This is a genomic window from Methylobacterium sp. UNCCL125 (assembly GCF_900116795.1).
Classification (GTDB): domain Bacteria; phylum Pseudomonadota; class Alphaproteobacteria; order Rhizobiales; family Beijerinckiaceae; genus Methylobacterium; species Methylobacterium fujisawaense.
In genome coordinates, this window is record NZ_FPBW01000010.1 from 167832 (window position 1) to 212827 (window position 44996).

Sequence of the window (44996 nt, forward strand, 5' to 3'; positions counted from 1 at the left end):
GGCCCTCCCCGTCATCGCCCTCCCCGTCATCCTCCTCGCCGGCGCGGCGCAGGCCGGCGAGCCGCCGGCGCGCGCGCGCCTCTGCCCGGAGAATCTTCCCGAGGGCGTGCGTCTCCCGCCGCAACCCGGCTGCGACGCCGACATCCGCCAGCCGAAGCCGCGCCGTCCCGGTTTCTTCGACCTGGGCGACGGGACCAGCATCCAGATCGGCGGGAGCGCCTCCGCCACCTATGGCGTGCGGCGCTGAGCGATGGTGCTGTTTGCCGGCCTGCTCGCCTGCCTGACCCTGTGGTGGCTGTCCAAGAACGGCGGCCTCGGCCGACGGATCAGGCGCGGCCTCGGGGCGGGCCTCGGCTCAGCCCTCGGACGTGTGCGGCTGCCGACCTTCGGCGCCTTCGCGCTGCTCGCCGCCGGGTTCCTGCTCCTGCGCGGGAACTTCGTCCTGGCGGCGCTGCTCGGGCTCAGCGGCGTCTGGTTGATCGAGGGGCAGGCCGCGATGACCGCGCGGCTCCGTCGCCTGATCCGGCCGGACCCCGGTCAGGGGCCCCGCGATCCTGCGGATCGCCGCTTCCGCACGACCCTGATCGACGCGCTCCTGCGCCCGGACGGCAGCCTGCGCACCGGCCGGGTCATCGCCGGGCCAAGCGCCGGCACGTCGCTCGACGCCATGCCAACCGGTGCCGTGGTCGAGCTGCTCCGGCTCTGCCGCCTTCGCGACGCCGCGGGCGCCGCCCTGCTAGAGCCGTATCTCGACCGCCGGGCGCCCGGATGGCGTGTAGACGCTGAGCGCGATCGCGACCCGCGGCCGCGCCGCCCGGCGAACCCAGGGACGATGACGCAGGAGGAGGCGTACCAGGTCCTGGGGCTTCAGCGCGGGGCGACCGCTGAGGAGATCCGGTCGGCCCACCGGTCTCTCATGAAGCGGGCTCACCCCGACCAGGGAGGCAGCGCCGAGCGGGCGGCGCGCGTCAACGCGGCCCGGGACAGGCTTCTGAACCGACATCGCTGAACTCCACGCGCGTTGTCAGAGAGATACCGATCGTCGGCCGCGGACGAACTCGGTCGCGGCCGTTCCGTGTCGGCGCGCGGGCGCGCCGGTCGGTCTCCGGAGCCTCAGCTCCGGGTGGCGAAGCAGCTGAAGCCGCTGCGCTTCAGGGCCGAGCAGGCCTCCTGGGCGGAATCCTGCTCGGCGAAGCCCGAGAAGCGGGCCCGGAACAGCGTGGTGCCGCCGTGCTCGACCTTGACGGTGTAGGGTGCGGCCTTGGAGAGGCTGCCCCCCACCTTGGCGCGCGCCTCAGAGAGCATCGACCGGGCCTTGCCCTCGTCGTCCATGGCCCCGAGCTGGATCACCCAGGCGGTGGGGACGACGCGGGCGCCGGAGACCGCCTTCGGCGGCTCGTCGCGCTCGAGGGAGGCCACCCGGGCCGTGGATTTGGACGCCCCCGGGAAGGGCGGCTGGGCATTGCCGCCGCCGGCATAGGCCTGGGCCGCCTTCGGGATTCCCTGCGGCCCGGGCTTCCAGGTGCCGCTCGGCGTCGTCGTCTTCGAGGGCGACAGGTCGAGGGGCTCGCCGGTGGTGCCGGTGGTCTCGACATCCTCGTCGTCGGCGGAGGCGACCTGCGTGCGGGTCCGCGAGACCGCGTCGGCGACGACTGCCGGGCGGGCGCGCTCGGCCACTTCGGTGACGGCGGGCGCGACCCGGGCGCCGGCATAGGCCCGCGGCAGGCTGGACCGGACGAGGTCGGCCATGATCCGGTCGCGGCTCGCGCCGGACTTGCCGCCGAGCACGATCGCCACGATCTGGCGGCCGTCGGATTTCGCGGCGGTCATCAGGTTGAAGCCGGAATCCCGGGTGTAGCCGGTCTTGATCCCGTCGACGCCCTGGACGTTGCCCAGCAGGTGGTTGTGGTTGCCGATCACCCGGCCGCGGAACGCGAAGGACCGTGTCTGGAAGTAACGGTAATAGCGCGGAAACCGGTCCTGGATCGCCTGGGCGAGGACGGTCAGGTCGCGGGCGGTGGTGAGCTGGTCCGGGTCGGGCAGGCCCGAGGCGTTGGCATAGCGCGTCCGGCTCATGCCCAGGGCATGGGCCTTGGCGGTCATCATCTGGGCGAAGCGCTCCTCGGAGCCGGCGATGTTCTCGCCGATGGCGCAGGCCACGTCGTTCGCCGACTTCGTCACGATCGCCTTGATGGCATCCTCGACCGTGATGGTCTGGCCCGGCCGCAGGCCGAGCTTCGACGGCGCCTGGGCGGCGGCGTGGGCCGAGATGGTCAGTTCGGAATCGAGGGCGAACTTGCCGCGCTCCATCTGCTCGAACAGCATGTAGAGCGTCATCACCTTGGTGATCGAGGCCGGGTGCCGCAGGGCGTCCTCGTTGACCGCGTGCAGGGTCTTGCCGCTTTTCACGTCCACGACCATCGCGGCGTAGGGCGGGTTGTAGCCGCCGGTGGCCCGGGCATGGTGTTGGTGCCGGCCGCGCCGGGCCTCGGCCGGCGAGGCCAGGGCCGTCAGGACCGCGGCGGCCAGGATCGCGGCCGGGAGCGCTGGAATCGTCCGGGAGCGGCCTACTACGCTACGCATCACGCCTGATTGCCTCGCGAGACCGGATCTGGCCGGTCGTATCCCCTGCAGAGCCTCCCGCCGATCGCGTGGCCCCGCTGCATCAGTGGAGAGTTAGGCAGGTGCAGTTACAAGCCCGTTAATGCGATCGCGGCGAATGCCGGATCGTGTCGTTCCGGCCATCGTTTACGGTCGATCGCTCGCGGACCGTCACCGGCCTGCCAACCCATGCCGGTTGCGGCCGACGGGTCTTACCCGCCCGAGCTTGACGCTGGCTGTCGCGCCGCACACTCTCGCGCCGATCCGAAGAGGTCGGTCACGGGTGGCCGGCAGGTTCGGCGGCGGTCTGGAGATCGGCGATGCAGAGGCCCCCTGCCCTTCCGTTGAGCCCGGTCGTCTCCGGGTTCAGAACGCCCCTTCATCGGTTCGGGATCGTGAGTCGGGCGGCCCAGACCCTCGGGATCACGTATGCCGACTCGTTCAAGACGGCGTTCGACGATCTCGGGGCTACCTCGCGGGCGCTGGCGGCGGCCCGCGGCCCGGCCGAACTCGTGGCGGTTCAGGCCGCATATCTGAACCGGGCCGGGGCGCGCGCCACGGCCCGCTCTGCCGCGGCCGGCGACATGATCCTCGGCCTCACCGGCGCATTTCTGCGGCCGAAGGCAGCGCTCGAAGGCGCGCCCCGTCCCGGATCGGCGCAGACGTGAGCCGCTGGCGCATGATCAGCGAGGCGGACAAGTGCGCACAGGCGTCTGGCGAAGTCGGCTCACCGTCTGTAGATTAACGGCCGTGGAGCCGAGCGCTGCTCCCGGCAGGCCAGGACTGGATCGGCCGTCAGGGCCGGCGGCGCCCGCTCCAATCGAGGGATCGGTTCGACGCACATGACACAGGTCCCCATGCAGGGCACCGCGAGTTCGACGAAGGTTCACTGGCCGGCGCGCAAAGCGGTCACGGCGTCCGGCTCGCGCGCCCCTGGCGGCGACGACCGGTCCAACACGGCGATCATCACCCGCACCAAGCCGCGGACCAAGCGGCCGAGCCTGTACCGGGTACTCCTTCTGAACGACGACTATACGCCGATGGAGTTCGTGGTCCTGGTGGTCGAGCGGTTCTTCAACAAGAGCCACGAGGACGCCTACCACATCATGATGCACGTGCATCAGAACGGGGTCGGCGAGTGCGGCGTCTTCACCTACGAGGTGGCGGAGACCAAGGTGACGCAGGTCATGGACTTCGCGCGCAAACACCAACATCCTCTCCAGTGCGTTATGGAAAAGAAATAGGCGCCGCTCGCGGTAGGCACCCACACAGAGGCCAGCTTTGCCAAGCTTCTCACGCAGCCTAGAACAAGCTCTCCACCGCGCCCTGGCGCTGGCCGGAGAACGCCGGCACGAATACGCGACGCTGGAGCATCTCCTGCTCGCCCTCGTGGACGATCAGGATGCGGCCGCGGTCATGCGTGCCTGCAACGTCGAGATCGACACGCTCAAGCGCAGCCTGGTCGACTATGTCGACACGGAACTCTCCAACCTCACCGGGGACGGACGGCAGGACGCCAAGCCCACGGCGGGCTTCCAGCGCGTGATCCAGCGGGCGGTGATCCACGTCCAGTCCTCCGGTCGCGAGGAGGTGACCGGCGCCAACGTGCTCGTGGCGATCTTCGCCGAGCGCGAGAGCCACGCCGCCTACTTCCTGCAGGAGCAGGACATGACCCGCTACGACGCGGTCAACTACATCAGCCACGGCATCGCCAAGCGCCCGGGCGCCTCCGAGGCGAAGCCCGTGCGCGGTGCCGAGGACGAGGGTGCCGCCGAGCGTCCGAGCGACGAGGGGGATCCCCGCGGCGGCGCGAAGAAGAAGGGCGACGCGCTCGACGCCTACTGCGTCAACCTCAACAAGAAGGCCCGCGACGGCAAGATCGACCCGCTGATCGGCCGTGAGACCGAGGTCCAGCGGACCATCCAGGTCCTGTGCCGCCGGCAGAAGAACAACCCGCTGCTCGTGGGTGACCCGGGCGTCGGCAAGACCGCCATCGCCGAGGGGCTGGCCCGCAAGATCATCCAGCACGAGGTGCCGGAGGTCCTGGCCGACGCGACCGTCTTCTCCCTCGACATGGGCACGCTGCTCGCCGGCACCCGCTACCGGGGCGACTTCGAGGAGCGCCTCAAGCAGGTGATGAAGGAGATCGAGGCGCACCCGAACGCCATCATGTTCATCGACGAGATCCACACGGTGATCGGTGCCGGTGCGACCTCGGGCGGAGCCATGGACGCGTCGAACCTGCTCAAGCCGGCGCTGGCCTCGGGCACGCTGCGCTGCATCGGCTCGACCACCTACAAGGAGTACCGCCAGTACTTCGAGAAGGACCGCGCCCTGGTGCGCCGGTTCCAGAAGATCGACGTCAACGAGCCGTCGATCCCCGACACGATCGAGATCGTGAAGGGCCTGCGCCCGTATTTCGAGGAGTTCCACAAGCTCAAGTACACGACCGAGGCCGTGAAGGCCGCGGTGGAGCTGTCGGCGCGCTACATCAACGACCGCAAGCTGCCCGACAAGGCGATCGACGTGATCGACGAGACGGGCGCCTCGCAGATGCTCGTGCCGGAGGCCCGCCGCAAGCGCACCATCGGCATCAAGGAGATCGAGGCGACCATCGCCACGATGGCCCGGATCCCGCCGAAGACCGTCTCGAAGGACGACGCGGTGGTGCTCCAGCACCTGACCGAGAACCTGAAGCGCGTGGTCTACGGCCAGCCGAACGCCATCGAGGCCCTGACCTCGGCGATCAAGCTGGCCCGGGCCGGGCTGCGCGACCCGGACAAGCCGATCGGCTCGTACCTGTTCGCGGGACCGACCGGCGTCGGCAAGACCGAGGCCGCCAAGCAGCTTGCCGCGTCGCTGGGCGTCGAGATGCTGCGCTTCGACATGTCGGAATACATGGAGCGCCACACGGTGAGCCGCCTGATCGGCGCGCCCCCCGGCTACGTGGGCTTCGACCAGGGCGGCCTGCTCACCGACGGGATCGACCAGCACCCGCATTGCGTGCTGCTCCTCGACGAGATCGAGAAGGCCCACCCGGACCTGTTCAACATCCTGTTGCAGGTCATGGACCACGGGAAGCTCACCGACCACAACGGCAAGCAGGTCGATTTCCGCAACGTCATCATCATCATGACGTCGAATGCGGGCGCCTCGGATCTGGCGAAGGCGGCCTACGGCTTCACCCAGTCGAAGCGTTCCGGCGACGACGTGGAGGCGATCAACCGGCTGTTCGCGCCGGAATTCCGCAACCGCCTCGACGCGATCATCTCGTTCGGCCACCTGCCGAAGGAGGTGGTGGCCAAGGTGGTCGACAAGTTCGTCCTCCAGCTCGAGGCGCAGCTCGCCGACCGCAACGTCACGATCGAGCTCTCGGACGAGGCCCGCGACTGGCTGGTGGAGCACGGCTACGACGACGCGATGGGCGCCCGCCCGATGGCCCGGCTGATCCAGTCGACCATCAAGACGCCCCTCGCCGACGAGGTTCTGTTCGGCAAGCTGAAGGATGGCGGTGCGGTCCGCGTGGTCGTGCGCAAGCCGGAGGATGCCGAGGCCAAGTCGGGCGCCAAGGACAGCCTGGGCTTCGATTTCCCGGCCGGCCCCGTCACGCCCAAGCCCGAGAAGGACGTGACCAACGCCGCCAAGCGCCACAAGCGGGCCAAGCCCCGCGCCGCGGCGCGCAAGAAGACGCCGAAGGACAACAAGGGCGGCGGCGGCAGCTCGGGCGGCGGCGTCCGGACCGTGCCGAAGGTGCCACTCGTGCGCGCCTAATGGTGTGCATGCCGGCTGGCGGCCTTCCGGACTAGGGGCCGCCGGTCTATGACCGCCGCGACGCGAAAGCGCCGCGGCGAGGAGGCGCCCGATGACAGACAACCTGCACGAGGGACCCCTGTCCCCCGTCGCGCAGCCGGCGCCCCCCAAGAAGCTGACCCGGCGCGAGGAGCGGCGGCGGCGTCGTCAGCGGCGTCGGCGCGGCGAGGAGGTGCTCGCCTGGGTGCTCGTGCCGCTGATCTGCGTCGGCATCTACCTGGGCATCAGCGCCGGTTTCGACTTCTTCGGCACATCGCCCGGCCAGGTCTGGGACCAGCTGATGCAGGTCAAGGCCATGATGGAGAAGCGCTCGGGCAGCCCGGGGGCGCGCGGCTAGCGCACCGCTTTCGGTCCGCGCGCCGTGGACTGGAGCCTGGATGACTCCGAGCGGGTGCGCCATGAGACCGACCCGACGCACAGTCCTCACCTCCGCCCTCGTAGCGGCCCCGGCACTGCGCGCCTGGGCCCGCACCGGCCCGGTGGTCATCGTCGGTGCCGGGGCGGCGGGGCTGGCGGCGGCATCGGCGCTGCGGAGCGCCGGACGAAGCTTCATCCTGGTCGAGGCACGGGACCGTATCGGCGGACGCGCCTTCACCGACACGGCGCTCGGTGCGGCGTATCCGTTCGATGCCGGCGCCGAGTATATCCATTGGGCCGAGCGCAATCCCTGGGCGCCCATCGCCCGGGCGGCCAAGGCCCGCTTCGCCGGCGAGGAGGGCTGGGCGCGCAAGCTCGTGATCGACGGTCGCCCCGCCACCGAAGCCGAGATGGCGAACCGGCGTGCCGGCTTCTCGGGGCTCGACGCGCTCCTCGTTCCGAAGGCGGCCGACATCTCGTTGGCGGAAGCAGCCGGAATCGGCGGCCCGATGGCCGTGCAGGCCGCGGCCGGCCTCAGCCGGCTCTCGCTCGGCGAGGATCCCGAGCGCGTCTCGGCCGTGGATTACGACCGGCTCTGGTCCGGCACAGACCTCTGGGTCGACGGCTACGGCGCCCTGGTGGCGCACCATTTCGCCGACCTGCCGGTACGGCTCGGCTGCCCGGTTCACGCGATCGACTGGTCCGGACAGGACGTCCGCATCGAGACGGGGTGTGGCACCCTCACGGCAGCCGCGGTGATCGTGACGGTGCCGGTGGGCGTGCTGAAGGCCGGTCGCGTGGCCTTCACCCCGGCCCTGCCGGCCAGCACACAGGCGGCTCTCGATGGATTGCGCATGGGCGCCTACACCAAGATCGGTCTGCGCCTCGACCCGGCGAAGCTCGATCCGGCGACCGTGGGTGATGCGGTGTCGCTGGCAAAGGGCGGACCGACGATCTACTTCGAGATGAAGCCGTTCGGTCGGTCCCTGACGGTGGCCAATCTCGGGGGCGATCTCGCCCGCGACCTGTGCCGCGCCGGCGAGGCAGCGGCCGTGGCGCTGGCCACAGAGCGCCTGGTCGCGATCCTCGGCGCGGACGCCCGGGACGCGGTCGTGGCGGGGCGGCTCGCCGGCTGGTGGACGGATCCGTACGCCCTCGGATCGTACGCGATCGTCGCCCCCGGCCACGCGGAGGCCCGGGACCGCCTGCGTGACCCGGTGGGGGGACGCGTGTTCTTCGCCGGAGAGGCGCTGGCCGGCGGCGGGGCCATGACGGTGGGCGGGGCCACGCTGGACGGCGCGCGCGCCGCCCGCGACGTTCTGAAGGCGCTGTCGACCTGAGAGGGCGCGCGCCCCGTCTCTGCCCCGGAGGCCGGACGGGACCGCCCGGCCTCAGCCCGTCGCAGCGCGGCTCGAAAGCGGCACGACCGGTACCGCGTGGGAGGACCGTCGCCGGATCGCCGCCACAGCGAGGGGTTCGGCGCGCCCCCGCAGGGCATGGGCACCGAGATCGTCCGCAATCATGTCGTCGGGCAGTTCTCCGATCCGGTCGAGGAGATCGGCGGAAACCAGCACGTGCACCCCGAGGGTCTTCGACAAGGCCTCGAGCCGCGCGGTCGTGTTCACGACGTCGCCGAAATACGCGATCTTGTGCCGCTCCAGCCCGATCTCGGCGGTGACCACCGGGCCGCAATGCAGGGCGGCGCGGAATTGCGGGACTTGGCCGAAGCGGCTGCGCCAGCTTGCGGCCTCCGCGGCCAGACGCGCCTCGAAGTCGAAGACGCAGCGCAGGCAGGCCGCATCGCGCAATCCCCGGTCCAGCGGCCAGGTCACCAGCGCCAGATCGCCGATGTAATCGTCGATGGAGCCGCGGGCGCGCGACACCGGCAGCGCCAGGGCGTTGAACACTTGGCCGAGATAGGCCTGGGCCTCCCGGTCGCCGTAGCGGTCGGCGAAGTGCGTCGAGCCCGTCACGTCGAGGAACAGGAAGATGCGCTCCTCGCTGATCGGCCGGTGATAGCGCCCGATCAGCAGGTTGGCGAACACGCCGGGACCGATCAGGTCGCGGACGCGGAACACGAACACCACGAGGGCCGAGATGCCGAGCGCGTAGAGGAGGCCCGTATCGGTCATCAGCATCGCGTTCCGCGCGCTGTACATGAAGCGGAACAGCTTGTTCAGAACGGTGCTGGCGACCGCATTCCCGATCACGATCAGCCCGATATAGAGGGCCACCGTGGCGATCAGGAACAGCGGCGTCGCGAGGGCGCGGATGCGGTCGCGCAGGCGCGGGGCCAGCAGCCTGCGCTCGTAGAGCAGGATCGGCGTGCCGATGATCGCGCCGCGGATCGCCGCGCCGGTCAGGGGACCGACGTCGAAGAGCGTCCCGTAGAGCAGTCCCGCGAGCGCCCCCAATCCAGGGGCCACTAGGAGGAACCAGGGCGGCCCGATACGCATGGGGCGGCCCCGGCCTTGTCCTCAGTCCAGCCGGAGGGCGTGGACCGAGAAGAGCTGGTCCGGATCCGTCCAGACCTTCAGCCATGTCCAGCCGGCCCGCTCGGTGAGGGCGCGGAACGTGGCCACTGTGTACTTGTAGCTGCTTTCCGTGTGGATCGTCTCGCCTGCCGCAAAGGCGAAGGTGTCGCTGCCGACCCGCACGGCCTGCGCGTCACGGGCCACGAGGTGCATCTCGATCCGCGAGGCGTTGGGGTTGAACACCGCCCGGTGGCTGAACGCGTCCGGCTCGAAGCGGCCCGCGAGTTCCCGGTTGATCCGCGTCAGGAGGTTGAGGTTGAAGGCCGCCGTGACGCCCTGGGCGTCGTCGTAGGCATTCTCCAGAACCGCGGCATCCTTCACGAGGTCGACGCCGACGATCATGTGGGCGCCCGGGCCGAGGATCCGTCCGAAGCGGTGCAGCAAACCCTCGGCCTCGTGCGGATCGAAATTGCCGATGGTCGAGCCGGGGAAGAAGCCGGCCCGCGGGAGGCCGTCGAGACTGTCCGGCAGGTTGAAGTCCTGGGTGAAGTCGGCGACCACCGGTTCGACCCGCAGATGCGGAAAGTCGCCCCGGAGCCCCTCGGCCTGCGCCCGCAGGAACTCGCCCGAGACGTCCACGGGCACATAGGCCGCGAGCGTGTCGAGATGGCCGAGCAGGCGACGGAGCTTGACGGTCGAGCCGCTGCCGAACTCGACCAGCGCCGCATGCGCGGGCAGCAGTATCGCCATCTCCGGGCCGCTGGCCTCCAGGATGCCGATCTCCGTACGGGTCGGATAATATTCCGGAAGCTGGGTGATCTCTTCGAACAGTGCGGATCCGGCCGCATCGTAGAAATACTTCGGCGAGAGCGCCTTCTGGGGTTTCGACAGGCCCGTCCGGACGTCGTCGAGGAACGACAGGGGCGCCGCGTCCAGCGTGACCGGCGTCGCGTCGGGGAAGGTGGGCTTGATGGTCAAGGGCAGCTCCGGAGGGCGTCAGGCGGCATCGGCCAGGCGCAGGCCCGTGAACTGCCAGCGCTGGTGCGGATAGAAGAAATTGCGGTACGGCAGCCGGGCATGACCCTCGGGTGTCGCCACCGACGAGCCGCGCAGCACAAACTGGTTGGCCATGAACTTGCCGTTGTACTCACCGAGGGCCCCCGGGAGCGGCCGGTAGCCCGGGTAGGGCATGTAGGCGCTGCGGGTCCATTGCCAGACGAGGCCGAAGGCATCCGGCAGACCGCCGTCCCGGGCCGCGACCTCCCACTCGAACTCGGTCGGCAGGAACCGGCCGGCCCAGCGGGCATAGGCGTCGGCCTCGTAGTAGCTGATGTGGGTGACGGGCGCGTCGAGATCCACAGGCCGCTGGCCGCCGAGGGTCATGGTCGCCCACCCCTCCCCGTCCCGGCGCCAGTAGCCGGGCGCCTCCCAGCCCTCCGCCGGACCGGCATACCAGCCGTCCGAGAGCCACAGCTCGGGCTTGGCATAGCCGCCGTCCTCCATGAAGCCGAGCCACTGGCGGTTGGTCACCAGCGCCCGGTCGATGCGGCCGGCCGGGATCAGCGTCTCGTGGCGGGGGGATTCGTTGTCGAACGAGAACCCCTCTCCCGTGTGGCCGATCCAGGCGATCTCCCGGCGGAGCTCGACCTGACCGCGCTGCGCGGCTGCGTCCGGGAAGCGCCAGTCCGGATCGTAGGCGGGATTGAGCGGATTCTGCGCGAAGGCGTGGAGGATGTCGGTGAGGAGCAACTCCTGGTGCTGCTGCTCGTGATAGAGGCCGATCTCCAGGATCGGCAGCACCATCTCCAGGGCGCGATCGGAGGCTTGGCTCAGCAGGGTCTCGACGGCGCGGTCGATATGGGCCCGGTAGGCAGCGACCTCGGCCATGGTCGGGCGGGTGATCATGCCCCGCTGGATGCGCGGCTGCCGCGGGCCGGCCGCCACGTAGTACGAGTTGAAGAGGTAGTGTAGCCGCGCGTCGTAGATGGCGTAGCCCGGCAGATGCTCCCGCAGCAGGAACTGCTCGAAGAACCACGTGACATGCGCCCGGTGCCACTTGGTCGGGCTCGCATCCGCCATGGACTGGACCTGCTGGTCCTCCGGCGAGAGCGGTGCGGCGCGGCGCTCGGTCTCGTTCCGGACCTGCCGGAAGGCCGCGATCCACGCGGCGCGATCGATCGGTCGTGCGGTGACGGGCGGCGGCGGAAAGGCCGGTGCCCGGGGGTCGTGCGTCTCGTCCGGACGCAGTGCGGCCGTCGCTGCCATGACGATGATCCCCTTAATCCTGCCGCACCGAGAACCATTTCCTCGATTCCGGGCCGGCCGGCAGAAGATATGTCCCGGTTGTGGTCCGACAACCTCTCCGACGAGCATCGGCTCGGCGCAGCCGGTCTGGGGGCACTTCGCCGCGGACGCGCGGCGGTTAACGGAACGGGTTGGGGATCGCGGATCTTTCTCTCGCCGCAGTGAGATCGCCTTAACCCTCACGGCCGAGATTTTGGGACGCTCTTCGAGGAGTCCGGGTTCTCATGCGGATCGATCTGATGGCCGGGGCCAGCCTGTCCGCCGCGGCGCTGCGCAGTGCCGCCGAGCCGACCATCCTGGTCTTCGATTCCGGGCTCGGCGGCCTCACCGTCCTCGACGCCGTGCGGCGCGCCCGCCCGGATGCCCGTTACGTCTATGTCGGCGACGATGCCGCCTTCCCCTATGGCCGGCTCGGGGAGGCGCCCCTCGTCGCCCGCGTCCTCACCGTGATGGAGCGGCTCGTCGCGACCCACAGGCCTGATCTCGTCGTGATCGCCTGCAACACCGCCTCGACGCTGGTGCTTCCGGCGCTCCGGCAGCGCTTCACGACGCCCTTCGTGGGCGTGGTGCCGCCGATCAAGCCCGCGGCCGAGGTGACGCGCTCCCGGATGATAACCCTGCTGGCGACGCCCGGCACGGTGGCGCGGTCCTACACGAGCGACCTGATCGCGACCTATGCCGGCGCCTGCGCGGTCACGCGGATCGGCTCGCAGAATCTCGCCGGCTACGCGGAAGCCGAGCTCGCCGGCGCGCCGGTGGACGATGCCGCCCTCGCCGCGGAGATTGCCCCCTGTTTCGTCACCGAGGCGGACGGCCGGCGCACCGACGTGATCTGCCTCGCCTGCACCCACTATCCCCTGCTGCTTCCGCGCCTGCAGGCCGTGGCGCCCTGGCCGGTGACCTGGATCGACCCGGCCCCCGCCATCGCCCGGCGCGTCGTGCAGCTGATCGGCCCGCTCCCGCGCGAGGCGGACCGGCACGGCTCCGCGCTCGGCGCCTTCACGGCCGGAAGCTGCCTGACCGACGCCCTGCGCACAGCCCTCGCGGCCCGCGGAATCGGTGAGGTCGGCGTGGAGTCGATCCCGTTGCCGATGCAGTAGACGGGCGCGGCGATCCCGGGCGCCACAACGGGCGCCTGAGCTCTGGGATGCGCATCCGCCCGCCAGCTCGCGTGAGCGCCGCCGGGCCCGGCCCTCAAGTGCCGTGTCCGGCCCACGCGCCCCTCAGGAGGCGCTGAGGCCGGCGGCACGCGGCATGGTCGTCGACGGGGCTGCGGACGCATCGGCTTCGGTCGGAACGATCAGGTGGACGAACAGCATGCCGGCGGCGACGATCAGCGCGAGGGCGATGATCCGCCAGAGTTCGAGGATCGGCTCCTGAGCGGGCGCATCCTGGTGCGGCCTGTTGGTTTCGCTCGGCATCGCTTCCGCTTCTCCGCCTCTGACCATCCGGATCGGACACCCGGAGGATGAACGCCCCGTAAATTCCGCCCTCGATCGCCGCGTCCGATCCGTTGCCGAAGGCCGGGGCCGGCTGCGTCAGCCGGGTCCGAGGCGCGGGTCAGAATCGTCTTCGCCGTGAAGACGATGATGGTGCGTTCGACCGGAAAGCGGATGATCGCCGTGTCGCACCGGAATGGGGCGACAGGTGGACGGCCGCGGCGCATGCGCGGTGCGTCACCGCACAGACGGAGGAGCCGGTCCGTCGGCCGCAGCGCGCCGACGGCGCCGGCACGTTCAGGGACGATTTGGGCCAATGGCGGGCTTCGATCAGATGTCGAAAGCTGAATACAGCTCGATACTGGGCGTTGATCGCATTCGAGAGTATGGTTTAGCTTGATTCGTGATCGCCCGTGGGTCCGAGCGGCCTGCGGCGGGGCTCCGCTCCGGGAGTGCCTGATGTTCGAGAGCATGTTTTGGGGCGCGGCGCTCGTCGCGCTGATCGGGTCGGCCGCGATCGTGGCGATCGGGGCGAGCTTCCAGCCGGGCCTTAGCCGGAGGAACGAGGTGGATCCGCGCGTGCCGGATCCGCGCCGGACCTTCGGACGCAAGCGCCGGTGGCGGCGTCCGCCGCGGGTGGCACGGCGCATCGGGCCGCTCCCGATGCGGTGAGGGCCGCTGCACCAAAGACGTACATCTCCCGGCGACCATGCGCATGATAATCTCTGATGGACTGCGGGATCGCAGTGTTCACGCCGCGCGGGAGGGTTGGGGACTGATGAGCGTGCGTCAGATTTGTGATCAGGTTCGGATTGCCGAGCAGGCCTTCACTGCCGCCCTCGGCAACATGAAGGACGCGGGCCTGCGCGAGGCGCTGAGCCGCGAGCTTCAGGAAATGGAGAGCGCCGAGATCGAGGCCGGACAGGACGCAGCCTTAGCGCGGTCGGCCTCCTGGAAGCGGGTGAAGATGCTGCATGGCCTCGGTTACCCGGTGGATTTCGGCTGGCTTCACGCCTCCACGGGACAAGCCTGCTGAGCCGGGCGGCCGGAGGGCGATCAGCAACGGTCGATTGTATCCCGGCCGCCGGATCGGCCGGCGCTTTCGCCCGTTGTGCCTGCCGGGCGTTTTCGCGCCCGGCGGATACCGCCGACCTCTCGACCCGGACACGACATGCTGGCTTGGTTTCGTGCCCTGATGCCGCGAGAGGACCGGTTCTTCGACCTGTTCGAGCGTCATGCCGCGACGCTCACGGACGGCGCCGCCGCGCTTCGGTCGCTCCTCGACGGCACGCAAGCCGTATCGGCGGCCTACGCGGCGATCGCGGCCCATGAGGATGCCGCGGACGCGATCACCCGGGAGGCGCTTCTGGCGGTCCGCCGGACCTTCATCACGCCCTTCGACCGCAGCGATATTCAGGCCCTGGTCGGGTCCCTCGACGACGCTATCGACCAGATGCTCAAGACCGCCAAGGCGGTCCAGCTCTTCGAGGTGACCACCTTCGAGCCGGCCATGCGCGAGATGGGGGCGGTCATTCAGGAGGCCGCGCAGGTCACCGCCGAGGCCCTGCCGAAGCTGCGGGCGCTCGGCGAGAATGCCACCGCGCTGAACGGCCTGACCGAGCGCGTGATCGAGCTGGAGGGGCGGGCCGACGACCTGCACAATGACGGGTTGAAGGCCCTGTTCAAGGCGTCGGGACAGGACCCCATGGCCTTCATCGTCGGGTCGGAACTCTACGGCCACCTGGAGAAGGTCATGGATCGGTTCGAGGACGTGGCGAACCAGATCAGCAGCATCGTTGTCGAACACGTTTAAGCTGCAGGCCGCCGCGTGACATTCCTCATCGTCCTCATTGCCCTCGCGCTGGTCTTCGATTTCCTGAACGGGTTGCACGATGCCGCGAACTCCATCGCCACCATCGTGTCGACGCGGGTGCTGGCGCCCCGCTACGCCGTGTTCTGGGCGGCGTTCTTCAACTTCGTGGCCTTCCTGGTCTTCGGGCTCCACGTCGCCGGAACCGTGGGTTCGGGCATCATCGACGTCGCGGCGGTGGACGACCGGGTGATTCTCGGCGCGCTCGGCGGGGCGATCAGCTGGAACCTGATCACGTGGTATGCCGGCATCCCGTCCTCGAGCTCGCACGCCCTGATCGGCGGCCTGCTCGGCGCCGGCATCGCCAAGGCGGGGTTGGGCGTGATCGTCTGGCCCGGCGTGATCGCCACCAGCGCCGCCATCGTCCTGTCGCCGGCCCTCGGCTTCGCCCTCGGCCTGGTGCTGATGCTGGCGGTCTCGTGGATCTTCATCCGCTCGACCCCGCACGCGGTGGACGGGCTGTTCCGGGGCCTGCAATTCGTCTCGGCCTCGCTCTACTCCCTCGGCCACGGCGGCAACGACGCCCAGAAGACCATGGGCATCATCGCCGCCCTGCTCTACGCCCACGGCGAGAGCGGGGCCTTTCATGTGCCGCTCTGGGTCGTGCTGTCCTGTCAGGGCGCCATGGCGCTCGGCACCCTTCTGGGCGGCTGGCGCATCGTCCACACGATGGGCTCGAAGATCACGCGCCTGACGCCCCTGCAGGGCTTCTGCGCCGAGACCGGAGGCGCCGCGACCCTGTTCGCCGCAACGGCCTTCGGCATCCCGGTCTCGACCACCCACACGATCACCGGCGCCATCGTCGGCGTCGGGGCTGCGCGCCGGGTCTCGGCGGTCCGCTGGAACGTGGCGCAGGGCATCGTGATCGCCTGGGTGATCACGATGCCGGCCGCGGCCCTGGTCGCGGCCCTGACCTACGCGGCATCGGGCCTCGTGCTGCCGTAGGACGGCCCGCGAACCGGTCGCGGCCCCGCGACGGGCGGGGCCGGATCCGGCGCGGGGTCACCAGCGGTGATGCCAGCCGCCGTGATGCCAGCCGCGGTGCCAGCCACCGCGCCAGCCACCATGCCAGCCGACACGGCGGAAGCCGCCCCAGCGGGAGCCACCGTGCCATGCGAACCGGCGGTGCCAGCCGTAGCGGTAGCCGTAATGCCACCGGTAGCCGACGCGCCGATAGGCCGGGACGTAGACCACCGGACCGTAGCCGAGATTCGGCCGGCACCAGCCGTAGATGTTGCGGTGAAAACCGGGCCCGCAGCCGTCGCGCGCCTCGGCGCTCGAACCGGCCATCAGGACTCCCGCGGCGAGCGCCACGGGCATGACGAGGGTACGGATCATGACTCACTCCATGGGCGTCCGGCCGCAAGGCCGGACGAGGGACAGGGTGCGATCAGGCGATGCGGCGGCTCAGTTCGGCCAGCAGCGGCGGCCGTAGGGACCGATGTGGAAACCGGCCGGGCAGGAGCGGCCGCGGACATAGCCGCCCCATTGCCCGCCGGTCCGGCAGCCGCCGTAGGGGCCGCGATGCCCGTAGGGGCCGCAGCCGCCGTAGACCTGGATGATCCGGGCGCCGTCGAAGCCGGTGGCGACCGCGTCCTGGACCAGGGGCAGCGCCGAGGCGGGCACCGCGAGGCTGGCGAGGAAGACGGCCGGGGCGAGGCTCTTCAACATCGATGATCTCCTTCTGCTCGATCGGGCTGGCGCGGCCTCTCGGCCGACGGCCCGCGCCGGGGCGGGGTATTGGCCGCGGCGTATGGGCGAAGGTTCGTCCCTGCGCGCTTCCCGGATGTGACCGGGATGCGCCGTCCTGTAACGTTGTGTAACCGCCGGTTGCGCGGCCGTTGCCGCGTGCCGCTCAGGACAGGCCCGGCAGGGTCACGACGAGGCGTGCGCCGCCGTTGGCGCCGGCTTCCGCCACCACCGTGCCGCCATGGGCCTCCGCGATCTGGCGGCTGATGGCGAGACCGAGGCCTGTCCCGCCGGTCTGCCGGCTCCGCGACCGCTCGACCCGGTAATAGGGGCTGAACACCGCCGTCCGCTCCGCCTCGGGGATGCCCGGCCCGTCATCCTCGACAACGATCCGGCAGACCGTCCCGGCCCGGCTCACCGCCACCGACACCGACGAGCGCCCGAACTTGACGGCGTTCCCGATCAGGTTGGCCACGACGCGGCGCAGGGCGACCGCGTCGCCGGCCACCGTGGCGTCCCGCACCTCCTCGCCGGTCAGGCTGATGGGCGCGCCCTGGGCCGCGTGCTCGGCGACCTCGACGGCGACGAGATCGGCGAGATCCACCGGCGCGCGGGTCGCCTCGACGGCGGTGCCCCGGGCAAATCCCAGGGACGCCTCGATCAGCGCGGTCATGGCGTCGAGATCGGCCACCAGCTTCTCCCGGAGCGCCGGCTCGGCCACCGCCTCGGCGCGCAGGCGCAGCCGCGTCAGGTAGGTCTTGAGGTCGTGCGAGATGGCTCCGATCAGCAAGGAGCGCTCGGCCATCAGGCCGGCGATCCGCTCCTGCATGCCCTGCACCGCCTGGGCGAGACGCCGGATCTCGGGCGCGCCCGTGGGCGCGCTCATCCGTTCCGGGGCGCGGCCGTCGAAGCGGGAGACCGCGTCCGTCAGGCGCCGCAGCGGAGCGAGTTCGTGCCGCGTGCCGACCAGGACGAGACCGGCCGCCGCCGCGCCCAGCACCGCGACCCAGAGGCTCAGGGGCTGGCCGAACAGCCACGGCATGAGCGAGCGGCGGCGTTCGGTGGCATGGATCACCGCGAAGCGGCCATCGGGCAACCGATAGGTCGCCATCGCGAGGCGCCCGATCGGTCGGGCCCGCTCTGCCTTGTCGATATCGGCCGGATCGACGCCGCGGCGCAGCAGGGCGGTGTCGGTATAGGCCTGGACGCGGTCGGCGGATTCGGCTGTCATCCGGCGCAGACGGGCTTCGAGGCGGGGCTCGCGGATCAGGTCGGCCCGGTCGGGTTGCGCATCGACGATCTCCGTTTGCAGCGCTTCGCCGCTCACGGCCTTCAGGATGGCCGGCCTCTGGGCCGGATCGGCGTCGCGCAGCAACGTCATGATGCCGGCGGCCTGATCGACGCGCGGAAACCGCGTGGCGTAGGGCCACCGCTCCTGCCGGCGCTGCCAGTGATCGAGGGCCACCGTGGCGAGGACGAGCAGGGAGAGCGCGCCCAGCAGGAGCAGCATGATGCGTCCGAGGAGGCCGACGCGGCCCATCACGGCGTTCCGGAGCGGACCGGGGCGGCCAGGATGTAGCCGGCGTTGCGCACGGTCTTGAGCAGGGCCGCGGCCTGGCTGCCGGCGGCGTCGAGCTTGTGCCGCAGGCGGCTGACCTGAACGTCGATGGTCCGGTCGAAGGCATCGGCGGTTCGGCCGCGGGTCCAGTCGAGAAGCTGGTCGCGCGAGAGCACCCGCTGCGGCCGCGTGACGAAGCAGTGCAGCAGGTCGTACTCGGCGCTGGTCAGAGGGACCTCGGAGGCCGGGTCGCCGATCATCACCGTGCGGGCCGCGAGATCGACGATGAGGTCGGCGACGCTCAGCCGCTCGGGCGCGGCCTCGGGGGCCGGGGCGCCGGCGCCGTTGGCCCGGCGCAGGACGGCGCGGATCCGGGCGAGCAGGACCCGTGGGTTGAAGGGTTTCGAGACGTAGTCGTCTGCGCCCATCTCCAGGCCGAGGACCCGGTCGATATCCTCGTCCTTCGCGGTCAGCATGACGATGGGCGGGCCATCCGCCTCGCGCAGGCGGCGGCAGATGGACAGGCCGTCCTCGCCCGGCAGCATCCAGTCGAGGACGATGAGGTCCGGCGCGGGGCCGGATGCGAGCAGCCGGTCGAGTGCGGTGCCGCCGTCGAGGGCGACGGCGCGGAACCCCTCGCCCTCCAGGTAGCCGGCGAGGAGGGCGCGGATGTCGGGATCGTCCTCGACGATGGCGATGGTGGTGCCCTCGTGCATGGGCCGAGCATAGGCGCGGCCGGCGGGACGGCAACGCGAAACTGCACGGTGTCACAAAACGTTACATGGGCCGTCGGGAGCGGCCGGGCCGTTCCGGGCGTTGCCCGTCGGGCGCTGGACGCGACCGGTGCGGCCGCCGCGCGTGTGGGCGCGTCGCGAGGATGCGACGGACCCGGCGGATCACCGAACTGCGGTCCCTCGCGTCTCGACGGGATCGGAAGCGGCGCCAGATCTCCCCGACACGCTCGGAGATCCCTCATGAAGACCTACACCATCGCCGCCATTCCTGCGGACGGCATCGGCGTGGAGGTCATCGCCGCCGGCATCGCGGTGCTCGACGCCCTCGCCGACAAGGCCGGAACGTTCCGGTTCCGCTTCGACCACTTCGATTGGGGCTCGGACTATTACAAGACGCACGGCGTGATGATGCCGGCCGACGGCCGCGCGCAGATCCGGAACCACGACGCGATCTTCTTCGGCGCGGTGGGCGCGCCGGACGTGCCCGATCACATCAGCCTGTGGGGGCTGCGCCTCGCGATCTGCCAGCCCTTCGACCAGTACGCCAATGTCCGCCCGACCCGGATCCTTCCGGGCATCACCAGCCCGCTGCGTCACGTCTCGGGGCCGGAGCTCGACTGGGTGATCGTCCGGGAGAACTCGGAGGGCGAGTATGCGGGCGTCGGCGGCCGGGTCCACCAGGGCCACCCCAACGAGGTCGCCACCGATGTCTCGATGATGACCCGCTCGGGCGTCGACCGGATCATCCGCTACGCCTTCGAACTCGCTCGCTCCCGCCCGCGCAAGCGGCTCACGGTGGTCACCAAGTCCAACGCCCAGCGCCACGCCATGGTGATGTGGGACGAGATCGCCGCCGAGGTCGCCCGGGACTTTCCCGACGTCACCTGGGACAAGATGCTGGTCGACGCCATGACGATGCGCATGGTGATGAAGCCTGAGACCCTCGACACGATCGTGGCGACGAACCTGCACGCCGACATCCTGTCGGACCTCGCGGCGGCGCTCGCCGGATCCCTCGGCATCGCGCCGACCGCCAACATCAACCCGGAGCGCACTTTCCCGTCCATGTTCGAGCCGATCCACGGCTCGGCCTTCGACATCGCCGGCCAGGGAATCGCCAATCCGGTCGCGACCTTCTGGACGGCGTGTCAGATGCTGGAGCACCTCGGCGAGAAGCCGGCGGCCGAGCGGCTGATGCGTGCGGTGGAGCGCGTCACCGCGGATCCGAGCCTGCACACCCCCGATCTGGGTGGACGGGCGACGACGCGACAGGTCACCGACGCGGTCATCGCGGCGATCCGGGGTGACAACGCCTGAGGGGCGCCGGGCCGGATCGCCGCGTTCCGCGTCGCGCCTGCGGGGACGATCCGGCGGCACAGCGTCGATCCGCGATGCGATGCGGTGCGATGGTCCGGGCGGGCGGCGGCGCGCCCGCTACGGGACCGGGGTCGCGAGATCCGGGCTCGGGGTGCCGCAGGCCCGGCAGAAGCGCTCGAAGGTGCTCTTGCGATGCGTGCAGGACGGGCACTGTGCGAAGATGCCGAGCCCGCAATGGGGGCAATAATTCGTGCTCGCATCGTCGAGGGCGAGCGGCCGCTCGCAGCCGGGGCAGACCTTCTTGGCGAGACGGGCCAGGGCTTGGTCGGTGGCGATCTCGGTCCGCCGCTCGGCGTCCGGTCGCGCCTCCACGACGGCCTGTCGCGCGCGGTAGGCGTGCAGGGCATTGATCGCGGCGCGGCCCGCGACCAGGGTCACGATCACGCCGACGCCGTACTGCACGTAGCCGCCGTAGCTCGGCAGGTACGGCACGAGTTCGACGAAGAAGGCGAAGGCTGCCGCCAGGGCGAAGCCCCAGACGAACGGCCAGTTGCGGGTATGCCGCCGTTTGAGCAGGAGCCATCCGGCCAGGGCCAGCAGCGGCAGCGTCAGGGCGAGCCGGTAGGCGAAGACGCGCAACTCCTGGCCGCGCTCGGCCGCGTCGAGCTGCTTCTGCGCCGCCGCGCGCAGCTCGTCGTCCATCCGCAGCCGCGTCGCCTCCCGCTCGGACTGCTCGAGTCCCGCCTGCGCCCGGGCCGCGAGGCGCTCCTCGATGGTGCGCTCGGCGGCCTTGAGGGCGTCGAGTTGCTGCGTGCGCGCGATCAGGCCGGGATCCTGGTCGACCCGCTGCGTGGCGTCCCGGGTCTTCAGCCAGTTGGCGAAGGTCTCGCGCGCCCCCTCCGAGGCGGACTGGGCCGCCTCGAGGGCGAGCCGATCCTGCTCGACCTGCCGCCGGTTGTCGTCCTGCTCCCGACGGATCTGCTTCAGGGCCTCGGCCGAGGCTCTGGCCTGATCGGTGTCGAGGAACTGCTCGAGGGTATACCGGTGCTCGACCTGCGGCAGATCGCCGACGACCAGCGATCCCAGCCCGATCAGAAACCACGCGAAGACCACCGCGACGAGCCAGAGCGCCAGCGTGAACCAGCGTTCGGAGAGTCTTGAACCGGACCGCACGCGAATCGCCCTCGCCGAAAACCCAAGCGGGGCTTTATAGCGTGCGGTGGCCGGCGGGATATGCGGGCGGGACGCTCGGGATCGGCAGACCTCAGAAACAACAAAGCCCGCCCATGCGTCGGCGGGCTGCTGTCAGGCATTTGGTGCCCAGGAAAGAAGTGAAATAACTGAGTAAAAACAAGGTTCATGTGGCTTGTTGCGAGAGAAGCCTAGCCTTTGAGGCGCAAACTTTTTCGTCGAACTGTCCCGTACCGACTTTGGCGGATTGGCCGGGATGCATCATCGGTAACCGGTTCGGTGAAGGGCAGCTTTCGACCCAACCGGCCGCGCAGGCTCCTGCGACGGCGACCTGAAAGCGGACCGCGGCTTGTCCGAAAATGAAGGATTCGCCGATTGCGGCCCAATCGCTCCCGGACATGAATTTGAAAAGCTGACTTTACCGCGTTACCTGTCGCGAAATATTAGAAAAACTTCTTTCAGTTTGCCGATCGGATCCGACGCGGGAAATATTGCCTGTCAGGCAGTTCTTCGACCGCGATGCTGAATCGAGCGGCGAGAGTTTTAAAGTTCAGAATCGATCCAAATTTGAAACACTCTAAACGTGTGATTTTTGACACATTCTCGGATTGCTAAGCACTTCAATCCAAGATCAACATCGCGGAGCCTGCTCTCGATGCGTCTCTGCGTGATCTATGGTCAACCGCTCCTCACTCCTTAGCCTTCTCGTCGCGTCGACCGCGATCACCAACGCTGCAGTGGCGCAAGATGCCGCCGTACAGCTCAACGAGATTTCGGTGGAGGCTGCCCGCCCGGCTACCGTCAACGCGGCAGGTGCCGGGCTTGGCGGTGCTAACGTCAGTGGTGGTGACGGCAACAGTGCGGCCACCAGTGGCGGCGGTGGTGGACCCTCCGGTATGAGCGGCTACGTCGCTCGCGTAAGCCCCACCGCCACCAAGACCAACACGCCGTTGATCGAGACGCCGCAATCTGTCTCGGTCGTGACCCGGGAACAGCTCAACGACCGGAACGTGCAGGATCTCAATCAGGCGCTGTCCTACGTGCCGGGCGTTTCCGCCAACGTGTTCGGCTTCGACCCGCGCAACGACGCCTTCTACGTGCGCGGCTTTGCGGAGTATTACGATGGCGTCTATCGCGACGGCTTGCGCCAGCCGGGCGTCGGTCTGATCATACCGCGCACCGAGCCCTACGGATACGAGGCGCTGACCATCCTGCGCGGGCCGGCCTCCGGCCTCTACGGCCTCGGCTCCCCCGGCGGCATCGTCGACATCACCTCGAAGCGCCCTGTCTTCGTCCCCTTCGGCGAGGTCTGGTTCCAGGGCGGCAACTTCGACCGCTACCAGGGCAATTTCGACGTCGGCGGCCCGGTCGAGGGCTCGAATGGCACCATGGCCTACCGGTTGACCGGCATCGTGCGCCAGTCCGACACCTTCCTGCCCGGCGCCGTCGACGACCGCCAGATGATCGCGCCTTCGTTCACGTGGCGCCCCGACTCCGACACGAGCTTCACCCTGCTCAGCGAGTACCTGCACACCAATCTTCCCGGCACCGCGTTCTTCTACAACGAGCCGGGCTTCAAGGTGACGCGGCTCTACGGCGGCGATGCGGGGTTCAACAAGACGAGCCAGCAGCAGTACCGCATCGGCTACGCCTTCGAGCACAAATTCTCGCCCGATCTGATCTTTCGACAGAATTTCCGGTATCAGGATGCGGCGGTCAGCTTTCCGTTCACCGCCTTCACCGGCGTGACTGGATTGACGGCACAACGCTATGCCGGCCTCTACAAGGACAAGATCAAATCCGCCGTCGTCGACACCCAGCTTGAGGGTCACTTCTGGACGGGCCCGGTCGCCCACACGGTGATCGGTGGCGTCGACTACGCCCATTACGACTATGATCGCCGCTACGGCTTGAACTTCAACGTGCCCGACCTCAGCCTCGCGGGCGTGACCGATTTTTCGAACTTCCGCTACCGGACGTTCATTGCACGCCCGCCACTGACGAGCGGTTCTGGCCAGAGCCAGGACCAGATCGGTGTCTACCTGCAGGAGCAGGCGAAGTGGGACCGCTTCGTCCTGACGCTGACGGGGCGGCACGACTGGGTCTTCCAGAGCACGTCGAGCTTCACGAACCTCGTGCCCGGCACGCCGCGGGACCAGAATGACGGAGCCTTCACCGGCCGGGTCGGCCTCAACTACCTCCTGACACCCGCCTTCGTGCCCTACGCGAGCTACGCCACGACTTTCACGCCGCAGGTCGGTGTCGATTCCAATGGCCGCCCCTTCAAGCCCGCTACCGGTGACCAGATCGAGGCCGGCGTGAAGGTCGCGATCCCCAACACCAACATCACCGGATCGTTCGCCGGCTTCGACATCGTCCAGACCTCGATCCTGCGCCAGGACCCGACCAACATCGCCAATCAGGTCGCCACCGGCTCGGTCGAATCCAAGGGCTTCGAGGCCGAAATGACAGCGAGCTTCGCGCCGGGCACCAACCTGACGCTGGCTTACACGCATCTCGACGTGCGCTTCCTGCGCCAGACCTCGCTGGTCACGGGACAGCCGATCGACGGCAACAGCCTGTCTGGCATCCCGGGCAACACCTTCACAGCCTTCGCGACTTACCTGTTCCCGCCGGGCTCGATGCTCTCCGGCCTTCAGGTCGGCGGCGGCGTCCGCTTCGCCGGCACCAGCTACGCCGATGACGAGAACACGGTGCGCAACCCGACCGTGACGCTGTTCGACGCGGTGCTCGCCTACGATTTCGCGGCGCTTGACCCGAAGTACAAAGGCTTCCGCGCGCAGATCAACGCACAGAACATCTTCGACCGCGACTACACGAACTGCCAGGCCGGCTTCTGCTATCGCGGTGCGCCCGCGACGGTGATCGGCAGCTTGATCTACCGATGGTAGAGCTGCATTGCACTGGCGTGCAACCTTCGTCACGAGCGCGCGATGATTAGCGTCTCGCTCGGCGCGGCGCCTCGTCTCCGCGCATTTCGGCTATGGTCGCTGATCCATACATGGACAAGCCTCGTCAGCATGGCGTTCCTGTTGCTGCTGTGCCTGACCGGATTGCCGTTGATCTTCCACCATGAGCTCAACCATGCCCTCGGCTACGAGGCCGCGGTGCCGGACCTGGCTCCGGGAACTCCGTTCGTCCCGCTCGATCGGATCGCCGCCGCAGCGATCGCGCACAAGCCCGGGGAGGTCCTGCAATTCCTCTACTTCGACCCTGACGAGACGAACACCGTTCTCGCCGGCCTGGGTAAGACCCTCAAGACGGCCCCGAGCGACAGCTTCGTCGTTCTCGACAGGCGCACGGCGCAGGTTCTAGCCGACGACAAGCCCGGCGCCGGGCCGATCGGCTTCCTGCTTCAGCTCCATACCGACATGTTTCTCGGTCTGCCCGGCAAGCTGTTCCTCGGGGCAATGGGTCTCGTGTTTGCCGCTACGATCATCTCCGGGATCGTGCTCTACGGGCCTTTCATGAAGAAGCTCGACTTCGGTACGGTCCGGCGAAAGCGGTCAAGTCGGATCAAGTGGCTCGATTGGCATAATCTGATTGGTATCTCGACGCTGGCCTGGGCCCTCGTCGTTGGCACGACCGGTACGGTCAACACCTGGGCCGACCTGATGCTCAAGATGTGGCAGGGCGGCCAGCTCGCCGAGATGACGGCTCCCTATCGCGACGTGCCGCGCCCCCTGACGCTCGTCTCCCTCGATGCCGCGATGTCGACGGCGCGGACCGCGGCCGGGACGATGACGCCTCGGCTGGTCGCCTTCCCGGGTACGGGCTTCAGCAGCAACAATCACTACGCCGTGTTCATGGCCGGGAGCACGCCGCTGACCGCGCGTCTGCTCATGCCGGCGCTGATTGATGCCGGGACCGGACAGCTCACGGACATGCGCGCGATGCCTTGGTATATCCAGGCGCTATTCCTGTCCCAGCCCCTGCACTTCGGCGATTATGGTGGCCTGCCGCTCAAAATCATATGGGCGGTGCTGGACGTGGCGACGATCGTCGTCCTCGCCTCGGGTCTCTATCTCTGGCTCGTTCGCAGGCGCTCGGCGCTGCCTCGCTTGACGGCGAGCCGGACGCTCACGACGGCGGAGCCGGGTGAATGACGGCCACGAGAGGTGCCCCACATCGCATTTGGCCGATCCCGGCGATGATCGCGGCCGGGACGCTGATCAGCCTCGTCGGTGCGCTCGTCGCGGACGGCATCTGGGACCGGCTTGCTGCGCTCCTTCTGCTCGTCATGTCCCTCTACGTGCTCGCTGCGGGGCTGCGCTTGCGTGAGAACGGACGTTAGCTGCCAGCAATCGTGAACGGCAAAGTCTGCCATGCGAGAGATCAATCCGACACCGACCTACCAAGAGGCTATGCGCCTCATACGTCTCCGGAGGCGGGCGAAACGGCAAGGCCTCAAGCTGACGCGGTCGCGCTGGCACCAGCCGTATATCCGGAACCGCGGCGGCTTCGCCCTGCTCAACAGTCAAAATGAAATCATCGCTGGCGACGGCTACAGCTTGGACTTGGACGCAGCGGAAAATCTTCTGTCAACCACGATCAACCAGGGCGCGATCCCGCTGCGACAACAGACTCGAAAATCTGGGTCACGCGGTGTCGAGGAGGCTGCAGCTGGAGGCGCCGTCTTTCAACGCATATCGTGGAGTTGGGCGGAGGGTACTGCTGGTCGTTTGTCGCGCTCGACGTCTGCTGCCGAGAATTGACCGAGGTGCCTCGGATTATCGAGAGGGGCGCAAGTCCGCCGACCACCCCAATCTCCGCACGTCCGTTTTTGCGGCAGCAGTTCTGGTGAGCGGACAGGCGGGAAACCAACCCAGGCGGCCTTCCCGCTTTCGACCCCTGCCGGTCATACGGAAGGTCGCCAACGCAACCCGAAAGCAGTCATCTGCGAGCCACCCTCAGGGTCGTTTGAGAGCGGAGACGAAGGACTATTCAGGCCAGGGGAGATGGCCCCTGTGGAAGCGCAATAGTCGAAGTTGCTTCGGCAATCTGCTCCGGGCCTCCCTCGGGCGGCCAGACAGCGGCACCATAAGCCCAAGAGCGTAACTCGGTCCGTTCCTTGAAGCTCGTGAAGCCCCAAATGTGTGTGATCCGCGGTGCTCCATCGAGAGCGTACATGTTCGCGACGAGATGCTCGGTATATTCACGTGCGGGTGCGATAGCCGCTTCCCAACCCGCGAGCGTTCGCGGCAGCCCGCCGGGCTTCAGGCGGTAGGTCCGGAACTCGTACACCCCGCCACGGTCCCCGGTCCGGATCGGCGGCAGAAAGGCGAACGGCGCATAGCTGTCCATTTCCAGCGCCGTCACCACGCTCCCCGCATTGAACGGGTTAGCACTCAGAAGCGCCCGGCGGCGCTCGGCGGTCATATCTTCCGGTGCCTCGAACCCGCGCAGCACGATCAGGCGACCGAGTGTCCCTATCTCGGTCCGCCAGCAGCCGAACAGTTCACCCTTGGCCTCCGCGTCGTTCACCCAGTCATAAACCCCGTCGGATGCTCGATCGACTGCGAGCAACGGGCACGAAAGGGTAGCGAGTTCGTAGAGCATGGGGACCTCGGCGTTGCACCTTCAAACCGAGAGAGCGCCGTTCGTTTCAATGGGTCTGATCTGCAGCTGCCACGGGTCGGAAGCGCGAAAAGCGCCATGGCTGCCGGGCAAGATCTTTGATTTCTGCCTGTACGCTCACGCTGGCAGGGTTGCCGTCTGATGTGCCACCGGCTCCAGATCCTGATTGCATTGACCCTCTTCGCTTTTCCAGTTCAGGCCGCCGGCCCTGGACGGCAGGCGACCGGCACCTTCGAGCGCAAGGAAGATGGATACGAGCAGGGCGTCGTTGTGAAGGCGTCCGGTGCGTCCGGCTATGTCGCTGAGTTCTCGGTCGGGTCCAGAGGCTGCGGTGGTGGTGTGACCATGAAGGGCCGATCGACCGGGCCTCGTACGATCCTCTTCAGCAAGACCGAGAACGGGCAGACTTGCCGGATCATGGCCCGTTACAGCCCCGACCTTCGATCGGTCGCTCTGGAGGAGGACGGCTGCCTGGCGTGGCACGGCGCCTCGTGTGAATTCCAGGGCACGCTGACGCGCAAGGGTCGATAACGGGCTCCGAAATCGTCACGCCGCCCCGTGTGGCGCGGGCGCCATCGACGGGAATTGGCCGCTCGGCCCCGCCCCGAGCTGCTCACGGGGCGGGGGAGCGCCTGATCTCACCAACGTCTGGGCCGGGCCGATACGCAAGGCGGCTCGGGCTCAGGACGTCCGCGGCGGTCACCGGGCCATACCGGCCGGGCTCAGGATAGTACCGCACCGGGGATCGGGGCACGAAGCAGCCCAGCGCGGCGGCGGCGAGGCTGAAAATTGGTCCGGGAAGAGGCGGGCAGAGCGTCGCAAGCGGTGGGCTCATTGCCTCACGGACGGCGCAGGCGGGGCCGCAAAACGCGACGTCGTTCATCATCGAGCCTGGGCGACCGCACCTTATTGACATCAGCACCGACACAGACCGCGCGCAAATCAGATATCGAATACGGAGTCGGAGCCAATCCGCGCTCGGTTTATTGACCTGCGGAGTGATGGCCTATATTTGCGGATCGCAACGGGATGGAGTCATTGAGCCCGAGTACGATTGAGGGGGTGGAACGTGCGTGTCAGCGATCTTACCGGCCCGGTCCTCGCAGGATTTAAAGAGTTCCGTATGGTTTGCAGGTCTGCAAATGCTGACAAGATCGGCGACCCAGGCCAGGCCCTGTATGGCATGGTCTACCCTGGGCGCGGTGAATTGTATAATTGTGCGCCCTACAAGGTCCGAAAATTCTTCGCGAGCCTGGCATACGCGGCATCTCTGAACTCGGAAAATCCAGAGTTTTCTTATCCGTCTGAACGTGAGCCCGGCTGATTGGTTGGGTCGATTTTTCGACCCGTGGTTGTGTTCGAGCGCTCAAGAGCGCGAGCCGACGGCGGATGAAAAAGCCCCGCGCGGCGGTGCCGGCGGGGCTGCGTGAATCTTTGGGTGGCGTGTTGGGCCAGCGCAAGCCGCGGGCCAGCCGACACGAAAAGGCCCGCGCCGGCGGATCGGGCGGGCCTAGATCTTCCGAGGGGTGAAATCAGCTGAGCGCGAGCAGGGCCCGCAGTCCGCTGATTTGGTCCGCGTAGCGATGCGCCCCGCCGATCATCGCCCCGTTCTCGTCGGTAATGTACCAGCCGCTGTGAACGGGGCTGCCCGGTTTCTCGTGGAAGTCGATGTAGGTGACCTTCAGCATGTCATGGCCCCCTCAAAGGCATGTATGGGGACAATGGGACCTGGCAGAGGGTCGTTCCGACGGCTGCGCTTGAGTCCGCCAAAAAAAACCGCCGCGGCCGGAGCCGGGCGGTTCACGGTGGTCTTTTCGGGCCATGTCGAGGCCCGGTCTGCGCGCGGGCAGACGGCGCGGTTGCGAGTCTCCGATCAGGCTCAGCGCCCCGCCAGCCCGATCTTCGCCAGCATGATCCCCCCGAAGGCCAGCAGCACCGCCGAGGCCAGCCCCCAGCCGATCTTGCGCAGGTCGCGCAGGTGCCCGACCATCAGCAGGATCGCGTGCCGGATCGGCGCCGGGACCGTGCTGCGTCCGTCCACCACAGGGTAGCCGGCTCGGTAGCACACCGTGACGGGGCCGGATTCCTGGTCCGGCGTCTCGTTCACGAGGCACATGGCGGGCGGGCACGGATAGACCCGGTCATCGGGATCGAGGTCGGCCGGGAAGGCGGTTTCGAGCACCTGCTCGCCGAGCGAACGCCTGTCCCAGCCGTCCGAGCCGTTATCGGCAGGTCCCGAAAACGGGCGTCTCGCCCTGGCAACGATGTCTTAGTCGGTTGTGTGCGATCGGCTTGTCCAGAGGTGCGCCAGGCGTCGGCAGAGAGGCTTCGCCGGTCACCTGCCCTGAACGATCACCATGCTCCATGTCCCGACCCGGCTAGGTCCGCCAAGCTCGACACGCGCGACGGCAGGACCCTGAACGACCGCTGAGGGCTGCGAGCCGCGCGTGCCATGGACTAACCGCCTCGATCGACGTTTTCGCCTTTTGCTTCCAGGCTGAATAAAGTTGAACATCAGTGCCAGGGTTCCATTGATGTTCGGATCGCCTGTTCGATCGTATGCCGCTCTCGTTACGTCACTGGTCGTTCTGGCCTTTGCGATTGTGTCAGGCGCGATCGTCTTCATCGCCGACATGTACGGTCAGGCGCTGCAGGATACCGAACGCAACCTCATCGGACTCTCCACGATCCTCGCTGATCAGGCCGATCGCTCGCTCCAGGCCCTCGAGATCGTTCAAGAAGCCATCATCGAGGATATGGCCGGCGCAAAGGTCTCGACTCCCGCGGAGTACGCGGCGGCGGCGAGCCGGCGCGACTTACATGAGGCACTCAAAGCGCGCGTCGCGGCATTGCCACAGGTCAACGCGGTCACGATCATCGATCACACCGGCCAGCTCCTGAACTTCAGCCGCTTCTGGCCGATCCCGAACGTCAACATCGCAGATCGGGATTACTTCAAGGCACTCGCTGCGGATCCGAAGCTGCAACGCTTCATCAGCGAACCGGTGCAGAACCGCGGCGACGGCGCTTGGACGATCTACATCGCCCGGAAGGTCACGGCGCCCGACGGAACGTTCCTCGGCCTCGTGCTCGGCGCGATCGAGCTCGGCTATTTCGAACGACTGTATCGGCAGATCGCACCGACCGACGACGCTGTTGTCTCGGTCTTCCGCCACGACGGGATGCTGCTCGTCCGTCATCCCTATCGGGATAACGTGATCGGTAAGATTCTGCCGACCACGGGGGCCGCGCGGATCGCCCAGACGAGTCCTCTGGGCGGTGTGATGCGCAACGTGAGCCCCGTCGATGATCAAGAACGCATCATCGCGACGAAGGCTCTCGCCGGCTACCCGCTCATTCTGAGCATCAGTCGTACGACGCAAGCGTGCCTGGCCCCCTTCCGCCGGCAGGCGCTCGCGGTCGGTGCAGCAACGGCACTCCTTCTGGTGTGCATCGCGGCCCTGTTTCGGCTCTTTCTTCGGGGGGCGAGCGCCGAGCGGCGGATCGCGAGCGCCGAAGAACGCGCCCGCAGCGAGCGTGACTTACGCGCCCATTACGAGCGGTTCGGCGTCGCTCTCGACAACATGGTCCAGGGGCTCTGCCTGTTCGACGCCGACGAGCGGCTCGTCATCCTGAACGCGCGCTTCGCCAGTCTCTACGCAATCCCCGATCACCTTCGGCAACCCGGCACGAAAGCCGAGGATCTCCGCAGGTTCGTGCTGGCGCAGCACCGCGGCTCAGGAGGTCCCTGGGAAGCCGTGCTGACGCCGCCATTGCCCCGGGTGCCTTCGGACACGGCGAGCGTCATGCATCTCACCGACGATCGGGACATCAGCGTCCTCCGCGTGCTCCTTCCGGACGGAGGCTGGATATCGACGCACGAGGACATCACGGAGCGCCGTCGGAGCGAAGCGCGTTTGCGCTTCCTCGCGCGGCACGACGTCCTGACCCAATTGCCGAATCGCCTGCATTTCGAGGAGGTCGTCGATCTTGAGTTGGCAGCAAGCGCCGATCGGGCCGAGGATGTGGCCCTTCTCTGTCTCGACCTCGACGGCTTCAAGCAGGTCAACGATCTGTTCGGCCATCCGGCCGGAGACCGCCTGCTGATCGAGGTCGCCGCGCGCTTGAAGGGATTGATCGGCGCGCGCGGCGCGGTCGCGCGCCTCGGCGGCGACGAATTCGCGGTGCTGGCGACAGATCTCGCCGCCACCGGGCACGCTGCCGCGAGGGCCCAGGCGATCATCGAGGCGATCTCTGCGCCCTACGCCGACGGCGAGCTGCGGTATTCCGTCAGTTGCAGTGTCGGGATCGCTCTCTTCCCCCACGATGGCGACACCTACGACGCCCTGCTATCCGCTTCCGATATGGCGCTGGTGCGCGCCAAGAAGGAAGGCAAGGGAACCTACCGCTTTTTCGAGGCGGAGATGGATAAGGCAGCGTTCGAGCGGCACCGGTTGGCTCTGGACCTGCGCGCGGCGATCGGGACCGGACAGTTCGCGCTGCACTACCAGCCCCAGTTCAGAGTCGCCTCGGATCGCGCCTGCGGCTTCGAAGCGCTTCTGCGATGGACTCATCCGACCCGTGGGACGATTTCGCCTGCGCAGTTCATACCGCTGGCAGAGGAGACCGGGGCGATCCTCCCGCTCGGCGAGTGGGTGCTCCGTGAGGCTTGCCGCGAGGCTGCGCGTTGGGCCTTGCCCCTCGGCATCGCCGTCAATCTCTCGATCGCGCAGCTCCAGCAAGCCGACCTGTGCGATGTCGTCGGTGCGGTGCTCAAGGAGACCGGACTGAAGGCCGACCGTCTCGAACTCGAGGTGACCGAGAGCCTCTTTCTGAAGGGTTCGGCACGCGCGCAGGAGACACTGCGCGACCTGAAGGCGCTCGGTGTGCGCATCTCGATGGATGATTTCGGAACGGGATACTCATCCCTGGCGACGTTGGAGGCTTTTCCGTTTGACAAGATCAAGATCGATCGGTCGTTCGTGTGGCAGATCGGCGTGACAAGCAAAGGCGGCGCGATCGTCCGGGCAATCCTCAGTCTCGGCGAGAGCTTGGACATTCCGGTCATCGCGGAGGGCGTCGAGACAGAGGGGCAGCTCACGTTTCTGCGGCAGCACGGGTGTGCAGAGATACAAGGCTATCTGCGCGGCAAGCCGCAGCCGATCGCCTCCTACCGCGCGCTCGTCGATCTCGATCGTGACCTCGAGGTCGCTTAGCGACCTTTGCCCGTGCTCCGGGCGCGATTCATCATTGCTCCTGCATTCCTCAGATCTCCGTTCGCTCGATGCGGGGCGGGCGAGCGGTCCGACCATCATTTGTCCCTTCCGGTCAGAGCGACCTCCGGGCGACACATCGGATCGCAGCCGTGGGGACGGCCCCGTAGCGCGCCGGCTGGTGCCGTCCGATCCGACCCTGGGCGTGTCGCTCCTCTCGGGCCGGAACGATGCGGGCGGCTTCCACGCCTGGACCGGAGAGGAATTGGCGCGGTTCGAGGCCTGCTGGCCGGTCGGCACCCGCAGCGCCTCGCCTTCGATCTGCTGCTCTACACCGGCCTGCGCCGCGGCGACGCGGTTCGGCTCGGCTGCCAGCACGTCCGGAACGGTGAATTCCCCATCCGCTCCGAAAGACCCGGATGGTGGTGATCGCGCCGATCCTGACGGCCCTCGCCGCGTCGATCGCCGCGGGGCCGACGGGCGATCCGTCGTTCATCTGCACCGAGCGCGGAGGGCCGTCCACCAAGGAATCGTTCGGCACGTGGGGCGGGAAGGTCTGCCGCTAGGCCCAATGCCCGGGTCCGGCTCATGGGCTGCGGAAGGCCGGAGCGCGTCGCGCCGCCGAGGATGGGGCGACAGAGGCGCAGCTCGACGCCCTGTTCGATTGGGCCGACGGAAGTCGGGAGAGCGCAACCTACACGCGGACGACCAACCGGGCTCGGATGGCCCGCGAGGCGCGCAGAACTCCCGCACCCTGGGCCCAGGAATTCCGCACCTCAGAAACAACAAAGCCCGCCAATGCGTTGGCGGGCTGCTGTCAGGCATTTGGTGCCCAGGAAAGGACTCGAACCTTCACCTCTCGCGAGACTGGTACCTGAAACCAGCGCGTCTACCAATTCCGCCACCTGGGCTTGCCGTCGGCCATCGGCCGGCGACGGCTCCGTTTAGGCAACCGAGCCGCCGCCGTCAATCGGGATTTCAGCCCTGCGGCCATTCCCGGATATCGACGAAGCGACCGGCCACCGCCGCGGCCGCCGCCATGGCCGGGGACACGAGGTGCGTCCGCCCGCGCGGACCCTGGCGGCCCTCGAAGTTGCGGTTCGACGTCGACGCGCAGCGCTCGCCCGGACGCAGCTTGTCCGGGTTCATCCCGAGGCACATGGAGCAACCCGGCTCGCGCCAGTCGAAGCCCGCGGCCTTGAGGATCTTGTCGAGCCCTTCCGCCTCCGCCTGCGCCTTCACGAGGCCAGAGCCCGGCACGATCATCGCCGAGACGCCCTCATGCACCTTGCGGTCGCCGACGACCCGCGCGACCTCACGCAGATCCTCGATGCGGCCGTTCGTGCAGGATCCGATGAAGATCCGGTCCAGGGTGATGTCGGTGATCTTGGTGCCCGGCGTCAGGCCCATATAGGCGAGCGCCTTCTCCTTCGACTGCCGCTTGTTCTCGTCGGCGATCTCGGACGGGTCCGGCACGCGGCCCTGGATCGAGATCACGTCCTCGGGGCTCGTGCCCCAGCTCACCAGCGGCGGGAGGGCGGCCGCGTCGAGGCGCACCTCGCGGTCGAAATGGGCGCCGTCGTCCGTGACGAGGCTCTCCCAGTACCGCCGCGCCGCGTCGAAGGCCGCTCCCTTGGGTGCCTTCGGCCTGTCCTTCACGTATGCGAAGGTCGTCGCGTCGGGAGCCACCATGCCGGCGCGGGCACCGCCCTCGATCGACATGTTGCAGATCGTCATCCGGCCTTCCATCGAGAGGGCGCGGATCGCCTCGCCAGCATACTCGATGACGTGGCCGGTGCCGCCAGCCGTCCCGATCTCGCCGATGATCGCCAGGATGATGTCCTTCGCGGTCACGCCCGGCGGCAGCGTCCCGTCGACGGAGACGCGCATGTTCCGGGCCTTGCGCTGCACCAGCGTCTGGGTGGCCAGCACGTGCTCGACCTCCGAGGTGCCGATGCCGTGGGCCAGCGCCCCGAAGGCCCCGTGCGTCGACGTGTGCGAATCGCCGCAGACGATCGTCTGCCCGGGCAGCGTGAAGCCCTGCTCGGGGCCGATGATGTGGACGATGCCCTGGCGCCGGTCGAGGGCGTCGTAGAACTCGATGCCGAAATCGCGGACGTTCTCGGCGAGCGCCTCGAGCTGCGTGCGGCTCTCAGGGTCGTCGATGCCCTGCGTGCGGTCCGATGTCTGGACGTTGTGGTCCACCACGGCGAGCGTCTTTTCCGGGTGGCGCACCTTCCGGCCGGCCACGCGGAGACCCTCGAACGCCTGCGGGCTCGTCACTTCGTGAACGAGGTGACGGTCGATGTAGAGGAGGCTGGAGCCGTCCGGCTGAACATCGACGACGTGGTCGTCCCAGATCTTGTCGTAGAGGGTGCGCGGGCTGGTCATCGGTCTTCGTCTTCGGAGATGGGATCGGTTCAGAACTCTCGCGATGATGCGTGGTCCTTAGTAGGCATCGCGCGCGGTTTTCGAAAGAGGCGAGCCCTGTCGCGGTCGATTGGCCGCCCGGCTGATCCGTGCGGTTGTCACCGCGGGCGGCCCGGCGCGCTGGCGCGCGACCCCGCACAGGCTCTATGCCGGGACGATGGCGGGGGCCGGCGCGGGCGAACGGCCGAACATGGGAGTGAACGATGGCTGAGGCCCCGGTCGAGATCCTGTTGCTCCGGAAGATGCATCCGCTCGTCGAGGCGGCCTTCGAGGGGCGGCACAGGGTCCACAGGCTGTCGGAGGCCGCGGATCCCGAGGCCCTGCTGGCCGAGATCGGCCCGCGGGTCCGCGCGCTCTGCGTCGGCGGTCACGTCAGCGTGGACGGGGCGCTGATGGACCGGCTGCCGAACCTGGAACTCATCGCGAATTTCGGGGTGGGCTACGATGCCGTCGACGCCGTGGCGGCGCATCGGCGCGGAATCATCGTCACCAACACGCCGGACGTTCTCACCGACGAGGTCGCCGACCTCGCCCTCGGCCTCGTCCTCGCGACCCTGCGGAAGATCCCCCAGGCCGACCGCTACCTGCGCGCCGGCCACTGGCCCAAGGCCCCCTTCCCGCTCACGGCCTCCTTGCGCGGGCGGCGGGTCGGCATCCTCGGTCTCGGCCGGATCGGGCGGGCGATCGCCCACCGCCTGGAGAGCTTCGGCGTCGCGATCGACTATCACGGCCGCAGCCGGCGGGCGGACGTTCCCTACACCTATCACGACACCTTGATCGGCCTCGCCCACGCGGTCCATATCCTGATCGTGGTGGCGCCCGGCGGGCCCGAGACGCGCAATCTCGTGAACGCCGACGTCCTGGAGGCGCTCGGCCCGGAGGGCATCCTGATCAACGTCGCCCGGGGGACGCTCGTCGACGAGGCGGCGCTGACCGCAGCGCTGACGGCGGGCACGATCCTGGGCGCCGGCCTCGACGTGTTCGAGAACGAGCCGCACGTCCCGGCGGACCTCGCCGCCCTCGACAATACGGTCCTGCTGCCGCATGTCGGGTCGGCCTCCGAGCACACCCGCGCGGCGATGGCCCAGCTCGTCGTCGACAACGTCGTCTCGTGGTTCGAGGGACGGGGCCCGCTGACGCCCGTCGCCGAGACACCCTGGAGACCGAACGCGTGACACCGGCACAGGCCGCCCGACTGGCCGCATCCGCCCTCATCGCAATGGGCGCGGTCGCCCAGCCTGCCGCCGCGCAGGACGTGCCGGCCGCGACCGTCGAACCGGGTGCTCCGCCGGCCGCGGAGACGCTCGCCGCGCCGCCCGTCCCGTCCGCGCCGCCCAGCCTGCCCGAAAGGCTCGGTCAGGCGCCGGGGACGTGGGACCTGTCCCGTGACGGCACCAACCGCCGCTGCGTCATGACCCTGGTGCTGGACAGCGGCGATGCGGGCCAAAGGTTGCGCTTCCCGGCCGGATGCCGCCGGGCCCTGCCCGTCCTGAACGGCGTCGCCGGCTGGCTGTTCGTCGAAGGGAACGTCCGCTTCGTGGACCGCAATGTCCGCCCCGTCCTCGAATTCACCCGGCGGCCGGACCAGCGCAGCCTCGTCGCGCTGGCCGAGGACGGTAACCGCTACAGCCTCGTCCCCCTCGACATCGTGGCCATGCGTCCGGCCGGCGCCGCAGGCTCGCCCGAGTCCGAGCCGGCCGTGGCAGCCAGCCCGAACCCCACCCCGCTCCAGGCCGCCGCCCCGGTTCCGGCCGAACTGCAGCCGGCGGCGACTGCTTCGGCGGCCCCCGCACCGGGTCTCTATGCCCTCGACCGGTTCCAGCAGCGCGACACCTGCCGGATCACCCTCGATGGCACCGGCGGCGGCGTGCACATCGTCCCGGGCTGCCACGACAGCGGCCTGGAGGTGTTCGATCCGGTCCGCTGGCGCTACGCGAACGGGCGGATGACGCTGACCGCCAAGCGCGGCCACAGCATCGACCTCGTGCCGAGTGGCGACGGACGCTGGCGGCGCGAACCGGAGGTCGGCACCGCCTTCGTCCTGCGCCGCGTCGACTGAGCGCGCCGCGGGGTTTCCGTCAGAGAGGTCACGCGAGCGACCGGCGATGCGTCAGCGGGACGACCCGCGACCGTCCTGTACCGGCAGCATCCGCTCCAGGAGTCCGTCCCGCCGGATGATCAGGTGCCACACCGTCCCGGCGACATGCAGCAGGACCAGGGCGTAGACGAGCCACTGGCCGAAGACGTGGATCGCCTCGAAGATCTTCTGGGCCGCGTCGTCCTTCGGCAGCCCCGGGACCGTGAACAGCCAGAAATACGGCGTGTCGCGACCGGACAGCGCGCTGAGCAGGTACCCGCTGATCGGCATGATCAGGAAGATCGCGTACAGGAGATAGTGATTGACGCGGCCGATCAGCGTCAGGAGCCGGGGCGCCTGCGGATCCGGCGGCGCCGGCCGGATCATCCGCCAGACGATCCGCAGGACCACGATCGCCAGGATCGTGAGGCCGACCGATTTGTGCAGCACGAACATGCTGCCCTTGGCCGGCGTCGGCGGCAGGCTGATCGCGACCCAGGCGAGCGGCAGGACCGCCAGGACCAGGGCCGCGCTCAGCCAGTGCAGCGCCTGCGACACCGGATGGTAGCGTGGCAGGCCGGAGGCCGTGACGTAGGTTGCGGGCAGCGCTGTCGCCGCCTTGCCGGCCGTGATCGGAGAACCTGACATGATCCCTCGCGGGTGAGCGTGGTCCGCCTTCGATCTAGGGCCCGCGGCAGGCCGGGGGAGTCTCGCGTCAGTCGGATGCGCCGGGTGCGGCCGTCCGCGCCACGTCGAGCAGGGCGGCAAGCTCCGCAGCCGCGGCGCGGATCCGGGCCGCCACGGTCTCGTCGACGATGCGGCCATCCACCAGGTCTTCGGATCCGGCATAGACGGAGGTCGGCGCGACATGCGCGGCAAAGAAGCCGAACAGCGGCCGGAGCCCGTGCTCGACCACCAGGGCGTGGCGAAGGCCGCCGCCCGTGGCGGTGAGGGCCACCGGCATGCCGATCATCCGGGCGGGATCGACGAAGTCGAACACGTGCTTGAACAGCCCGGCATAGCCGCCCTGATAGACCGGCGTCCCCACGATGAGGGCGTCCGCTCCTTCGATCGCCTCGACCAGGCGCAGGGCCGGTGCCGACAGCGCGTCCCGCTGTGTGGCGCCGAGGCCCGGGCCGGCATCCATCAGGTCGTAGACGGCGAGATCGATCCCGCGGAGGCGTCCGAGTTCGGCGCCGAGCGCCTCGACCAGGATGCGGGTGCGCGAGGGCCGCTTGGCGCTTCCCGAGAAGGCGACGATGCGGGCAACGCTGGGCTTCACACTCGACTCGACACTCACCACGAAACCTTCCGCCGCAGCATGCCCCGATCCGGGCCTTCGCAAACTCTGGCGCATGCGCGGCACGCGACACGAGTGGTTTTGACGGTAGCGCATTCCCGCGCCGTATAAACCCTCGGCGGAGCCGCATGGGCGGCGGTCCGACGCGACCGTCTCGAGCCGCCCCTCATCCGCGCAGCCGCCAGACATGGCTGCGCTTGATCTCGGCATCCTCCAGCGAACGCGAGACCGGCACCGCATAGGTGGCGAGACAATCGAGGCGGTCGCGCGGCAGGTACGTGCGGCCCGGATCGCCGATCAGCACCGTGACGCCCCGCGCCTGCAAACCGGAGAGCCAGGCGGTCACGGCCCCGGCGAGGTCGCGCTCGTAGAACACGTCGGCGGCCAGGACGAGGTCGACCTGCGGATCGCGGCCGAGGAGGTCGTCGCAGACCGGGGTGATCCGTCCGCCAACCCCGTTGGCCTCGGCGTTGAGGCGGATCGCCGCCTTGGCGAAGGGATCGAGGTCGCTGGCCACGACGTGGTCCGCTCCGGCGAGCGCGGCGGCGATCGCCACCAAGCCGGATCCCGAGGCAAAATCCAGGACGCGGGCCCCGTCCGCGACGTCGGGGTGGTCGAGGACGTACCGGGCGAGCGCTTGCCCGCCGGCCCAGGCGAAGGCCCAGAACGGCGGCGGCAGCCCGATCTCCTGCAACTCCTCCTCGGTCCGCTGCCAGAGGTCCGTCGCCTCGTCGGCGACGTGCAGATGGATCTCGGGTGCATGGGGCACGGGCAGCAGACGGGTGTTGGCCCGGATGAATCCGGCGGGATCGTCCGGCGCGCGCACGATCAGGCCTCCAGCAGGTCGCGCCATATGGCGCGGACATGGTCGGTCACGGCAGCCTCGGTGAAGCCCCCGGTCTCGATCCGGGTTCGTGCGGCCGCGCCCAGGCCGGCGACGAGGCCGGCATCCCCGCTCAGGCGCGCGAGGGCGGCGGCCAGGGCCGGCGCGTCGTTCGGAGGAACCAGCAGGCCCTCGACGCCATCGCGCACGAGGCTGCGGCAGCCCGGGACGTCGGACGCGACCAGGGCGCGGCCGCAGGAGGCCGCTTCCAGCAGCGTCCGCGGCAAGCCCTCGCCGCCGCGAGACGGCAGGCAGGCGACATGGTGGCCGGCCCAGACCGCCGCCACGTCGGTCGTCGGCCCGTGCCAGACGATGCCGTCGCGGCTCCACGCACGCAGGGTCCCCTCGTCGATCGCCCGCCGGTTCGATGGGTCCGGCGCACCATACAGCGCCAGCTCGACCGGCGCGCCCTGGGCCCGGGCGAGGCGGACCGCCTCGACGGCGACGTCGATCCCCTTCGACCAGAGCATGCGGGCGACCACGGCCACCCGGAGCGGCGGCATGGGCGGCAGCGGGCGCGGGACGAACGCGGCCGGATCGACGCCGGCGCCGCCCACCACGGTCACGGACTGCTCCAGCGGATCGAGACCCAGGGCCCGGGCATCGTCCGGGTTCTCGAACAGGAAGCGGGTTCGGGACGAGGCCAGTGGGCCGCGGATCAGTGTCCGCAGGGCGAGGCGGGCCGCCCGCCCCAGCCGGTCGCCCCGGGCCCCGACGAGGCCGAGGCCGGTCAGCGCGTAGACCCGGGACGGGATGCCCGCCATGGCGGCGGCGGTGCCGCCGACCAGGATCCCGCGGAGGGCGATGCAGTGGACGATGTCGGCCTTGAGGGCCTTGAGGATGGCCGCGAGCTGCCCGGCCGCGTAACCCGCGGCCATCGGGTTGAGGCTCGCCCGCTCGGCTTCCAGGGGCACGACCTGCGCGCCGGTCGCCTCGATGACGGCGCGATGGGCCCGGACCCGCGTCACCACCGCGACCGCGAGGCCCATGGCGATCGCCGCGCGGGCCATCGGCAGGAAATGCGAGGCGAAGAACCAGTCCTCGGTCACCACGAAGACCAGACGGCGCATCGGAACGGGCCTGTTCCCGGGGGTGACTTCGGACTGCATCCGATCCCTCTAGCACGTCGGCGCGGATCGTCCTGCGACGGATGTGCTGCCCCGGAACGGCGATCCGGGGATGCCAGTTGATCGAGGCCTTCCCGCCGGGCGCTCAGCCGGGCGGCGTAGATGGGAGGGGTGGCGCATGGCGGGTGTCGAGACGGCGGAAAACGGCGGAGACCTCCGTGCGGCGGCGGCGGAGGCCGGCCTCGTCTACGTCGATGATGGCCGGCCGGGCCTGTCGCGCCGCCGCAGCGGCTCCGGCTTCCGCTACCTCGACGCGAAGGGCGCCCCGGTGCGCGACAAGGCGAAGCTCGCCCGCATCCGCGCGCTGGCGATCCCTCCGGCCTACACGGATGTCTGGATCTGCCCCCGCAGCAACGGCCACATCCAGGCGACCGGCCGCGATGCCAAGGGCCGCAAGCAGTACCGCTACCACCCGGATTTCCGGCAGGCGCGAGAGGCCAACAAGTTCTCGCGGATCATGGCCTTCGCGGACGCCCTGCCGGGCATCCGCTGGCGGGTCGATGCCGACATGAAGCGGCCGGGCCTGCCCCGCGAGAAGGTGCTGGCCACCGTGGTCCACCTGCTCGAGACCACGCTGATCCGCGTCGGCAACGACGATTACGCGCGGACCAACAAGAGTTACGGCCTGACGACCCTGCGCGATCCCCATGTGCGGATCGCGGGTTCGGCCCTGTCGTTCCGGTTCAAGGGCAAGAGCGGCAAGATCTGGGACGTGTCGCTGAAGGACCGGCGCGTCGCCCGGATCGTGAAGGCCTGCCAGGACCTGCCCGGACAGGAGCTGTTCCAGTACCTCGATCCGGACGGCACGCAGCGCGACGTCACCTCCTCGGACGTGAACGCGTATCTGCGGGAGATCACCGGCGAGGACTTCACCGCCAAGGATTTCCGGACCTGGGCCGGTACGGTGCTGGCGGCGCTGGCGCTGCGCGAGTTCGAAAGCTTCGACAGCGAGGCGGGGGCCAAGCGCAACATCCGCGCGGCCATCGAGAGCGTCGCCGGCCGCCTCGGAAACACCCCGACGATCTGCCGCAAGTGCTACATCCACCCGCAGATCCTCGACTGCTATCTGGAGGGTGACCTGCTCCTGCAGGTGAAGGGCGCGGTCGAGTCCGAGCTGAGCGAGGATCTCTCCCGGCTGCGGCCGGAGGAGGCGGCGGTGCTGGGGCTGCTCCAGGCGCGGCTGTCCGCGGCCGGGGATAGCGTCCGGGCCGGGGCGCGGGTCAAGCCGGCGGGAACGCGCATGCGCGGCTCGAAGAAGCCGCGGGATAAGGTTGCGGCGCCGACGACCGCTTCCAAGACGTCCGGCATGGCCGAGACCGCGCCGAAGGCCAAACGGGCCTCCCGGGTCCGCAGGAAGGCTGCGGCTGCTTAGGGGGGCGGTCCCGGCGGGACCGCCCGGAGTCCCGCTCAGTGCCGGGACTGGTTGTCGTTGCCGGATGACCGGCTGTCGGTCCCGCGCCGGACCTGCTCCCCGCTCTCGACGACGGGTGCAAGTCCGAGCTGCCGGGCGAGAGAGACCAGATCCTTCAGCCGTCCGGTCTGGGTCTTGCGCCGCAGGTTGAGCCGGTGAGTCTCCACGGTGCGGACGCTGAGCGCCAGCCGCCGCGCGACCTCCTTGTTGCTGAACCCGGAGCTGAGGAAGCGCAGCACCTCGGCCTCCCGGGGCGTGAGCCCGAGGCCGTCCCCCGCCTCGGCCGGCAGCGCCACCGGTTGCTCCGGGGGAACAAGGCAATCGGAGCCCTCGGCGAGAGCGAGCAACGCGGCGCCGAGTTCCCGCGGCGACTTGGACCGCGCCACGAAGGCGTCTGCGCCCGCGGCCAGCAGGGCGCGCAGGTCGTCCGCCGTGAGGGCGCCGAAGGCGACCAGCGTGCGGAGATTCGGCTGCCGCTCCTTCAGCGCGACGATGCGGGCAATGCCGTCGGCCAGCCGGATCTCGTCGAGAAAGACCAGGGCGACGATGCTGCCGGCGTCAGCGCGGTCCAGATCGGCTTCCCCGACGGTGTGGAACTCCGGCATGTGTTCCAGTGTGGCGCGCACCGTCGCGCTCAGGTCCTCCGGCTCATCCAGGATCAGGACGCCAACGGCCGTACTCATGACCTCGCACCTCGCTCTCCCAGCTTGATACAGGCGGCCGGGATCGAAGGCGAAGTTCCAAGATCCGTTCCAATAACGGTTGATGAATATTAAGCTTTATATTGGCGGAATCGCGCCGCTCTGGCGGATACTCGGCGGATCGATGCGCCGATCTGGGACGACGTCCGAACACTGCTCGACAGACTGTGCCGATTTGGGCCTGCCCCGCCGTCTCAACCTGCGACGGCCCGGGCCCCCTCGCCCCGGTCCGGCACCACCCGGTTCCGGCCGCTTCCCTTGGCGGCGTAGAGGGCGATGTCCGCCCGCTTGACCAGGGCCTCGATGCTGTCGCCGTCGCGCCACGTGCTGACGCCGAAGCTGCAGCTCAAGCCCACCGGCCCCTTGGTCCCGCGGATCTTCAGGGCCTGGACGCCGATACGAAGATATTCGGCATGCGCCACCGCCCTCAGAAGGCTGCAGCCCGGCAGGATCACGGCGAATTCTTCCCCGCCGAGGCGTCCGGCGATCCCCTCCCCGGAGATCGTCTCGGCCACGGCCTTGATCGCCACGTCGCCGACATCGTGACCGTGCTCGTCGTTGATGCGTTTGAAATGGTCGATGTCGAGCAGGATCGCCGAGATCGCGGGCGGGGTCCGGTGCTGCTCCACGGCGATGCGCGCCCGGTTGAAGAAGGCGCGCCGGTTGTAGGAGCCGGTCAACGGGTCCGTTTCGGCGAGGCGGATCAACTCCTCTTGCAGGGTCGTCAGGCGCTCCGCCGCGCGCAGCCGCGCGTTCAGTTCCTCGGCGCTCGGCGGCTTCTCGATGAAGTCGTCGGCGCCGCTGTCGAGGGCCTCGGCCAGGCTGCGGACGTTGCGCGCCGACGACATGGTGATGACGTGCAGCGGCCCCCGGGATTCCGCGAGAAGCCGGGCCGACCAGCAGAGTTCCAGCCCACAGAGCGGCCGGACCTCCAGGCTGGTGATCAGGACGCGAACCGCGGGCGTCGCCGCCAGGAATTGCAGCGCCTGCTCGGAATCCGTGAAGGCGTGCACCGCGTGGCCCCGAGGCTCGATCAGCGACGTGATGATCTGCAACACGACGCGGCTCGAGTCGACGATGACAATCTGCATGGCGTGACCCGCAACTGAGATCCGCGGTTTAAGCTGGAAGGCTTAACTCCCCCCCAACGGAGCTGATTTCAGCATGAGCGTGGCGATTACCACTCCGGATCGGCGTTATATCGTTGTTCGGGAACGCCTGTGGCGCTGCGCCAACCCGGATTTGTCGGAGGCCTGCAGGGCGGCGCTGGTGAAGCGCCTGATGGCCGCGCGCCGGGACGTCAAGCACGCCAAGCAGGCTGAGCGGGCCGGCGAAGCGGGGGCCGCGGAAGCGCTGACGGCCGCCAGGGCCGCGGTGGACGCGGCCAAGATCGCCCTCGGCGAGCGCGGGCCGGTCTGGTGGACGGACGGCGCGCCAGACCTGAACCGGCACCTCGTCCGCAACACGCCCTACGCGCCGTGGTTCGCGGCGCTCACCGCCGGGGAACTCGAACCGCGATGACCCGTGCCCCGGCCACCGGGTCTGCGCCGACCGCGCGCTCGTGGCGCCGAACCTTGGGCGCGGCGTTGATCACCGTCAGGGTCGGCTGGGCCGCCGGAGCGGCCGGAATCCCCGTCACCGTCGGGATGCCGTAAGTGCCGTAGCTCCATGGAGCGGGCACGATCTGGCTCGGGCGCGGCACGCGGGTCAGCGGAGCGCCGATATAGGTTCCGCGCACGAATTCGCCGGCGAAGCTCGGATCGCCGGCATAGCCCGAACCGTACGAGACCGGCGCGTAGGGCTCGATGCTCCGGAAGGTCTGCGCCGACGCGGGCGCAGCCGCCGCCAGGGCGATCACCGTCAGGACCATCCGGTTTGTCATGAGGCCGGCTCCGATGAGGGGCGGCGCGCTCGGTCCGCGCCGGATGCGGGGCCAACAGACCGGATCATCCGCCGTTCCGCGTTTCCAGCCGCGGAGAGTGCTGAATAACCCCTCATACCGGCACGATCGACGCTCGGATGCGGCACACTCACCGGCAGGTGGTGATCCGCCGGACCACCCAGCCCTCCCCTTCGATCCACAGGCGGCGACGGGCCCGGCTGCAGGTGACGTCGTCGTCCCGCTCCACGGTCGCGCCGTGAACCTGCGGATCGGCTTCGGCGACCTTGGTTTCGACAGGGGTGGGTGCGGCCTGAGCCGCGAGCGGCATGAGGAACAATGCGGCGCCGGCTGCGCCGACGGCAATCAAACGGATCTTCATGGCGGGAAACGCGCTCTGCGGCCGTGCTTGGGGATTCGCTTCAGGAATGCACGGGCCGCCGGTTCGGTTGCATCCGTTGCGGTGAGCCGTGCGCCCTCTCACATCCGCGGCCGCGGCGCTTAGATTTCCCGGCATTCGCGAGTAAGGAAGAACAAAACCGGACGCGCCGGTGTCCTGACGTCCTGCGAGGTCCCTGATCGCGGGCTGCGCGGCTCGGTCCACGAAGCAAGGGTTCATGAGCAAGCCGAAGCCTCCGACCAACGCGCTCCTGACGCCGGAGAAGCGTGCCGAAGATGTGGATCAGACGATCCGCCCTCTGAGCCTGTCCGAATTCATCGGGCAGCGTGCGGCGCGGGCGAACATGCAGGTGTTCATCGAGGCGGCGCGGAAGACCGGCCAGGCGCTGGACCACGTACTGTTCGTCGGCCCCCCGGGCCTGGGCAAGACGACGCTCGCCCAGATCGTGGCGCGCGAACTCGGCGTGAACTTCCGCTCGACCTCCGGCCCGGTGATCGCCAAGGCCGGGGACCTGGCCGCGCAGCTCACCAACCTGGAGGAGCGCGACGTCCTGTTCATCGACGAGATCCACCGGCTCAACCCGGCGGTGGAGGAGATCCTCTACCCGGCCATGGAGGATTACCAGCTCGACCT

General features: G+C 69.0%; 46 protein-coding genes and 1 tRNA gene (1 of these 47 only partly in view). 24 read left to right on the plus strand and 23 right to left on the minus strand.

The features are described 5' to 3' along the window. Positions 1-247 carry the 3' portion of a hypothetical protein gene (locus BM396_RS12315; RefSeq protein ID WP_043388662.1) on the plus strand. Its footprint begins 17 nt before the window's first position, so 247 of the gene's 264 nt are visible here — the last part of the coding sequence; its start codon lies beyond the left edge, outside the window; it ends in the stop codon at positions 245-247. 3 nt (positions 248-250) lie between these two features. Further along, positions 251-1009 (plus strand): J domain-containing protein, encoded by a 759-nt coding sequence (locus BM396_RS12320; protein ID WP_043388660.1) that lies wholly within the window; start codon positions 251-253, stop codon positions 1007-1009. Between the two features lie 104 nt (positions 1010-1113). Here the strand turns inward: BM396_RS12320 and BM396_RS12325 are convergent, their stop codons facing one another. Further along, on the minus strand, positions 1114-2583 hold the full coding sequence (locus BM396_RS12325) for a D-alanyl-D-alanine carboxypeptidase (protein WP_043388658.1): 1470 nt from the start codon (positions 2581-2583) through the stop codon (positions 1114-1116). A 338-nt stretch (positions 2584-2921) separates the two neighbouring features. Between BM396_RS12325 and BM396_RS12330 the strand changes: the two genes are divergently transcribed. The 5 genes from BM396_RS12330 (at position 2922) to BM396_RS12350 (ending at position 8108) form a co-directional block, all read left to right on the plus strand. Further along, positions 2922-3269 (plus strand): phasin family protein, encoded by a 348-nt coding sequence (locus BM396_RS12330; protein ID WP_043388655.1) that lies wholly within the window; start codon positions 2922-2924, stop codon positions 3267-3269. A gap of 189 nt (positions 3270-3458) precedes the next feature. Next, entirely contained in the window at positions 3459-3845 is a 387-nt protein-coding gene (gene clpS / locus BM396_RS12335; protein ID WP_043352001.1) for an ATP-dependent Clp protease adapter ClpS, read from the plus strand. Between the two features lie 37 nt (positions 3846-3882). After that, complete coding sequence (gene clpA, locus BM396_RS12340) at positions 3883-6372, plus strand: ATP-dependent Clp protease ATP-binding subunit ClpA (RefSeq protein WP_043388654.1); 2490 nt, start codon at positions 3883-3885, stop codon at positions 6370-6372. Positions 6373-6463: 91 nt separating this feature from the next. After that, complete coding sequence (locus BM396_RS12345) at positions 6464-6748, plus strand: hypothetical protein (RefSeq protein ID WP_043350748.1); 285 nt, start codon at positions 6464-6466, stop codon at positions 6746-6748. A 61-nt stretch (positions 6749-6809) separates the two neighbouring features. Beyond that, positions 6810-8108: a flavin monoamine oxidase family protein gene (locus BM396_RS12350; protein ID WP_043388652.1), complete on the plus strand. Its 1299-nt coding sequence runs from the start codon at positions 6810-6812 to the stop codon at positions 8106-8108. Positions 8109-8159: 51 nt separating this feature from the next. Here the strand turns inward: BM396_RS12350 and BM396_RS12355 are convergent, their stop codons facing one another. Genes BM396_RS12355 through egtB form a run of 3 tightly spaced genes read right to left on the minus strand, consistent with a single transcriptional unit; the run spans position 8160 to position 11507 of the window. Beyond that, on the minus strand, positions 8160-9224 hold the full coding sequence (locus BM396_RS12355) for an adenylate/guanylate cyclase domain-containing protein (protein ID WP_043388648.1): 1065 nt from the start codon (positions 9222-9224) through the stop codon (positions 8160-8162). A gap of 21 nt (positions 9225-9245) precedes the next feature. Continuing rightward, entirely contained in the window at positions 9246-10220 is a 975-nt protein-coding gene (egtD, locus tag BM396_RS12360) for an L-histidine N(alpha)-methyltransferase (protein ID WP_043388645.1), read from the minus strand. Positions 10221-10238: 18 nt separating this feature from the next. Then, positions 10239-11507: an ergothioneine biosynthesis protein EgtB gene (gene egtB, locus BM396_RS12365; protein WP_043388643.1), complete on the minus strand. Its 1269-nt coding sequence runs from the start codon at positions 11505-11507 to the stop codon at positions 10239-10241. A 263-nt stretch (positions 11508-11770) separates the two neighbouring features. Between egtB and murI the strand changes: the two genes are divergently transcribed. Beyond that, complete coding sequence (gene murI / locus BM396_RS12370) at positions 11771-12646, plus strand: glutamate racemase (protein ID WP_043388640.1); 876 nt, start codon at positions 11771-11773, stop codon at positions 12644-12646. 123 nt (positions 12647-12769) lie between these two features. Here the strand turns inward: murI and BM396_RS12375 are convergent, their stop codons facing one another. Next, complete coding sequence (locus BM396_RS12375) at positions 12770-12967, minus strand: hypothetical protein (protein WP_043350768.1); 198 nt, start codon at positions 12965-12967, stop codon at positions 12770-12772. Positions 12968-13444: 477 nt separating this feature from the next. Here BM396_RS12375 and BM396_RS12380 point away from each other — a divergent pair, with 477 nt between their 5' ends. From BM396_RS12380 to BM396_RS12395, 4 genes are all read left to right on the plus strand, one after another. After that, positions 13445-13657, plus strand: coding sequence for a hypothetical protein (locus tag BM396_RS12380; protein WP_043350771.1), 213 nt, complete (start codon positions 13445-13447; stop codon positions 13655-13657). Between the two features lie 106 nt (positions 13658-13763). Next, complete coding sequence (locus BM396_RS12385) at positions 13764-14021, plus strand: hypothetical protein (RefSeq protein WP_043350773.1); 258 nt, start codon at positions 13764-13766, stop codon at positions 14019-14021. Between the two features lie 135 nt (positions 14022-14156). Beyond that, on the plus strand, positions 14157-14798 hold the full coding sequence (locus BM396_RS12390) for a DUF47 domain-containing protein (protein ID WP_043388638.1): 642 nt from the start codon (positions 14157-14159) through the stop codon (positions 14796-14798). A gap of 15 nt (positions 14799-14813) precedes the next feature. Then, positions 14814-15800 carry an inorganic phosphate transporter gene (locus BM396_RS12395; protein WP_043388636.1) on the plus strand — a complete coding sequence of 329 codons (987 nt, stop codon included), beginning with the start codon at positions 14814-14816 and terminating at the stop codon, positions 15798-15800. A 57-nt stretch (positions 15801-15857) separates the two neighbouring features. On the opposite strand, the gene BM396_RS12400 is transcribed toward BM396_RS12395, so the two are convergent. The 4 genes from BM396_RS12400 to BM396_RS12415 form a co-directional block, all read right to left on the minus strand. Continuing rightward, positions 15858-16193 (minus strand): GCG_CRPN prefix-to-repeats domain-containing protein, encoded by a 336-nt coding sequence (locus BM396_RS12400; RefSeq protein WP_043388635.1) that lies wholly within the window; start codon positions 16191-16193, stop codon positions 15858-15860. 69 nt (positions 16194-16262) lie between these two features. Further along, positions 16263-16526, minus strand: coding sequence for a GCG_CRPN prefix-to-repeats domain-containing protein (locus BM396_RS12405; protein WP_043388633.1), 264 nt, complete (start codon positions 16524-16526; stop codon positions 16263-16265). 184 nt (positions 16527-16710) lie between these two features. Then, complete coding sequence (locus BM396_RS12410; protein ID WP_043388631.1) at positions 16711-18084, minus strand: sensor histidine kinase; 1374 nt, start codon at positions 18082-18084, stop codon at positions 16711-16713. Next, complete coding sequence (locus BM396_RS12415) at positions 18084-18818, minus strand: response regulator (protein ID WP_043388629.1); 735 nt, start codon at positions 18816-18818, stop codon at positions 18084-18086. Before BM396_RS12415 ends, BM396_RS12410 begins: the two co-directional genes overlap by 1 nt. 258 nt (positions 18819-19076) lie before the next feature. Here BM396_RS12415 and BM396_RS12420 point away from each other — a divergent pair, with 258 nt between their 5' ends. Continuing rightward, positions 19077-20153: a tartrate dehydrogenase gene (locus tag BM396_RS12420; protein ID WP_043388628.1), complete on the plus strand. Its 1077-nt coding sequence runs from the start codon at positions 19077-19079 to the stop codon at positions 20151-20153. A gap of 117 nt (positions 20154-20270) precedes the next feature. On the opposite strand, the gene BM396_RS12425 is transcribed toward BM396_RS12420, so the two are convergent. Next, positions 20271-21326: a zinc ribbon domain-containing protein gene (locus tag BM396_RS12425; RefSeq protein WP_043388626.1), complete on the minus strand. Its 1056-nt coding sequence runs from the start codon at positions 21324-21326 to the stop codon at positions 20271-20273. A gap of 692 nt (positions 21327-22018) precedes the next feature. Here BM396_RS12425 and BM396_RS12430 point away from each other — a divergent pair. The 3 genes from BM396_RS12430 to BM396_RS32155 are packed head-to-tail and all read left to right on the plus strand — an operon-like array spanning position 22019 to position 25659. Further along, a complete protein-coding gene (locus BM396_RS12430) occupies positions 22019-24256 on the plus strand; it encodes a TonB-dependent siderophore receptor (protein WP_043388624.1) in 2238 nt (745 codons plus the stop codon). Positions 24257-24298: 42 nt separating this feature from the next. Beyond that, positions 24299-25471 carry a PepSY-associated TM helix domain-containing protein gene (locus tag BM396_RS12435; protein WP_081948900.1) on the plus strand — a complete coding sequence of 391 codons (1173 nt, stop codon included), beginning with the start codon at positions 24299-24301 and terminating at the stop codon, positions 25469-25471. Beyond that, positions 25468-25659: a hypothetical protein gene (locus BM396_RS32155; RefSeq protein WP_139231584.1), complete on the plus strand. Its 192-nt coding sequence runs from the start codon at positions 25468-25470 to the stop codon at positions 25657-25659. Before BM396_RS12435 ends, BM396_RS32155 begins: the two co-directional genes overlap by 4 nt. Positions 25660-26309: 650 nt before the next feature. Here the strand turns inward: BM396_RS32155 and BM396_RS12440 are convergent. Continuing rightward, on the minus strand, positions 26310-26924 hold the full coding sequence (locus BM396_RS12440) for an NIPSNAP family protein (protein ID WP_043388623.1): 615 nt from the start codon (positions 26922-26924) through the stop codon (positions 26310-26312). Between the two features lie 159 nt (positions 26925-27083). On the opposite strand from BM396_RS12440, the gene BM396_RS12445 reads away from it, so the two are divergent. Further along, the gene (locus tag BM396_RS12445) at positions 27084-27473 is read left to right on the plus strand and encodes a hypothetical protein (RefSeq protein WP_043388622.1); all 390 of its coding nucleotides are present in this window, start codon (positions 27084-27086) and stop codon (positions 27471-27473) included. A 1001-nt stretch (positions 27474-28474) separates the two neighbouring features. On the opposite strand, the gene BM396_RS32765 is transcribed toward BM396_RS12445, so the two are convergent. Further along, complete coding sequence (locus tag BM396_RS32765; RefSeq protein ID WP_158713338.1) at positions 28475-28630, minus strand: hypothetical protein; 156 nt, start codon at positions 28628-28630, stop codon at positions 28475-28477. A 191-nt stretch (positions 28631-28821) separates the two neighbouring features. Further along, positions 28822-29124, minus strand: a complete 303-nt coding sequence (locus tag BM396_RS12450) for a head-tail connector protein (protein ID WP_043388618.1) — start codon at positions 29122-29124, stop codon at positions 28822-28824. Between the two features lie 352 nt (positions 29125-29476). On the opposite strand from BM396_RS12450, the gene BM396_RS12455 reads away from it, so the two are divergent. Further along, positions 29477-32158 (plus strand): bifunctional diguanylate cyclase/phosphodiesterase, encoded by a 2682-nt coding sequence (locus tag BM396_RS12455; RefSeq protein WP_081948898.1) that lies wholly within the window; start codon positions 29477-29479, stop codon positions 32156-32158. 416 nt (positions 32159-32574) lie between these two features. Next, the gene (locus tag BM396_RS33115) at positions 32575-32721 is read left to right on the plus strand and encodes a hypothetical protein (RefSeq protein ID WP_199807278.1); all 147 of its coding nucleotides are present in this window, start codon (positions 32575-32577) and stop codon (positions 32719-32721) included. Between the two features lie 260 nt (positions 32722-32981). Here BM396_RS33115 and BM396_RS12465 read toward each other — a convergent pair. Both BM396_RS12465 and leuC read right to left on the minus strand, forming a co-directional pair. After that, a tRNA-Leu gene (locus BM396_RS12465) sits at positions 32982-33066 on the minus strand. A 67-nt stretch (positions 33067-33133) separates the two neighbouring features. Beyond that, positions 33134-34546 carry a 3-isopropylmalate dehydratase large subunit gene (gene leuC, locus BM396_RS12470; protein WP_043388616.1) on the minus strand — a complete coding sequence of 471 codons (1413 nt, stop codon included), beginning with the start codon at positions 34544-34546 and terminating at the stop codon, positions 33134-33136. A 242-nt stretch (positions 34547-34788) separates the two neighbouring features. On the opposite strand from leuC, the gene BM396_RS12475 reads away from it, so the two are divergent. After that, a complete protein-coding gene (locus BM396_RS12475) occupies positions 34789-35760 on the plus strand; it encodes a 2-hydroxyacid dehydrogenase (protein ID WP_043354484.1) in 972 nt (323 codons plus the stop codon). Then, the gene (locus BM396_RS12480) at positions 35757-36644 is read left to right on the plus strand and encodes an AprI/Inh family metalloprotease inhibitor (RefSeq protein ID WP_043388613.1); all 888 of its coding nucleotides are present in this window, start codon (positions 35757-35759) and stop codon (positions 36642-36644) included. Before BM396_RS12475 ends, BM396_RS12480 begins: the two co-directional genes overlap by 4 nt. 51 nt (positions 36645-36695) lie before the next feature. On the opposite strand, the gene BM396_RS12485 is transcribed toward BM396_RS12480, so the two are convergent. The 4 genes from BM396_RS12485 to BM396_RS12500 all read right to left on the minus strand — a co-directional run bounded on the left by BM396_RS12485 (position 36696) and on the right by BM396_RS12500 (position 39954). Then, positions 36696-37310, minus strand: a complete 615-nt coding sequence (locus BM396_RS12485; RefSeq protein ID WP_043354496.1) for a cytochrome b — start codon at positions 37308-37310, stop codon at positions 36696-36698. A gap of 67 nt (positions 37311-37377) precedes the next feature. Further along, the gene (locus BM396_RS12490) at positions 37378-37965 is read right to left on the minus strand and encodes an NAD(P)H-dependent oxidoreductase (RefSeq protein ID WP_081948896.1); all 588 of its coding nucleotides are present in this window, start codon (positions 37963-37965) and stop codon (positions 37378-37380) included. A 163-nt stretch (positions 37966-38128) separates the two neighbouring features. Continuing rightward, a complete protein-coding gene (locus tag BM396_RS12495) occupies positions 38129-38788 on the minus strand; it encodes a class I SAM-dependent methyltransferase (protein ID WP_043388608.1) in 660 nt (219 codons plus the stop codon). A 2-nt stretch (positions 38789-38790) separates the two neighbouring features. Beyond that, positions 38791-39954: a glycosyltransferase gene (locus tag BM396_RS12500; RefSeq protein WP_051976344.1), complete on the minus strand. Its 1164-nt coding sequence runs from the start codon at positions 39952-39954 to the stop codon at positions 38791-38793. A 136-nt stretch (positions 39955-40090) separates the two neighbouring features. On the opposite strand from BM396_RS12500, the gene BM396_RS12505 reads away from it, so the two are divergent. After that, the gene (locus tag BM396_RS12505; protein ID WP_043388604.1) at positions 40091-41344 is read left to right on the plus strand and encodes a DNA topoisomerase IB; all 1254 of its coding nucleotides are present in this window, start codon (positions 40091-40093) and stop codon (positions 41342-41344) included. 35 nt (positions 41345-41379) lie between these two features. Here BM396_RS12505 and BM396_RS12510 read toward each other — a convergent pair whose 3' ends face one another. Both BM396_RS12510 and BM396_RS12515 read right to left on the minus strand, forming a co-directional pair. Beyond that, positions 41380-42066 carry a LuxR C-terminal-related transcriptional regulator gene (locus BM396_RS12510; protein WP_043349091.1) on the minus strand — a complete coding sequence of 229 codons (687 nt, stop codon included), beginning with the start codon at positions 42064-42066 and terminating at the stop codon, positions 41380-41382. A 212-nt stretch (positions 42067-42278) separates the two neighbouring features. Continuing rightward, a complete protein-coding gene (locus tag BM396_RS12515) occupies positions 42279-43175 on the minus strand; it encodes a GGDEF domain-containing protein (protein ID WP_043349093.1) in 897 nt (298 codons plus the stop codon). 73 nt (positions 43176-43248) lie between these two features. On the opposite strand from BM396_RS12515, the gene BM396_RS12520 reads away from it, so the two are divergent. After that, a complete protein-coding gene (locus BM396_RS12520) occupies positions 43249-43605 on the plus strand; it encodes a hypothetical protein (RefSeq protein WP_081948894.1) in 357 nt (118 codons plus the stop codon). Here BM396_RS12520 and BM396_RS12525 read toward each other — a convergent pair. Together BM396_RS12525 and BM396_RS12530 are read right to left on the minus strand one after the other, a co-directional pair. Further along, positions 43577-43966, minus strand: coding sequence for a hypothetical protein (locus BM396_RS12525; RefSeq protein WP_043349095.1), 390 nt, complete (start codon positions 43964-43966; stop codon positions 43577-43579). The two genes, BM396_RS12520 and BM396_RS12525, sit on opposite strands and share 29 nt — an antisense overlap. Positions 43967-44114: 148 nt before the next feature. Further along, a complete protein-coding gene (locus tag BM396_RS12530; protein WP_043388602.1) occupies positions 44115-44345 on the minus strand; it encodes a hypothetical protein in 231 nt (76 codons plus the stop codon). A gap of 235 nt (positions 44346-44580) precedes the next feature. On the opposite strand from BM396_RS12530, the gene BM396_RS12535 reads away from it, so the two are divergent. Continuing rightward, the coding region (locus BM396_RS12535; protein WP_139239484.1) for an AAA family ATPase at positions 44581-44996 on the plus strand (416 nt) is incomplete at its 3' end.

What these genes read in the sequence shown, in the direction of transcription:
- BM396_RS12400 (WP_043388635.1), bottom strand. Translation starts at nt 16,193, where the DNA reads ATGATCCGTACCCTCGTCATGCCCGTGGCGCTCGCCGCGGGAGTCCTG.
- egtB (WP_043388643.1), bottom strand. Translation starts at nt 11,507, where the DNA reads ATGGCAGCGACGGCCGCACTGCGTCCGGACGAGACGCACGACCCCCGG.
- BM396_RS32155 (WP_139231584.1), top strand. Translation starts at nt 25,468, where the DNA reads ATGACGGCCACGAGAGGTGCCCCACATCGCATTTGGCCGATCCCGGCG.
- BM396_RS12525 (WP_043349095.1), bottom strand. Translation starts at nt 43,966, where the DNA reads ATGACAAACCGGATGGTCCTGACGGTGATCGCCCTGGCGGCGGCTGCG.
- BM396_RS12515 (WP_043349093.1), bottom strand. Translation starts at nt 43,175, where the DNA reads ATGCAGATTGTCATCGTCGACTCGAGCCGCGTCGTGTTGCAGATCATC.
- BM396_RS12350 (WP_043388652.1), top strand. Translation starts at nt 6,810, where the DNA reads ATGAGACCGACCCGACGCACAGTCCTCACCTCCGCCCTCGTAGCGGCC.
- BM396_RS12430 (WP_043388624.1), top strand. Translation starts at nt 22,019, where the DNA reads ATGGTCAACCGCTCCTCACTCCTTAGCCTTCTCGTCGCGTCGACCGCG.
- BM396_RS12485 (WP_043354496.1), bottom strand. Translation starts at nt 37,310, where the DNA reads ATGTCAGGTTCTCCGATCACGGCCGGCAAGGCGGCGACAGCGCTGCCC.
- BM396_RS12415 (WP_043388629.1), bottom strand. Translation starts at nt 18,818, where the DNA reads ATGCACGAGGGCACCACCATCGCCATCGTCGAGGACGATCCCGACATC.
- BM396_RS12320 (WP_043388660.1), top strand. Translation starts at nt 251, where the DNA reads ATGGTGCTGTTTGCCGGCCTGCTCGCCTGCCTGACCCTGTGGTGGCTG.
- BM396_RS12380 (WP_043350771.1), top strand. Translation starts at nt 13,445, where the DNA reads ATGTTCGAGAGCATGTTTTGGGGCGCGGCGCTCGTCGCGCTGATCGGG.
- BM396_RS12375 (WP_043350768.1), bottom strand. Translation starts at nt 12,967, where the DNA reads ATGCCGAGCGAAACCAACAGGCCGCACCAGGATGCGCCCGCTCAGGAG.
- BM396_RS12390 (WP_043388638.1), top strand. Translation starts at nt 14,157, where the DNA reads ATGCTGGCTTGGTTTCGTGCCCTGATGCCGCGAGAGGACCGGTTCTTC.
- BM396_RS12355 (WP_043388648.1), bottom strand. Translation starts at nt 9,224, where the DNA reads ATGCGTATCGGGCCGCCCTGGTTCCTCCTAGTGGCCCCTGGATTGGGG.
- BM396_RS12420 (WP_043388628.1), top strand. Translation starts at nt 19,077, where the DNA reads ATGAAGACCTACACCATCGCCGCCATTCCTGCGGACGGCATCGGCGTG.
- BM396_RS12500 (WP_051976344.1), bottom strand. Translation starts at nt 39,954, where the DNA reads ATGCAGTCCGAAGTCACCCCCGGGAACAGGCCCGTTCCGATGCGCCGT.
- BM396_RS12530 (WP_043388602.1), bottom strand. Translation starts at nt 44,345, where the DNA reads ATGAAGATCCGTTTGATTGCCGTCGGCGCAGCCGGCGCCGCATTGTTC.
- BM396_RS12325 (WP_043388658.1), bottom strand. Translation starts at nt 2,583, where the DNA reads ATGCGTAGCGTAGTAGGCCGCTCCCGGACGATTCCAGCGCTCCCGGCC.
- BM396_RS12330 (WP_043388655.1), top strand. Translation starts at nt 2,922, where the DNA reads ATGCAGAGGCCCCCTGCCCTTCCGTTGAGCCCGGTCGTCTCCGGGTTC.
- BM396_RS12455 (WP_081948898.1), top strand. Translation starts at nt 29,477, where the DNA reads ATGTTCGGATCGCCTGTTCGATCGTATGCCGCTCTCGTTACGTCACTG.
- BM396_RS12435 (WP_081948900.1), top strand. Translation starts at nt 24,299, where the DNA reads ATGATTAGCGTCTCGCTCGGCGCGGCGCCTCGTCTCCGCGCATTTCGG.
- BM396_RS32765 (WP_158713338.1), bottom strand. Translation starts at nt 28,630, where the DNA reads ATGCTGAAGGTCACCTACATCGACTTCCACGAGAAACCGGGCAGCCCC.
- leuC (WP_043388616.1), bottom strand. Translation starts at nt 34,546, where the DNA reads ATGACCAGCCCGCGCACCCTCTACGACAAGATCTGGGACGACCACGTC.
- BM396_RS12505 (WP_043388604.1), top strand. Translation starts at nt 40,091, where the DNA reads ATGGCGGGTGTCGAGACGGCGGAAAACGGCGGAGACCTCCGTGCGGCG.
- murI (WP_043388640.1), top strand. Translation starts at nt 11,771, where the DNA reads ATGCGGATCGATCTGATGGCCGGGGCCAGCCTGTCCGCCGCGGCGCTG.
- BM396_RS12385 (WP_043350773.1), top strand. Translation starts at nt 13,764, where the DNA reads ATGAGCGTGCGTCAGATTTGTGATCAGGTTCGGATTGCCGAGCAGGCC.
- BM396_RS12405 (WP_043388633.1), bottom strand. Translation starts at nt 16,526, where the DNA reads ATGTTGAAGAGCCTCGCCCCGGCCGTCTTCCTCGCCAGCCTCGCGGTG.
- BM396_RS33115 (WP_199807278.1), top strand. Translation starts at nt 32,575, where the DNA reads ATGGTGGTGATCGCGCCGATCCTGACGGCCCTCGCCGCGTCGATCGCC.
- BM396_RS12410 (WP_043388631.1), bottom strand. Translation starts at nt 18,084, where the DNA reads ATGGGCCGCGTCGGCCTCCTCGGACGCATCATGCTGCTCCTGCTGGGC.
- BM396_RS12520 (WP_081948894.1), top strand. Translation starts at nt 43,249, where the DNA reads ATGAGCGTGGCGATTACCACTCCGGATCGGCGTTATATCGTTGTTCGG.
- BM396_RS12475 (WP_043354484.1), top strand. Translation starts at nt 34,789, where the DNA reads ATGGCTGAGGCCCCGGTCGAGATCCTGTTGCTCCGGAAGATGCATCCG.
- BM396_RS12445 (WP_043388622.1), top strand. Translation starts at nt 27,084, where the DNA reads ATGTGCCACCGGCTCCAGATCCTGATTGCATTGACCCTCTTCGCTTTT.
- BM396_RS12510 (WP_043349091.1), bottom strand. Translation starts at nt 42,066, where the DNA reads ATGAGTACGGCCGTTGGCGTCCTGATCCTGGATGAGCCGGAGGACCTG.
- clpS (WP_043352001.1), top strand. Translation starts at nt 3,459, where the DNA reads ATGCAGGGCACCGCGAGTTCGACGAAGGTTCACTGGCCGGCGCGCAAA.
- BM396_RS12440 (WP_043388623.1), bottom strand. Translation starts at nt 26,924, where the DNA reads ATGCTCTACGAACTCGCTACCCTTTCGTGCCCGTTGCTCGCAGTCGAT.
- BM396_RS12345 (WP_043350748.1), top strand. Translation starts at nt 6,464, where the DNA reads ATGACAGACAACCTGCACGAGGGACCCCTGTCCCCCGTCGCGCAGCCG.